Origin of the sequence: Bradyrhizobium iriomotense (assembly GCF_018129405.1) — a bacterium.
Taxonomy (GTDB): Bacteria; Pseudomonadota; Alphaproteobacteria; order Rhizobiales; family Xanthobacteraceae; genus Bradyrhizobium; species Bradyrhizobium iriomotense_B.
Genome location: NZ_JAFCLP010000010.1, coordinates 56,301 through 113,664, shown reverse-complemented (window position 1 = coordinate 113,664; position 57,364 = coordinate 56,301). Strand labels below are relative to the sequence as shown.

The window sequence follows — 57,364 nt, the reverse complement described above, 5'->3', positions numbered from 1 at the left end:
CATGCACTTACGTATCGCGGGCGGAGCCAGATGGCTCGTCAACGTGGTCTTTCAGGAATCGAAAAGCGTCTTTGTGGGGGGAGCGCCCGCAAAGAGATTACTGATAGCGACAACGATTCGCGAGGGGCGAAACGACGAAGCCAAAGCGTCGCTGCTGGCCGAATACTCATCCCTTGTATCGCGCGTGCTCGATGTTCCCATCTCGGATATCATTGCCGGCCTTGATGAAGTAAATCCGGATAATGTGATGGAGGCCGGATTCATTCTTCCAAAGGTCGGGCAGGAAGAGGCGTGGATGAAGAAGGTCCTGGCTTCTAAGGCACATTGACGCCAAGCTGCGATCGAAATTGGTTGGGTTACCTCGGAGGGCCTCTCCCGGCGCGATCGATGGCGGGAGGCATCGCCAAGCCTCCCGGCCCCCGCTGCAACCGAGGGGCCGCAAGCAAATCCGCAAAGCAGATAAATTGGCTATGGCGATGTGTGTCAAAACATTGATATCATTCGACGGCGCTCCGCAGGGAGAACCATCGCCTTGGCAGCTCTTACAGTCGCCTCATGCTGGTCTAACGCAATTCTCGACGGCCTTGAACGACAGGGCCTTGAACGAACACGACTGACGCTCGGGGTCCGCGGCATCGTGGACGGCAGATTTCCGGACACGAGCCGCATTGAGCTCTCTCCAACAAGAACCATTTGGGGCCGCGCCAGGCTTCTTTCGGGCGACCCTCTGCTCGGCGTTAAGGTCGGCAGCGCCCTGCCTATTCACGCCACCAACGTGATCGCGGTCATCACCGCGCATAGCCCAACGTTTGGCGAAGCAATTCAGCGCCTGTTGCGCTATCAGACGCTGCTGAGCGAGGGGGGCCAGTTCACGACGCAATCCACGCAAGGTGCGGTCCAGATGCTGTATAAGCCCAACTGGGACACCGTGTCGATGGACGTGCTCCATACCGATGCCATCATCGCCTGTTTCGTCGCCAGCGGTCCGAAGCCCACCCTTGTCCAACTCGTTGGGCGGCCAGATGCCGATCAGGCGTCGTTTACTCAGATCCTGAAATGCGATGTTTGCTTTGGCGCCCGATACGCGTCCATCGATTACGATGCCAAGGCACTAAACGCAATCAGATCCGGAGCAGATCGATCTTTGTGCGACATCAATATCGCGTATGCCGAGACTTTGCTGGGCACGCTCCGAAGAATGGATGCCCTTTGCCAAAGGGTACAGGCAGCAATCGCAAAGCTCGGACCGGGTGCAGCCAATATCGAGTCCGTCGCCCGTGAAGTCGCCTGTTCACCGCGCACGCTCCAGCGTCGCCTAAGTTCGGCTGGCACAAGCTTTTCTGCACTTTTCGAAGCCTATCGGATGGGGGAAGCCTTGATCATGCTCTCCGAGACAGATGTCGGTCTCTCTCGTATCGGTCACCTGCTAGGCTACTCGGAAGCGAGCACATTCTCCCGCGCCGTTTCGCAGTGGTGCGGACTAACACCCCGCCAAATCAGGAAGCAGCGTAACACTGAGGTAGCTGGAATTCGAGACACCCATCTAACGCTCGGTCGCCCCCTTCCCCGCACGCCGAGTGACGCCGCTGGAGCGTCACGGACAAGACTCGTCAAACGGCCGCGATCACTGTCCATCGTGTGAGTTCTCGCTCCGCCATCCGCGAAGCCAAACAGCCGTCTTTCGATATGTTCAAGGCGGTTCAGCGAAGAACTTCCCCACGTCCTGCAGTCAGGCAGGATGTCCGATCAGCGGGGCACCGGATTGGCGTCCCCCGCCGCGAGCGACCCGAACTTTCGACCCAGCTATGCCGCGGTCGCTTGTTTCAGTGTGACGCGACCGTAGAATGTTTCGCCCTTAGCGGCCATTTCGATCAAGAGCTTTGGTGGAGTAAAGCGCGAACCATATTTTTTCTCCAGCTTCAGACACAGTTCGACGAACTTCTTCGCACCCATAAAGTCGATGTAGGACAGCGTGCCCCCGGTGAACGGCGGGAACCCGAATCCAAGAATCGAACCGACATCGGCCTCTCGCGGATCGGTGATGACACCATCCTCCACGGTGCGCGCAGCTTCCACCGCCTGGACCGCGAGAAACCGCTGTTTCAACTCCTCGACGTCGAGCGTATCCGGATCGAGAAGCTTGGGCTGCAGCACGGTCAACTCCGGCCATAGCTTCTTCTGTCCCTTGCCCTTCTCCGGATAATCATAAAAGCCCTTGCCATTCTTCCGGCCGAGGCGTCCGCGCTTTTCCACCATATCGACCAGCAACTTCTTGTGATCCTGGTTGATCGCCTGCGTGCCGATATCGGCTTCGGTAGCCCTCAAGATTTTCAGCCCAAGATCGAGAGCAGTTTCATCACTGAGCGAGAGCGGACCGACCGGCATGCCGGCCATCTTGGCGACGTTCTCGATCATGGCAGGCGGCACGCCTTCCAGCAGCATCTGGTACCCTTCGAAGATGAAGAGCATCACGCAACGGTTGGCGTAGAAGCCCCGCGAGTCATTGACGACGATCGGCGTCTTCTTGATTTGTCGCACGTAGTCGAGGGCGGTGGCCAGCGCAATGTCGCCGGTCTTCTTCCCGACGATGATCTCCGACAACATCATCTTCTCCACCGGAGAGAAGAAGTGGATCCCGATGAACCTCGACGGATCCTTGAACTCCTCGGCCAGCGAATTGATCGGCAGCGTGGAGGTATTCGTCGCGAAGATCGCGCCTTCCTTCAGAAGCGGCTGCGCTTTGGCGTAAGTCTCTGCCTTGACTTTCCGATCCTCGAACACCGCTTCGACCACCAGGTCGCAATCGCTTATCGCATTGTAATCTGCGGTGGCGGTAATGCGCGACAGAATTGCTTCGCCGTCCGCTTGATTCATGCGGCCCTTGGAAACCGCCGCATCGACGTTTGACCGGGCGCGGCCCTTGCCCCTGTCCGCCGAGGCCTGGTCGCGATCGATCAGCACCACATCGATGCCGGCCTGAGCGGAAATATAGCCGACACCGGCGCCCATGAAACCTGCACCGATTACTGCAAGCTTCCTCACCTTGGTCGGCGGCACGTTCTGCGGGCGGCGCGCGCCCTTATTCAGATCTTGCATCGATATGAAGAGAGAGCGGATCATCGCCGCCGCTTCCTTCGAGCGCAGGATCCTTGAGAAGTGCCGCGATTCGACGCGCAGCGCCGTATCCATCGGCAACTGCAGGCCTTCGTAGACGCACTGCAGGATTGCCCGTGCGCCCGGATAGTTATCGTAAGTCTCCTTGCGAAGGATCGCGGTCGCCGGCTGGAAGAACTGCAATCCCGTTTTCGAGTAGACCGTACCACCAGGCAACTTGAAATCCTTCTGATCCCAAGGTGCCACCGCCTTGCCGCCGGCCTTGATCCAGTCCTTGGCCTTCTGAATCAGATCCCCGGCAGGCACCACCTCGCCGATGAGGCCGCGTACCTGGGCCTTCTTGACATCGATTGCTTCACCCTTGAATAGCATCTGCACAGCGTCCATGGTCGGCATCAGGCGTGGCAACCGCTGCGTGCCGCCGGCACCTGGGAAAATTCCGATCTTGACCTCAGGCAGCCCGACACGGGTTTTCGGGTTGTCGGACGCGATGCGGTGGTGACAGGCGAGCGCCAACTCGAAGCCGCCGCCGAGCGCTGTTCCATTGATCGCGGCAACCCACGGCTTGCCGCCAACCTCGATATTTCGGAACGATTGCGACAGTTTACGCGCCTCGCCGAACATGTATATGTTCGCCGCTTCCTCACCTTGCAACTTCAACATCTCCGCGTGAGTGCGGTTCATCGCTTCGAGCATCGTCAAATCCGCGCCGGCGCAGAACGCGTCCTTGCCGGATGTGATGACGACGCCCTTCACCGCAGCGTCCGACGTCAGTTGCCCGATGATTTCGCTGAGCTCGGTTCCCGAAGTCTCGTCGATGACGTTCATCGACTTTCCGGGGATATCCCAAGTCACCAGCGCAATGCCGTCAACGTCGGTCTCGATCCTGAAATTCTTGTAGGCCATGTGATCGTTCCAATTCCTTGCCGCCATCCAGAAGTAACCTCGCTGCTCGCGAGGCTCCTGAGGATGTCATGACTGAGATTCTCGATCGGGTCGCCTCCCCTTACGGGGACGATGAAGTTCAAACCCGTTCGATGATGGTCGCGGTGCCCATGCCGCCCCCGATGCACAGCGTCACAAGCGCGGTGGATTTGTTGGTCCGCTCGAGTTCGTCGAGGACCGTGCCAAGAATCATCGCACCGGTCGCGCCGAGGGGGTGGCCCATCGCAATCGCACCGCCGTTGACGTTGATCTTGTCCCTGTCGATTTCGAACGCCTGCATCAACCGCAGGACCACGGAGGCAAACGCCTCGTTCAGTTCGACCAGGTCGATGTCCGAGAGCTTCATGCCGGAGCGATCGAGCACTTTCCTGGTCACATCGACCGGACCGGTCAGCATCATCGCAGGTTCGGAGCCGACATTGACGAAGGCGCGAATCTTTGCCCGAGGCTTGAGGTCATGCTTCTTTCCGGCATCCTTGCTACCGAGAAGAACGGCTCCCGCACCGTCGACAATGCCCGACGAGTTGCCTGCATGGTGCACGTAATTGATCGCTTCGATTTCCGGATGCGACTGCACTGCGACAGCATCAAAGCCGCCCATCGCCCCCATCGTGGCGAATGAAGGCTGCAGCTGGCCGAGCGATTGCATCGTCGTTCCTGGGCGAATGTGCTCGTCCTTGGCGAGAATTGTGATGCCGTTGACGTCCTTCACCGGCACGACCGATTTCTTGAAGCGGCCCTCGTCCCAGGCCCGGGCGGCGCGCTCCTGGCTCTGAACGGCGTAGGTATCGACATCGTCGCGCGAGAAGCCGTATTTGGTGGCAATCAAATCCGCGGCGACGCCCTGAGGCATAAAATAGCTCGGCACCGCCATCGAAGGGTCCGTCGGCCATGCCGAACCGGAGGACATGATCCCGACGCGGCTCATGGACTCCGCGCCGCCACCGATGGTCAATTCGTGCTGCCCCGACATGATCTGCGCAGCGGCAATATTTACGGCATCGAGGCCCGACGCGCAGAAGCGGTTGACTTGAATACCGGGCACTGACTTGTCGAAGCCGGCCCTCAGCGCAGCAAATCGCGCGATGTCGCCCCCTGCCTCGCCAATCGGATCAACAACGCCGAGCACGACGTCATCAACACTGTCAGGCGCCAGATTGTTTCGCTCCTTCAGCGCCTGTAACGGAACAGCGGCCAGCGCGAGGGCCGTCACTTCATGGAGCGAGCCGTCGGACTTACCCTTGCCGCGTGGCGTGCGAACGTGGTCGTAGATATATGCCTCAGGCATCTCTGGCCTCTCCTACCTTGCTCACCTCCCTGGTTTGGGAGGCATTATTTCATCGCACATCGAGCACTGTCGCGTTCCTCGCGCGAGCGCGGCCGAACAGACCTTCTCGCTCAGCCCAATACGGACGCTCTAAGCTACAACGGTTGCTTTTGTTTATCGACTTGTTTTGTACAAGTCTATGGTTGCGAATTTCGGTCCAACTGCACGTCTGTCGCTTGATGGGGTCGGTTACATGTGCGTCGTTATTAGGGGTACGTGACGGCTCTTCCGCCGGCGCATCACAACTCTGTCAGGACTCGCCACTGTGTGGACGGCGCGTCCTGCTCACTCAGAAGAAGCGTCAAGCACTTCACCGAAAAGCTCCCAGGCGGTGCCGCTCCAGCGTTGCAGCCTCATTTGGGTGTAATTCATGTTGATCTTGTCGCTCGTGCTGACGCTGATTCCGGGCAACAATGTGGGTAGCATCACGTTCTTCAGGCTCTTCGCCTGCTTGATGATGTTCTCGCGGGAAAGATCGCTCCCGCACTGCTTGATCAGGTGTTCGAGCAGCACTGCTTGCGCATACCCGTACTGGATGTTGGTGTCGGCGATATCGGCGCCCGGCATGTACTTTTCGATGAAGGTTCGATAGCTCTTCATCCCAGCGTCGTTGGCCCACTGCGTGTCGACCGGATCCATCAAGTTCTGCCCGACGATCACGCCGACCGCCCTTTCCAGACCTGCCGGCTTCAGGGTCGCACTCACCGAACTCGAGGGGTAGTTCAGCACGATCGTGGGTTTCCAGCCGATCTCAGCAGCCCTCCGAATGGCTTGCGCCGCGAACTTTGGCGTCCCTGCGACCAGCAGTGCGTCCGCCCCGGAACTCTTCAAGTTTAGGACTTGAGAATCCACCGTTGGATCGCTGACCTCATATGATACGGCGACAACCTTCGCTTCGAAGGCGTCTTTCAGGATCACCTTGAAGGCGTTGACGTAATCTTTTCCGAGATCGTCATTCTGATAGAGGATGCCATACTTCGCATTCGGCATCGTCTTGGTCAAAAACTTCGCGTAGATCTTCCCCTCGGTATCGTAGCTGACGATGCTCGTCGTGGTCAGCGGATAATCCGCAACGTTCGTGAACTTGTTAGACCCGGTGATGATACCGACACTGGGTATACGCTTCGCCATCAAATACTTGGCCACCGCAGTGTTACCCGGGGTACCGAGCTGACCAAAAATGAAGGCGACCTCGTCCCCCTCGACGAGCTTGCGCACCTGCTCCACCGCTTTGGGTGGGCTGTAAGCGTCGTCGTAGGCAATGTAGCTTATCTTCCGGCCGTTGATGCCGCCGCGGTCGTTGACCGATTGGACATATGCAAGAATGGCTTGGCCAATGACTCCGTACGGCGAGGCCGGTCCACTGAAAGGAAAGACTCCGCCAATCTTGATCTCAGACGGCGTCACACCCGGTGCATCGGCGGCATACGCTACGGACCCGAACGACATCAGCATCAGGGCAAAAGCTGGCCTCAATATCTTAAACATGACCCTACTCCATAAATGCGGAACGACGTGTGGTCTGAAACCTCAAGTTGCTCCGTGAAGGTCGGCTTCCTAGACTAGGACGCGCGGCGTACACGCATCGTCGCGGGGAGCCGCTCCCGGACCATCTCCCGAACCAGGTCCTTGCGTACCTTGCCGAAGCTGTTCCGCGGTAACGCGTCAAGGCAGACCACTTCACGCGGCCGTTTGTAGCTCGCGAGCGACGCGCAGCTCCTTACGATGTCGTCCAGATCAATGGGTGCGTCGGCCGCCTTGACGATCGCGGCGACAACAACTTCGCCCCACTTTTCGTCGGGAACTCCGACGACCGCGACTTCCCGGATTGACGGATGATCGATCAACACCAGTTCGACTTCGGCGCAATAGACATTCTCTCCGCCGGAGATGATCATGTCCTTCTTGCGATCCTTGATGGCGAGGTACCCGTCCTCATCGATAACACCGACATCGCCGCTGCGGTACCACTCCTGCCCATTCAGATTGATGATCGCTTCCCGCGTCGCTTGCTCGTTGTCGAGATACCGCGAGAACGCCGTCGGCCCGCTGATGAGAATTTCCCCTACTTCACCGTGCGGAAGAACCCCGCGTTTTTCATCATGAATGACTATCTGCGTACCGGGCGCCGGCAGCCCGGCGGTGCCGAGCTTCTTGGTTAGCATCGCTGGCGGGCATTTTGAAACGAACAACATCTCCGTAATGCCGTAGGCATTTGTCACCCCGTTTGGCAGCCTGAAGCGTTCCTGGATGCGTTCCGCAAGCACCGGCGGCAGAGGCGCCGAAGCAGAGATCCAGTGCGTGAGGTGCGGTAAGCTCTTTTTCTCCGCTAATGGCTCATGGACAAGCTGCCAAGCCATCGTAGGAACGATGAAAGCGAGCTGGATCCTGTACTTCTCCAAATTCTGCAAGGTTCGAGCCGCGTCAAACTTCTTGAACAGAAAATTTGTTCCACCGCACATAACGACCGGCAGCGCAAAGTTTTCCATCGCTCCGCGATGAAAGAGAGGAGCTACGCCTAACGACCTAACTTCGTCAGGGAAGCCCAACGCGATGGCGCTGAGCGTCGCGGCGGCAACCGCCGATCGATGTTTAACCACCGCTCCCTTCGGCCGGCCTGTCGTGCCCGATGTGAACCAGATGCCGCTGTCGGCATCTGAGCTCACGATCGGGAAAGAGGCAATGTCTTCGGTGCTGCCGCCGAGCAGATCGTCGAAGCGAAGCTGATCGGGCCGCCCGCCGTTGCCGCATACGATAACTTGGATCTGGAGGCCAGAGTTGGCGACGGCCTGCGACGCCAGTCCGGCGAGGTCTTCGTCGACGATGAGCGCTTTACACTTGGCTGCCGTGAGCTGATAGGCGAGTTCTTCGGCGGTCAGCCGAAAATTCAGAGAAACGGTCAGCGCACCGAGCCGCGCGATCGAAAAGTAGGAGAGAAGCAACTCACGCTGATTCCACAGCAAATACGCGACCCTGTCGCCTGCTCCGACGCCGAGCCGTTGAAGTCCCGCAGCAAGGCGGTCGACGGTCTCATCGAACTGGCGGTAGCTCAGCGAACCCGCCTCATCGACGACAGCGTCCCTTTGCGGCGTCGCGCAAGCTGTTGCCCGAAGAACATCCGAAACCGAAATGGCTCGATCCAGCACCATGACCTCCCCTTGTTTCGTTCTGGCAGCTTGTGCTGCTCATAGAGTTTTGCGACCTCGCCTAGCGTGGTGGCTCTGGCTGCCACTTCACCCAGTGGAAGAACGACTTGCATTGCCGGCACCGAAACAGGACCTCGGAGACGCTTCCACCGAAGGGCGATTCGATGTCGACGACATCGCTTTCACAGTGCGGACAGACGACCTTGCTGGCATCCACCGGCAAGTCGAATGTTGGCTCGCTTCGATTCACGGCATCGCCAATTCGCGATTTTTGAAACGGATCTTCTCGAACAGATTCTCCGGGATCCCCGGACGGCCATTGCGGCGGATGGACGGCTGCCACGACTTTGCGGGGACTGCTATTCCGTCCGGCACATCGAAGGTTGCGCAGACCGCGCTGAGAAAGCGGTCGCGAAGGTCCGAATCCGACGTATCCCGATAGCCGCTCGAGAAAACTGCATCCGGCTGGTCCGGCTCGCCCCACCAATCCAAAGTGTCGACCAGGCGGCGGCGAGCGTCTTCGTCGACCGTCGACGCCGGGTCTTTGCGCAGTGCCTTGATCCAGCCCACCGAATAGCTGAGATGAAAACGCGATTCCTTCAGGATCTTGTCAGCGAGACGTGCCAGGGTTCTGTCGGCCAGGCTCGTTCTGTAGGCGCTCAGTTGCGTGGAGACGGCCTGCTCGGCCATGAATATCGTCGCGATAAAGTCGGACCATGATTGCGGCGGCCGATCGAGCAGCTTCGGCGAGCGGATGTCCTTCGCACCACGCGTCCACTCCACCTCATCTAGCGTGACGCCGAACCGCCCCAGATGCTGATAAAGCGCGCGGGCATGCCCATATTGTCCCTGCATCATCGCGCAGATGGACGTGAAGTCCGCGATGGAGCGCCCGTTCTGCAACACCATCATGTACCAGCCGGCGAGCACCAGCTTGGCGTCCGCGATGCAATACAATTCGTCCCGCAGGGCCCGGTCCGGTTCTGAAAGGTCTTCGATTGAATTGATGATAGCCATCACACCACCTTTACCTTCGATTTGCTGCCGCGTTCGGTAATCGTGACGAATGCCGACAGCGGTACGATGCACATCTCCCGCCAGATGTGCTGGTCGTAGACAAACCAGGCGCGCGCCTCCGCCAGTTCCGCGTTGGGGGCCTCGACCGAACCGATATGGGAGAGCGGTTCTGCAGAATCTCGGCGCGCAAATACCTCGTAGAATTCCGGCTTGTCGCCACCCAACTCCAATTGCCTGTCGATAACCTTCTTCATCATCGCACCCCTAGACCTGTATTCCGAAGCGGCGCATCAATTGTCGTGCATTGGGCTCAATGGATTGAGTGGTCCAATTGTGATGCCAGCCTTCGAAGACATTGACTTCGCTGACCCCCTTCAGTCCGACCACTGCGTCCTTGACCGATTGCTTCAACATCGAGACGCCAGGACAGGCCAGGCACGGAATTGCGAGCTCGACATTGACCACGCCGGTGTCCGATATCGTGACTGCCCGCAACATCCCCATGCTCTCGATGCTGACCGGTATATGCGGGTCATTCACCGCGAGGAGCGCTTCCCGGACCGCCTGCTCCGTCACCACAGGTCCTGCCCCCAAAGCTCGACCTGCATCCGGGTCAGACCCGGCAGCTTCAATGGGCCGCCTTTCTTCCACTGCGCCAGCTTCTCAGGCCACGTGACCGTACGAAAATCCCACTTCAGGGTTTCCAGATTCAGCAGGATCGGCATTTGGTAATCGAGGACGTAAATGCCCCTTTCGCTATCGAAGTGAGCCGGGACCTTCAGACCAACCTGCTCGCAGAAGGGCACGAGGCGCTGCAGCCAAATCTGCCTCAACTGATCGTTGGTGCTGCCGCGTATCTTGTAATGGAGCTGGTCGGTCCTCGACTTGACGTCGTCTGTCGCACCGAACCACTCGGCCCCCAGCGGAAACCAGAAATCCATACGTTCCTGGACCCGCTTCCGCATCTCGGGGCCCTGCTGCATGTAGTGGCGGATCATGTATTCGCCGCGCTTGACGTGGAAGTTTTCTTCGAAGTTCACCTTCCGTAGCGATCGGCTATACGGCCCGAATGAACAATTCTCCTCGAGATCGCGCGTCGTGATGTATCCCGCCTGATCGCCGACAAGGTGGCCCAGCCCCACATCGATCGGACTCAGATTCCCAAACTCGAGCAGAAAGAACGTCTTGAAATTCTTGGGATCACGCTCGAACACCTGGTGATAGGAGTCGAAGCCGAAATCCTCGAGCATGCGGAACATGACCTGGGCATGTCCCATCTCGTCTTGCAGCGCAGATGCGACGGCAATGCGATCGTTGATGCTGGGCGCAAACGTGATGGCATCGAAATCGAGAGGCAACGTCATGATTTCTAGATCGGCGGCGATCGCCATCGTCGCGACCAGCACGTCACGATAGCGGGGCGTCATCTCGCTGATATCTTCCAGCGTAGCCCCGGCCTTAATTCGGGTCTGCAAGGCGACCTCGGTTGCCTCCTCGGTGTTTTCACGCGCAAGTGCCGCTTGAGCCATCGTCGAACCTTCCGTCGTTGCAATTCGCTGACTGGTTATTCTTAGTCGTGAAGATTGCCGCGCAAGACATCGATTACGGAAGGACCGTCATCGGCTTCGATGTCTCTCGGTGTCCCCGATGCGATTTGAAGACCGGTAAGCACGACCGCCTTCAGCGTCCGAACCAGACGGTGAACATCGATGCGGAGATTTTGACGGAGGCACTCGAGCATGATGCCATCGCCGGTCGAGATTAAGAGCCGAGCCATATCGCTACTGCTCAGGTCGGAGCGAAACGCTCCTGAAGCCTGTCCCAACTCCAGGACGTTTCGCACTTCTCGTGCGATCCGATTGTAGCCGGCCTTTACCCTGCGCGCCGCCTCGGATTCAGTTCCGGCCATCTCTATCGAAACGACGATCGGCAACAACATCGATCCCGGATGCTCAAGAGCGATCCTGCCGGCCCTCTCCAGGTATTTCGTCATGCGCTCGACGGGCGAAAGGCCTTGGTCTTGCAGTATCTGAAGGTACGGCTCCAGGACGTTGGCTTGCACACGATTCAGCAGTTCAAGGAGGACACCTTCCTTGGTGCCATAATAGAAGTAGACGCTGCCCTTGGTCAGGTCCGCGAGTTGCCCGATTTGCTCCGTCGTCGTACCGTTGTAGCCCTGGGTCACGAAAAGAAACTCGGCGGCAGCCAATACTGCCGACATGCTCAACTCGCGATGTTCGGAATTTGTCAGTCGTTTCTTGCGCTTTTTCATGCGCTCGAACGTATTATCACTGGACTCACGAGGTAAAGCCTCGTGCAAGCCTAATGCACCGATAGCCGAACAACGGCTCAGTTCACCAAAGCCCTGGCTTGGATCGAACCGTCCCGACATTGCGGCGGAAATACTCATGCTCGTGGCCCGGCGAAGTTGTCTTCGAAAGCGGCAGTTGACAGTGACTGTCATTTACATTTAACTTACTGACCAGTCAATAACTTTGTGTGAGTCCGGGAGAGAACGTATTTTCATCGTTGAAATCAATGAGATGCACGAAAGCAGCGGCTCAGCTCGGCAGCTGTTAGGCGTCAAATCGAGCCAACCAGATCGACCGACCAGGGAGAAGGGACCAGGGATGACCAAGCAGATTGAATTCTATTTCGACTTCGGTAGCCCCTACAGCTACCTCGCACAGAGCCAGCTCAAGAAACTGACGGCAGACACGCAGGCCACCATCGTCTACATGCCAATCAACGTGCTGGATTTGATGAAGGCGACCGGCAACACCCCGACAACGATTGAGTGCAAGGCAAAGAGGAAATACGCGAAGAGCGATCTTCAACGCTGGGTCAAGAAGTACGGCGTCGGCTGGGAGCCCAACCAGAACTTCCGACACATCGACCTCAACTTCCTGCTTCGCGGGGCCATCGCCGCGATCAAGCTCGGGGTGGGTGCCGAGTTTGTCTCGAAGGTATTCACCGGCCTCTACGCTCAGGTGCTCGATCTGGGCAACGTCGAAATCCTTAAGGACTTGCTGAAGAAGAACGAGCTCCCTGCGGATCGCATCCTCGAGCTGATGGCTCAGGATGAGATTTCCGAGGAGCTGAAGGCCCGCAACAAGGCAGCCGAAGAAGCCGGCCTGTTTGGTACGCCGACGTTTCGGATCGGAGAGGAAATCTATTTCGGAAACGATCGGCTCCCCTTCGTCGAAGCAGCAGTAAAAGCGCGGGCATGATCATGACAAAGCCAGTTTGTGTTATTACCGGCGTTGGTCCCGGCACGGGCAGCGCACTCGCGCGCCGTTTCTCTCGCGGCGACTATCACGTCGCTCTCATTGCGCGCTCCGAGAAGCGCATCCCGAAGCTCCAAGCTGAGCTGCCGGACGCTTCCGCCCACATCTGCGATGTCACGCAAGAGGACCAGGTCAGCGAAACCGTCGCCAAGATCACACGCGACCACGGCGCGCCCGCGATCGCCATCCACAATGCCGTAGGCGGAACGTTCGGAAATTTCCTGGAAGTGGATCCCGCGGCACTCGAGACGAACATCAAGGTCAACACTATGGGACTGCTTTATCTCGCCAGAGCGGTCGCTCCAGCGATGATCAAAGCGCAAAGCGGTGCCATCATTGCGACCGGAAATACCTCGGCCTATCGCGGGGTCGAGAGCTACGCCGCATTCGCTCCGTCGAAAGCAGCAGAACGTATCCTTGCCGAATCGATGGCACGGCATCTGGGCCCGAAGGGCGTCCATGTCGCCTTTCTGATGATCGACGCAATCATCAACGTGCCATGGGCTCGCAAGATGTTCCACGACAAGCCGGAAGAGTTTTTCGCTCAGCCGACAACGATCGCCGATGAGATCTGGCACATATGCCATCAGCCTCGCTCGGCATGGTCGTTCAACTACGAACTCCGCCCTTATGGCGAGAAGTGGTGACCCGCTCGATCGTAAACCTCAATCAATCTCGATCTGAGAAGCCGGATCGTCACCTTACTGGTCGACTCGTCCGGCTCTTGAAGCGTCCTTAGCCGGCTTCTTCAAACGGCTGAGAAGCATTTGCCTGAAGCACCCGCTTCGCAGAGTTCGGTGACCTCGCCGAGCGGCCAGGTCGGATCCAGCGGATCCGACGTTAACCGCTTCGATCTGACCAGGAGCGAAAGAAACATGACGCGACAGAGTCCAATCCTGATCACCGGCGCCGGCGGAGAAGTTGGATCGGTGAGCAAAACGATCGTCCACATGCTTCTGGAGAAGCAATATCCTGTGCGCGCCTTTGTCAAAAGAGACGACGAAAGGGCCGAAGCGCTTCGGAAAGCTGGTGCAGACGTATTTGTCGGGAATCTTCTCGATCTTGCCGATGTCGCCGCAGCCGTGAAAGGCTGTCGGCGGATCTATTTCAGCATGAGCTTGAATCCATACTATACCGACGCGAGCGTCCTGATGGCTGCCGCCGCACAGGAGCAAGGAGACACCGAGGTGTTCGTGAACATTTCGGAGTACGAACAGATTTATATGACCTTCGACAAAATGTCGGCCTCCCGCGATTCCAGACGGGCTTGGCTGGGCGGTTTGGTTGGCGACTGGTCACGGCAACAAAGAGCTCACTGGGCATCGGAGCGTGCGCTGAAGTGGTCAGGTCTGCCGGTCGTGAACGTTCAAGCGACTATGTTTGTCGAGAATCCGATCCTTTCCTGGTTCCCCCTGAAGCAACTTCTCTGTGCCAATGAGCTGCACCTGCCGTTCGGATCCCAAAAGGTTGCGCCCATCGCCGCTTATGACGTCGCGGAACTATGCACCAAGATTCTGGTCGATCCTTCGACGCACATTTCGAAATCATATGCGTTGACCGGGCCGACGTTGAAGGACATGCACGCGGTTGCAGAAGATTTTGGCGCGGTGCTGAGCCGACCGATCAAGTACGTCCCGCAGGATGCGGATGCTTGGATCGAGACTTACGTCAATAGCGTCTATGCGTCTCGCAATCCGCATGTTGCGAGCCACATAAGGACTCTTGTCCACCTGGTCGCCGGCGGGCGCTATGACGTCGTCGACGATCAGCTCGAACGGTTGCTTGGTCGCACTCCGAAGGACATGCAGTGGGCCCTGAAGCAATCGCCGCGTATTCGCGAGGCCCTGTAGTACGCTTGAGGGCGACGCCCGACGTTGCGTGGCGCCCGTGCACAACGATCGAAGTCGACCTGTAACCTGGTGCGCAAGGGCTGATGGGGAAACAATCGCAGTCCGCGGCTCTAGATTCAGGCTCGAGCTTTGAAGTCCAAAACAACGGGCCGCCGGCTTGCTTGGCAAGGCGGCCTTGATTCTCAAACAGTTTTGTTTGCGTCTCAGCGGGGGCCTTATTGCTGAAAACAAGGCATGGGAACGGAAAGCGGCGCTTATCCCTTTGGATGGTCAACTCCTCGACGATCAAGTCATGGATCACCCGAACCGCCGCTCTGGCGCCAGGTCTGATCGCGGCTTCTTTCATTTCGTTATTGGCCGATTGCCTGCGGACACTGCCGTACCTGTCCGTCGTCAGCCCGATGATGCTGGCAATGCTGATCGGGCTGACCCTCAACAATGTGGTAGGCCAATCGGCTCTGCTCAGAGACGGCATCCTATTCAGTCAGCGGCGATTACTCCGGATCGCCATCGTACTGCTCGGCCTTCAGCTCACCTTCGCCGAGATATCGAGGCTGGGTACGACGGGTTTGGCCATTCTGGTCGCCGGGCTGGCGTCGACCTTCGTCTTCACGGTGCACGTCGCTCGATTGTTGGGTGTCGAAGAAAAGCTCGCCAAGCTGATAGCCGCGGGGACCTGTGTGTGCGGCGCGTCGGCGGTGGTCGCAGCGAACGCCGTCTTGCGCGGAAAGGAAGAGGACGTGACTTATGCCGTTGCATCGGTCACCATCTTCGGGACTGTCGCCATGTTACTTTTTCCGTTACTGCCGCAGCTTCTCCATCTGAATGCCCGAGAGTTCGGGCTTTGGACCGGCTCTTCCGTTCACGAGGTTGCCCAGGTAGTTGCAGCCTCATTTCAACACGGGCAGATCGCCGGCGAAATGGGCACGATCGCAAAACTGTCTCGCGTCATGATGCTCGCCCCGCTGGTGCTTGCGATGGGTCTGCTTTCGCGTGGCCGCGACCAAGCAGGGACAGAAACGCCAAGACGCGCGCCGGCGGCACCCTGGTTCGTGTTCGGCTTCGTCGCTGCTACCTGCATCAACAGCATCGTCACCATCCCGGTGGGGTTGAAATCGAATCTGATATGGTTGACGACCTTCCTGCTGACCGCAGCGCTTGCCGCAATGGGAATGCATACCGACCTGTCGAAACTGCGAAGCCGAGGCTTTCGCCCTGCCCTGCTGGGATCACTTGCCTCTCTTTTTATCGGCGTCTTCAGCGTGGCCTGCATCAAGCTGCTCTACTGAACGACGTGCGGCGATCTCGGGAGGGCTGGCGTCGCTCGCCTGCTTCTACCGAGATAACCAGCTCCCGCTCTGGTGCGAACGTCGCGCGGCTGTCGAACAGTCAGCAAAAAAACGGCCCGAGATCGGAAATCCCGGACCAGTCTGGGAGGCTCGCGCGCGCGTCACAGTCCAATCCAAAGAACAAGCTGCACGATGACCGCAAAAGGCAACCCGAATGTCAGCGCGAGGAGCTGACCTTCTCTGATTTCGTCGACGCTAAGATCGGGAAAGAACTCGATCGCGAGTAGACCATATTCCATGAGCCCCCCGTATCTGCCGGCCATGCGCTTCGTTTCTCGGAAACAATTTTGTCTGCATTTCGTCCTTCCTCAGCCCTCGACGTCGAAGGTGAGCCCTGCGTTCCGAACCAGCCGCGAAATCAGCTTCTCGCCCATTGCCGCACCGGGGGTCCAGATGCCTGCAGCAACGTCGCTCGCGTCCTGCAGCAGGCAGATCGCGCATTCCGTGATCATTTTTGACGTAGATCCGTAGCCTGGGTCCCTGTCACCTCGAACCGCAACAGAGATCTTGCCGTGATCCTTGCTGCTCCCGACGAACAGGATGTCGTAACAACCAGCCTCACGCTCGGCCTTCGATGGTCCCTCGCCCGGCTTCGGACTGCTTTCGCCGCCAAACGATCTGTTCTCTTCCACAATCCTTGCGGCCGTAGCCTCACCCTGCTTGCCGGCGCCCGCCACGAACATCTCGTCGTAAACGAACTCGGTCCCGTAGGGATGGCCCATGAGCGCATTGGATCGATGGACGTTGCGTGTGTTGATCGGCGACATGATGAAGGGCGCCGCCCAGGCGCCGAGGTCCTCGTCGAACTCGATCTTCATTCCGTGCGGCTGCTTCGGACCGGCGAAGCCGGGTGTCAGAAGGAACGGATCCTTGAGTTGATCGAGCACCTTCGGATCAGTCATCGCCGCAGCCATCGTCGCGCGTGAGCTGGCTGCAGTTCCGCCCGAGAACGTCCCCTTCATCACCCGGACCCGGCCTTTGACGCGCTCGGCTGGTTTTCCCCACGCCTTCCTGGCGGCGCCTTGCAGGAAGAACACACCGAGCTCGAACGGCACGGAATCGAAGCCGCACGAGAAAATGATGCGTGCCCCACTCGATCGGGCCTCGCTCTCATGAGCGTCGATCATACTCCTCATCCAGACGGTCTCGCCACTCAAGTCGAGATAGTCCGTGCCCGCGCGGGCACATGCCGCCACCAATTTGGATCCGAAAAGCTGGAAGGGTCCGACCGTCGAGATCACGGCGTGGGTCGACCGAGCCAGCGCCTGCAGCGACGCTTCGTCGTCCGAGTCAGCCTTCATCAACGTTGTATCGTCGGGCGCGCCGATCTCGGTGCGGACGGTAGCGAGCTTCTCGAGGTCGCGGCCCGCCATTCCCCACTTGATTTTCCTTCCGTATCTCGTCGCGAGGTATTCGGCCACGAGTCGCCCGGTGAAGCCGCTGGCGCCAAAGACAATCAGATCGCAGGCGCTATCCCGTACCATGCTCTCGCTCCATCAGTACCCGAGGCGCTGCCTCACCTGCGGCCGCGACCTCGCTTCTCCCGACACATGACTTATGCGGCCGATGCGGCTGAGCCGCTGTTTTTGATCGCTTTTTTGCCGCATCTGGAAAACATTCTGACTATACAGTAAGTTTCGTCAATGTAAACTATGACGCATCTCGGCTGTCCCTCTTGCGGCTGAGGTTCGGGATGTCGCCCTCCAACAGAACGGTCTTGAAAATGGTCAGCTTGAAAAGCTTGTTCGATCTCAATGGAAAGAAAGCCCTCGTGACTGGAGGCTCCCGGGGGCTTGGGCTTCAAATCGCCGAAGCGCTGGGCGAACAAGGAGCAGAGCTCGTATTGTCGTCGCGTAAGCCTTCAGATCTTGAAAAGGCGCAGGCGCATCTCGCCGGCCGCGGAATCTCCGCACAATGGATTGCAGCGGACAACTCCAGCGACGATGACATCTCGCGCCTCGTCGACGATGCGCTTTGCAAGCTCGGGCGGATTGACATTCTCGTCAACAATGCGGGAGCGACATGGGGGGCCCCGACCGAAGATCACCCAATCGAGGCGTGGGACAAGGTTATGAACCTCAACATTCGCTCCCTCTTCCTCCTTAGCCAGCAGATCGGAAAACGCTCGATGATTCCGAACCGGTATGGGCGGATCATCAATCTGGCGTCGATCGCCGGCCTTTTCGGCAGCACGAGCACGACTCAAACGATCGCCTACAACACGAGCAAGGGCGCCGTGGTCAACTTCACCAGAGCACTCGCTGGCGGCTGGGGGCGCTACGGCATAACGGTGAATGCGTTGGCGCCAGGCATGTTTCCTTCGAAAATGACCAAGGGCACGATCGAGCAGGTCGGCATGGAGAGGCTGACGGCAGGCGTACCTCTTCAGCGCATCGGCGACGAAGACGACCTGAAAGGCGCCGCCGTGTTGTTCGCCAGCGAAGCCGGCAAACATATCACCGGTCAGATCCTGAGCGTCGACGGCGGTCTAACTTCTGTACTGTCCTCATCCTAGCGAGCCCTCTTTACCGATCAGCTGTTACCTTGGATGAGATGCTCCACAAGTTGCTGGGTCGAAGCCACCTCTTGTGCCTCGCCGCGCCGCTCGCGACGTGCACCGAATTGGCGCTCACATCATTGCTCGGGAATCAGGCGCCTCTCATTCAAGATTCAGCAACCTGCTCCTCAAGAGAGAGGGGCCTCTCACGATGGGACGAGTCAAATTGAGCCCACCACTATCGGGTATTATGTAAACTGCGGGCTTGGTCGTTGGATGGGTCTTCTTCCGGTCGAAATCCAAACCCGAGTGGAGGCTGACAGTTCGCCTCTCTCGCAGCCCGGTAGGCCGGTCTACCCGTCGTCCTCTCCAGATACTGCAGACATATCTCGGGAAGCCCAAGCCCGTACTCGATCGCCCAGACCAAACAGGTTGTCAGCAGGATGTCAGCAGTCGTGAATTGAGTCCCTAACAGGTATTTCCGCTCGTCCGAAAGTACGACCTGTGCGAATTTCAGCTGAGCGTTGAAGTATTCTCTTGCCCTCGCAACGACTAGGGGCGCTTCACCGTAGATATGCGCGAGTCCCCTCCCCGTGCTGTGCCGTCGCATGACGTAAAGGCTGGTCGCATCCAGCTCGCTGACGATGAAAAAGCACCATTCAAGCCATTTCGCATATTGAACCTCGTCTTCGGGTAGAGGCGCCAAGAACCCGCTACGGTACTTGCGAGCTAGATAAGCTGTGATCGCAGCGCTCTCGCCGATCGTAAACGATCCGTCCTGCAGAAGCGGTATCTTCTGCCTCGGGTTCAGCGAAGTGTACTCCGGAACCTTCGTCTCGCCGGACCGCGCCAGAATAGGTTTACAGACATATTCCAGCTCGAGTTCGCGCAAGGCCCAATGGGCGCGGATCGTCCGGCCAGTCCCCACCCCCCATAATATCAAACCTGAAGTCATCACCAGCCCTCTGCGAAAGGCCTTAGGTCAAGCTCGTGCGTCCAGGCATCACGCGGCTGCTGATGGAGGCACCAGTACGCCTCGGCGACCGATGACGGTTTGATCAGGGAATCGGATGGCATCCCGGCAACATCCACGCCTCGCTCCCTCAAGCGCCGATGTATTTCCGGGCTGTCCAGACCGCCATCGATGATCAGGTGAGCGACATGAATATTTTGGGGGCCCAACTCTCGCGCCGCCGACTGGGCGACTGCACGAAGACCGAATTTGGCGGACGAAAACGCGGCAAAGTTCTTTCCGCCTCTGAGACTCGCGGTCGCACCCGTGAACAAGATGGTGCCTTTCGCCCGGGGGACCATGTATTTGGCGGCTTCGCGACCTACAAGAAAGCCGCCATAACAGGCCAGCTCCCAAGCCTTGAAAAACAATCGCTCCGACGTCTCCAGGATCGGCTTGCTTACGTTGGCCCCGGCGTTGAACAGACACAGCTCAATGGGTCCCATCTCGTGCTCGACGGCGGCAAACAGCGCTTGTACATCCATCTCCTTCCGGACGTCCATGCTTTTTGCCTGCACGTGGCGGCCCGCCTTGACGAGTTCGTCTATTAACGCCGCCGACTTCGATGCATCTCGACGGCCGATGCATACCTTGTAGTTAGCCGCGGCAAAACGGCGCGCAACTGCGGCTCCGATTGCGTCGCCGGCTCCCACCAGCAATGCCACGCCAGGCTCCTGCTTCATGAGCGCTCTCCGGCTTTAACTTGACGACATTGCACGGACGGTCTTGCGTTCGATCAGCGCATCGATCGACGCATCGTCGTAACCGATGTCACGCAGGATCTCGCGAGAGTGCTCACCAACGCGCGGCGCAGGCCCTTTGATCTTTGATCGGTTGATCTCGAACTTCGCCGCCGGTCTGGGCTGCCTGACTTTGCCGACAGTCGGTTGATCCAGTTCCTCGATCAGCTCTCGCGCCACCACCTGCTCATTGCGGAAGACATCACCTCGACGTAAAATGGGCGCACAAGGCACGTCCGCGGCATCGAGCCGCTCGAGCCATTCTGCAGTCGTGAACCGGCCGATATAGTCCTGCATTTTGTTGATGCGAGCCGTCGCATTCAGAAAGCGTCCGCCCGGCGTCGAGAACCGTTCATCCTTCTCGAGTTCGGGATCGCCGGTGGCGCGGCAGAATCCTTGCCATTCCGAATCGGAGATTGTCCCGCACGTGATGTAACCGTCCACCGTCTTGAAGACGAGATCCGGGCGGTCGTTCGGGTCGGTGACGGACGCTTCCTTACCTACGACCGTGTACTGCATCATCCCCTCCGGCCACAGATAGGCGATCATGGCATCCAGCATCGCGACCTGGATGTAATCGCCCATTCCGGTCCTCTCCCGGGCATAGAGCGCCGCCGCGACGGCCTGCGCCGTGAATACCGCAGTCGTCTTGTCGGCGACGATCGTACGGATCATCTGCGGCCGGTTCGTAACGGGTTGAGACTGGATATCCGCAAATCCGCATAGGCCCTGAATGATGGGATCGTAGACCCGCTTCTTGACATAGGGCCCGCTGTCCCCGACGCCGCTGATCGATACATAGATCAAGCGAGGGTTGCGTTCGCGCAGTTCCTTCGGCCCTAGTCCCAAGCGCTCCATCGTTCCGGGGCGGAAATTCTGAACGAGGACATCCGCCTGATCGAGCAATCGCGCCAGGATTTCGCGTCCGCTCGGCTCTTTGATGTCGATGGACAGCGATCGTTTTCCGCGATTTGAGGATATGAACAGGGCAGAGAATTCTCCTGCTTTGTCGATCGTCGCGCGGCTTCGTCTCGTTATGTCGCCTGTGATGGGCTCGATCTTGATGACGTCAGCCCCTTGGTCTGCGAGAAACATCGTGGCGAAAGGACCGGAGACGACTCCGGTCAAATCGACGACACGAACTCCGCTCAATGGGCCGGGCATTTCTGTTCTCCCTCGATGTTCGACAAGCCGGCAAACCTCGCCAAGGCTTCGACAGTTGATTTCCCTTCGAACGACGACAGTTGCATCGATCGTCACATGATCAAACTTTGGCCGCTTCGGGCGACGGATGCAGCAATCGCTCCGCGCGCAGCCGCAGCTCGTGTTTCAAGACCTTGCCGGTACCGTTTCGCGGGAGGTCATCTACCAGGAAGACGTGTTTGGGCTTTTTGTAGCCCGCGATTCGTCCTTGAGCGGTCGCGATCACGTCTTCGATCGTCAACGGGCTATCCGCCGGGCGTTCGACGAACGCAACGACGGACTCGCCGTAGACATCGTCCGGAATACCGACGACGGCGGCGTCCGCAATGCCGGGATTGGTCAAGAGGGCCTGCTCGACCTCCTTCGTGTAGACATTCAGGCCGCCGGTTATGATCATGTCCTTCTTGCGGTCCACGATATAGAGGTACCCAAGCTCGTCGCATTTAGCGATGTCGCCGGTATGCAGCCAGCCGTCGCGCAGCGCCGTCGCCGTCTCCTCGGGCCGTTGGTAGTAGCACCGCATGACGGTGAAACGCCCCGGCTCGCCCGATCGAACGAGCAGCTCGCCGGGCTGTCCCGGCACGGTGTCGGTCCCGCGATCATCGACGATCCTGATCTCCACGCCAGGTGTCGGGCGTCCGATCGATTCCGGCCGGGCGAACTGTTCCTCGTGCGAGAGCGACGTCACCGCTCCGGCTTCGGTCATGGCGAAGAAGGAGACGAGGCGGACGTGCGGAAGCAAGGACATAAATTTCCGCTTCAACTCCACCGGGAACGCCTCGCCGGTCACGACGATACACCGTAACGACGCGCACCTCGACGGGTCATCCTGGATCGCAGGCAGCATCATGCGACAGACGGTTGGCACCATTCCTAGCACGGTGATCTTCTCGTTTTCGATCGCTCGGATAGCCGCGACGCGATCGAACGACTTTAGGATCACCAAGGTACCCCCGAGGCTCAGAGCGTTCGCCAGTCGCGCCAAGCCAGCGCGATGCGCCAGCGGCGTAGTAACCAAATAGCGATCGTCACTAGAGATGCCCCATTCGACCGCGTGCACGAAATAATTTTGTACGATAAGGTTCGAATGGGTAAGAACCGCCCCCTTGGGAGCGCCGGTGGTGCCCGACGTGTACATCACCAATGCATCGTCGGCGAAGGGCAAGGGATGCAGAGGAGCCGGATCGTTGGCGCGCAACTCGGCCATTCCGATCGTGCCGGAGATCATCGTCCCCGTAGAGATGAAAATCGCGTCCGGAAGCTCCTTCGCGACTTCAGCGCGCAGGGCGAAGTCCGCCTCCAGAGCGACCGCGAACGGTTTGCTATCCCGGCAGATGTATTGAAGCTCAAGGGGCGTGAGCCGTGTAGATACCGGAACTACGATCACACCGATCGAGAACGCCGCATAGAGGAGCTCGATCAGTTCGATTCCGTTCGGCAGATTGATGACCAGCCGGTCTCCGGCTTTTGCGCCGAGTTTGAGCAGTCCGGTCGCTAGATGGCGTATCCGCCGGTCGAGCTCGCCGTAGCTGACACGATCGCTTCCGCAGACAAGTGCCGCCTATTCGGGATGGCGCACCGCTTGTGCCCGGAAGATCGTGTCGAGCCGCATGGAGGCCTCACAGAATCCGAAACGCCGGATACCGTACGTCTTCCGAGAGTCGATCCCAAGTTACTTCGACGCGCTGGCCGATCGAGACCCTATCCGGATCTGTGTCGACGATGTTGCCGAGAATGCGGACCCCTTCGTCCAGTTCGACTGTCGCGACGGATAGCGGTAAGCGCCCCTCCAACCCGGGGCCCGGGACGCGAATTACCGTACAGGCATAGATCACCCCTGTTCCCGAAACCTCGCGCCACTCCAGATTTCGGCTCCCGGTGAAGATGCTGACCGGGCGCGGATAGTGCTGGAATTGATTGGTGTCCTTGCAGAACTGCAGCACCAGTTTTCCGCGTTTCGCGGCCTCCCAAAACGGTGCGGTGTCGACATAGGTGGAGGTCTTCGGAACAGGGCGCGCAACCGCTCGATCGATCATCGTCATGCCTCCAAGATCAGGGCAGCGCTTGTGCCCCAGTTGCGCGCGAAGGGAATTACGCCGATTCCCGTGACCAGGGCGTTCTTGGGGTCTTTCACCTGTCGACCGCCTCCTTCGCCGAACATCTGTCGGACAGCTTCAGCCAGATTGAGCCCGCCGCTCGCCAATCCCGGTTGCCCAGCCGAGATCTGACCGCCCCCCGTGTTCAGCGGCAATGTGCCGGTGCGCGAGAGATCCGTAGCCAGAGTGAAGTCGCTGCCCTGCCCGCGCTCGCAGAAACCAAAGTCTTCGAACTGCATCATGACGGCGATCGTAAAATCGTCGTAAGGCTGAAACATCCGGATATCCCGGGCAGACAAGCCGCTCTGTTTGTAGATCAGGGGAGCGATGGCAGAAAAGCCCGTCTCCGTTATGTCTGGACACGAACGGTCGCCGTGGAGATTGGTTATCTCCGCGTAAGCGGTGGGGAAGACCATCTTCCTCAAGCCAAGCGCTCGCGCGCGCTTCTCGGACGTAACCAGGAAGGCGTTCGCCCCATCGCAGAACATGACGCAATCCAGCAATCGGAGCGGGTCGGCAATCACACGGGAGTTGAAGTAGTCCTCCATAGTGAGAGGCGTCTTGAACTTCGCAAGCGCATTTTCGTTGTGCAGCGCGTGTTCACGCTGGGTGACCGCGATTTTTCCAAGGGCTTCCGACTTGATCCCATATTGATGATGATACCGGCTCATCAACAAGCCGAAGCTCGCGGGAGGTCCTTGAACACCTACGGGCTCCTGAAACTCCCCTCGATATGCTCCGTAATTCGCTCGCCAGGCCGTGCTTGGCGCGTCTGCGCAAAGAACAACGACGGTTTCGCACAATCCGTCTCGGATTGCTGAAGCAGCCCTCGCGATGCCGCCCGTGGCGGAGCATCCTCCGGTGCCGCTATAGTTCAACCATTTCGGAGAAAGCCCCAACGCTTCCGCCATATACATGGGGAAAAACGGGTTCGGACACTCGCTGAGCGGCGCAGCGACCGCCATGCCGTCGATCTCGGATTTTGGGATGCCCGTGGATTGCAGAAGCTTCGCTAAGGCTTCTCCGCCGAAGTCGTACGCGCTGCGCCCTGACTTGAACTCGACAGGAGTTTCGGAATAGCCCGCTATGACGATGTCACGCTTCTTCGCCAAGATGATCTCCTCGGAATTGGAGTTGCCGCTGCGCCCGAGTACCGGAACGCGATCTCAAGGCTGTCTCCAGGGTAGTCCCTCCGCCTTCCACCCTACCTTCGTGCCGCGATGTCCTTCTTCGTCGACGTCGCCCTCGAAGCCACCGGCGAGACTGAAGCACCGCGCAAATCCCGCCTCGAAGGCGGCATTCGCGGCAGCAAGGCTTCTGCCGCCGGAGCGGCACATGAAAATGACGGGATCGGCCGGATCGTACGTCGCCCTCAATTTCCCGAGAAACTCTGGATTGACGCTCATTTCCGGAAAGACATGCCAAGAGATCTTGGCCACTGCCTTTCCGAGATCCGCAAGATCCGGCACTCCGACATAGGCCCATTCCGGCTCGGTCCGCACGTCGACGAGCCGCGAGTGCTTGTCGGAAGCGAGGAAGTCCCATGCTTGCCGCGGCGAAATTTCCGTCGTCATCGGAGTCACAACGGAATAACGATCAGAATGTCGACGTTACGGGAATCCAGGATCACCAACCGCTGCCGGAAGCGGGCCTGTCCGTCCTCGATAACGACATCGTCGATGTATCTGCCGACCGCGAACACGTCCATGCGACCGCTCTCCATCGTTCGCACGATCTGAAAGTTCGATCGCGCCGAGATCACCATGTCCGATTTCTGCTCCAGGAACTCCGATCTTCCCACGATGTGGCTATAGGTATGTGGCTCGAAGATGTTGGCCGAATAGAATGCCTTCACCCGGTCCTGCATCATGCCTCTTCCGACACAACGCACAACGCCGATCGGAAGTCCCGCCTCATGGTTCTCGCGGGTGGTCACATGATACAGCGCATCCGACGTGAAGAATTGCGGCCAGGCGTCTAGCCTCATGTCGTCGACCGAATGCGCGTAGGCGGCGATCAAATCCACGACTTGATCTCGCGTCGGCGCGAATCCCTGCTTGGAGGGTTTGTTGAGAACCTTGTGCATCTCGCCTCTCCTCAGAGACCCATGATGTTGCGGTAGCCGTACCAGAAGCCGCGAACCGCGGTTTCCGTCGCGCGCGAATTCCTTTCGGATTCGACTTCACGCCCGCCCATCTCGATGAACGACGACTGGTCGGGGTCGGCACGCGTTCCGCGCTGCACGAATTCGTTGATGCAGCCGTCCTCCAAGGAGACGAGGCCCGCAGCACCGGTCAGATTGCTTTGCGTCACCCGCATCCTCGACTGCTCGTCGGTATCCCGTTCGTAGCCGAGATAGATCCAGAACAACTCCGTCTGATCCACGCCGCGGGGCGCGAAAAAGCGGATCGCCAGGGAATTTAACGTGAACTGAATGCACATGTTGGGAAAGACGGTCTGGATACTGTGCGTGATGCCGTCGTCGAACTCTTCCCAAGCCTCGAGCAGGCCTGGACCATCGAGAGCGGATTCGTAGTTGGCCGAATGCACCTTCGCATCCGCATATTCGGCTGCCTCCTGCATCTTCGCGCGGCGAGCGAAGCTCAGATGGTGCCATTTGCGTTCGGACAGCGTGATGCCACCGTCCATGTCCAGGCGGTTCACCTTGAACGTCGTGTAGAACGTATGCAACAGCGTCGCATGATAGGAATCTCGCAGGTTCTCGGCGTACAGTTTCCAGTTGTTGTGGATCATCTGGCTGTGCGTTCCGAGGATGCGCAACGGTCGGCCGAGGTTACGCTTGACGAACGATGCCATCTCGGGACCGAGATACGTCTCGACGTCCTCGATCTCGTCCGCAAAAGTTCCGAAGATCATCCCGCAGAACGACTCCACCCTCAAGGGTCGGAGACGGTGTTGCTTCGGATCGAAATCCTCCGGCATGCCGCCGTGCCCGCGTACGCCGTTGCGGAACGCAACGCCCTTTAGCTTACCGTCGAGCTCGTAATTCCACGCGTGATAGACGCACGAGAGGCTCGCGACGTTGTCCTTCTTCTTCAAGCACACCAGAGCGCCTTTGTGCGCGCAGCGATTCACCATCGCGTGTGCCTGGCAGGCGCCGTAAACGGGTTGCAGGGCGTCGCGGGCGATCTTGCGAACTCTTGAACGAAAGCCCGATAAGGCCGACTTAAAGCCGGCCGCTCTCTGCTGACTGCTGTCCCGGTGCCGAGATGCCGCGACGAACTACGGCAGAGATAGCTCCAAAACCCATGCGAGTAAGATGACATGACGAAGTCCACTCAACCTACCGTCCGGGATGTTGCCCTCATTGTCGGCGGCGGCCCGGGCATCAGCTCAAGTTGCGCGAGGCTGCTCGCGAAGAACGGCATGCAAGTCGCCGTGGCAGCCAGGAATCCCGACAAGGCGGTCCTCGAGGCGCTCGAGAACATGCATGGAGTGGGGCGATACGCTTGCGATGCCAGCGAACCCCCGGCAGTGGAACACCTGTTCAGGACTCTCGTGCAGGACGTGGGGACGCCGCGGCTCGTCGTTCACAACATCGATGGAAGAGTGCCGGGCATTTTCCGCAAGAGCATCATCGAGGCGGATCCGACAATGGCGTTTGAAACGCTTCGCAACGCGGCATTCAGCGCGTTCCTGGTAGGACAGCAGGCAGCCAAACTCATGCTCGAAAACAAGCCGGACGCCAACGGGAAAAGAGGGACGATCATCTTCACGAACGCCAGCGCAGCGCTCAAAGGCTTCCCATCGAGCGGCGCTTTTGCGATGGCATGTCATGCCAAGTCGGGGCTCGCGCAGAGCATGGCGCGAGAGCTGATGCCGCAGGGTATCCACGTCGCCAATGTGCCTATCGACGCCGCGGTCGGCTGGACCCAGAACGACGGGACGCGCGCCCACCGCCTGGCCGGAACGACGGTCGATGACAACATGGCCGACCCCGATCGTATCGCCGAAACCTATCTGCACGTGCATCGCCAACATCGGTCGACCTGGGCTTTCGAAGTGGTTCTCAGACCCTGGGTCGAGAAGTGGTGATCATCACCTACCTGCGCACTTGCGCCGGACCAAAGCCCATTCTCCGTTGAATAACGCCTAGCCGATTTTGACCACAGCGCATCGTGACAAGCTCATCCTATTCTCTTGCCGGCCTTACTGGAGCCGCGGGGACTTTCCGTCCTTTGATGACTCGAGACTTGCCGGCGACAAGACTTGCCGAGCGCTTCAAGGCCTGGAAGGAAGCGATGACTAGCCAATCCACCGACACAGGGGATCGCCTTGAGCATTGAAGATCACCCCACGGTGAAGAGCGTCCGCTCTCGCAGCCGTCAGGAAACTGCCCATATCCCCGTTTCTGCGAATCTGATCAAGCAGGTCGCGCGCGATTGCGGAGCCGATGATGCAGGGATCATTGAGATCGATCGTGCCGCGATCGCACCTCAGGTAAGAGTCATCCGGAAGGTTTACGGCCGCACGCGGTCCTTGCTCGCGATCGCTTGCAGCATGAATCGTGAGCCGGTCCGTTCCCCTGCTCGGTCGGTCGCCAACGAGGAGTTCCACGGCGCCTATGATCATGCGAACGAAACTGCGCGCGCGATCGTCCGCGCGCTCGAAGAGCACGGCATCCCGGCCTGCAATTCGGTGGCCGCCTTTCCGATGGAGATGGATCTGCCACGGGTCATGATGGTCCAACACAAGCCTATCGCCGTGGAGGCCGGGCTCGGTCGCATGGGAATCCATCGCAGCATCATCCATCCGAAGTTCGGAAGCTTCATGGTGCTCGGCACGATTCTGCTTGGACGGGAGGTCGACGCCTATGATCAGCCGATCGATTACAATCCCTGCCTGGAGTGCAAATTGTGCGTCGCCGCCTGCCCGGTCGGGGCAATCAAACCGGACGGCGCCTTCGATTTCCTGTCCTGCCAGACCCACAACTATCATGACTTTCTCGGCAACTTTGCGCAGTGGGTCGAGACCGTCGCCGATTCGAAAGATGCCAAGGACTATCGCTCACGCGTGCCCCGCACCGAAACACTGAACATCTGGCAGTCGCTCTCGTTCAAACCGGGCTACAAGGCCGCCTATTGCATCGCGGCCTGTCCGGCCGGCGAAGATGTCATCGGCCCCTTCCTGGAGAACCGCGACGCCCACTTTGCGGACGTGGTCAAGCCGCTGATCGATAAAGATGAGTTCGTCTACGTGATCCCGGACACCGATGCCGAGGACACGGTCACACGACGCTTCCCTCACAAGAAAGTCCAGTATGTCACCTCGGGCCGCCATAGCGTCAACATTCAGGGCTACCTCTTCTCCCTGTCGCTTGGTTTCCAGCGCGGCAGGGCCAAAGGGTTGGACCTTGTGACACATCTAAGCTTCACGGGAACGACGACGCTCGATGTGACGGTCGTGATCAAGGACCGGAAGCTGGAGGTCGTTCCCGATCGCCATGTTGGTGAAGCGGGATTGAAGGTCACGGTGGATTCCAGGTCATGGTTGAGCGTTGTCAACCGCGACCTCGACCTGGCCGAAGCGATCGACTCCAAGCTGGTGAGCCCGAGCGATGAAAAACTGTTTGCAGCCTTCATGCGCTGCTTCCCGATGTGAACCCGTACTCGGCAAGAACGCGAGACTTGAATTGATTGCGTCTGTGAAGGATTGAAAATGATCTCCCGTCGGAATGTTCTTTTTGGCATTGGCGGTGCGGCGGTGGGAGGGGCGCTCACCAGTTCGCTGGGCGAAGCGAAATTGTTCGACTATGGCGACACTCCGGTAAACGTCTTTGACTATCGCGAGCTGGCGAGGACACGTTTGCCAAGAATTGTTTTTGACTACCTCGAGGGGGGTGCGGGCGGCGAATGGTCCCTGTCGCACAACAGGGAAATATTCGAACGCCTTGTCTTCCGTCCCAAACGGCTGCTCGACATCAGCAAGCGAGACATTTCGACTGTTTTGTTTGGACAGAAGTATGCTGCACCGATCGTGATCGCTCCAACCGGTTTGAATGGCGCATTCTGGCCCAATGGCGACATCGCATTGGCGCGGGCCGCTGAGAAGGCCAACATTCCCTTTGCCCTGTCGACGGCTTCAACAGCGTCCATCGAGGACGTGGCGCAAAATGCCGGCGGGGACAAGTGGTTCCAGCTCTATGTGTTGAACAAGACGTTGTCGCAACAATTGGTTGAGCGGGCCAAGGCAGCAGGGTACTCCAAGCTCATTCTCACGACCGATCTCGGAGTGGACGGGCTCAGAGAGCGCGACAATCGCAACGGCTTCAAGTTGCCGTTGAGCTACTCGTCGAGCTTGCTCGTCGACGGCCTGACGCATCCAGGTTGGGCACTCGACTTTGCAAAGCACGGCATGCCGAAGGTGGCGAACTTTACCAGAAGAGACGCTTCAGACACGGCAAGTCAGGCTGGGCAAATGAGACGAGGCCTGGATACGACCTTCAGCTGGCAAGATCTGAAGTGGCTACGCTCCATCTGGCCTCGTCAGCTGTTGGTCAAGGGCGTGTTGCGGCCGGACGATGCCGTGCGATGCATCGCTGAGGGCGCAGACGGCGTCATCCTGTCGAATCACGGCGGTCGACAGCTGGGGGATGCGATCTCTCCGCTTCAAGCCTTGGCTGAAACAAGAAGCAAGATCACACAGCCCATCCTCATCGACAGCGGTTTCCGCCGAGGCGCGGACATCGTGAAGGCACTCGCTCTTGGAGCAAACGCGGTTCAACTTGGTCGCGCGACACTCTATGGGTTGGCGGCTCGGGGCGAAATTGGTGTCACGGAAGTGCTCAATATGATGTTCGCAGAAATCGACAACACTATGGCACAAATTGGTTGTTCCTCGATTGCGGACCTCAGCCCCGATTGCATCACTGAAGATCGACTGCCTCTGGCCGTTCGCTCCTGACTGGAGATCCCGGCGGATGCTCTGCCGCCATGTCGACCCGCAGCATAACGTTCGGCCGGCGTATGGCGCTGTGATCGGAACCACCGATGAATAACGCCTAGCCGAATTAGCCGGCGCGCACACCCTACGTCCGGCCTATTGTTCTCATGACAAACGCTGAGCGCCACAACGAAAAGCAACTTCAGTCGCCTCACCAACAATACATCCAGGGAGATTATCATGCACTCACGTCGGAAGCTGATGAAGGCCGGCCTTGCCGCGGCCGCCCTTGCCACCACCAAGGTCAGTGCGCAGGCCGCGGGGGAAACGACGTCGCGGAGCAACGGGAGCGACGAGTTGCCTCGCAAACTCACTGTATTGTCGATCCGCCACGAGGACGGGCGCGAAACCATGGGAGTGAAGACGACCGCCGGCGTACTCGACGTGTCCGCCGCGACCAAGCTCCTCGGATTAACGGCACCTCTCACGTTGGAGGCGCTCCTGGTCAACGGCGGCAATGCGGAGCTGAAGACCCTCGTAGAAACTGCTCTCAAGGCGCCCGACGCAAAAGCTGCATTCCTTGATGAATCGAAGATCAAGTTCGGGCGTCTATTCACCAAGCCTGGAAAGATCGTCTGCCTCGGCCTCAATTACCGAGAACACGTCGAGGAAACGGGCCAAAAACTGCCTCCTCTCCCTATCCTCTTCAACAAGTACAACAACTCGCTCGCACCGCATATGGCAACGGTCCAGCTTCCGCCCCGCGACGTCTGCTACAAGTTCGACTATGAAACCGAACTGGTCGTCGTAATGGGCCGCAAGGCGAGCAATGTCCGCGCTGAGGATGCTCTGTCATACGTTGCCGGCTACGCCGTCGGCAACGATTTTACCTCGCGAGACCTGCAGCTCGAGGTCCCCGGCGGCCAGTGGATGGTCGGCAAGACGCTCGATGATTTCGCCCCAATCGGCCCATATTTCGTTTCCGCCGATCAGATTGATCCCAACAATCTGGACCTCGAGACTCGTGTGAACGGAGAAGTGCGGCAATCGTCGAACACGACGAAACTAATCTTCAATCCTCAGAAGATCATCGCCTACGCCTCTCGGCTATTCGCCCTCGAACCAGGAGACATCATCTTCACCGGAACGCCTTCTGGCGTGATCGTAGGATATCCCAAGGAAAAGCAAATTTGGTTGAAAGCCGGCGATAAGATCGAAAGCACGATCCAGGGACTTGGGACGCTATCGTTCACGCTCGCCTGATTGCGCTCGCCGATCATGAGATGAGTGTCCATTGAGCCATTGAGACAGACACCAATATCAGTCCGTGCTGCCAAGTTCGCCAGCTCTTGGCGCTCATCCCAATTCCAGCACATACCCTCGCTTCTCGGGGAGAGATCAAGATGTTTCGTTTCGACAGAGTGACGGTCTCGCTTGCAGTCGTCCTGCTTTGGCTGTCGCCCTTGCACGCGCAACAGACCGGAGGCGCCCCGTCCACGTCAGCACAAAATGATGGGACAGCTCGTATGGCCGAAATTCCATACAGCCCTCAGACGAAGATCACGGTCGAACGCCAGGGACAGGTCGTGTTGATCGGCATCAACCGGCCCTACATCGACAACCGCATCGACCCAGAGGCGCTGGAAGGACTGGCGAAAGCATACTACGATTACGATCAGGATGCCTCGCTTCGTGCCGCAGTGCTGTTCGGCCATGGCGATCGCTTCTCCAAAGGCATCGATGTCGATGCCACCAAATCGTTCACCCAGTCAGGAAGGAAACTTCTGGATGGACCAGGCTTCATCGACCCGACGGGTCGGAGCAAGCCAAGGCTCACGAAGCCACTGGTCATCGCCGTCCATGGCGACACCTGGAACTTGGCCCATGAGCTCTTCCTTGCGGCCGACATACGCGTCGCTTCGGAAGACACGGAGTTCGGCCAGGATGAAAATACGCATGGTCGGTTTCCTGGAGGCGGCGCCACGATCCGCTTTCCCAGAGAAGCCGGTTGGGGAAACGCCATGCGATACATTCTGACTGGAGACCATTGGGGAGCGAAAGAAGCCTTCCGAATGGGAACCGTTCAAGTTCTGGCCCCAAACCGGGAGGCGGCTCTCAGGGAGGCGATCGAAATTGCGAACAAGATCGCTGCGTCCGCTCCGCTCGGCACCAAAGCCTCTCTAGCCAGCTCCCGCATGGCACTCGAAGAATCGGAGAGTGCGGCTATGGCGAAGCTCGGCGAACAATATCTCGCACTGCTTAAGACTCGAGATTTCCAGGAGGGTCGGGATGCCGAAGCGCAGAAGAGACCGCCGGTTTACGAAGGACGCTGATTCTCCAGCCCATTACGGAATCTCCACAATCTCGCTGCTCAACACGTAATTGCGGCAATCAATTCGAGCTGTCGCTCCATGGCGGCGATCTCTTCCGCATTTTACGGCATGACCCAAATCACAACGTCTTGTTGTAGGTGTTTTCGTCAACGGTCACAATCGTGGCAATCGGTGAAAGCATGGGTGCGTGGTCCGACGGTCGCGTGCCCTGTCTGCAAATCGAAAACCTGGCCAAATCCGTGAGGCGACGAGGCCTGACCCTGACGCAAAGGGGGATCAACTGCAACGCGCGCGAGGATGCGACCAACCTTCGTTTCGAGTACCATCCACCCGCCCTTCTGAACGGCACTAAATCGCTGGCGTGCGGATACAACACACCTTCCGGGTCGTTCTCGCGCCAGCGAGGGTCCGCATGATCTGGTTGGCGTTGTAATGTCGATGCTGGCCGGCGATTAACATCCAGCGGAAAATCGGAATGAGGTCGCGCATCGGATCTCTTCAGCGCAGCAGACAATCGGGTATCTCCGGTATCGCCAGGCGGACCTTTCGATCGGGGCGCCGGATCAGATCCCAAATCTCGTCATAACTCCTTCGAGAAAACGTGAAACCGGACGGCAACGACATTTGCTCAGACAGAGTCTCCCCAAGATCGAAGCCCTAGCCTTCAATCCCAGAGGAGCGCACGGCGTTTGATATATCGCCAGCGCAACGGTAGGCGACTGGCTGTCAATCGGCGCCGAACTGAGGCCCTTGAACTAACCCCGGCATTTCCATGTGGCGAGCAAAGGAATCGGCGTCGGCATGGGATCCCGATCGGCGCCGATGGTGAGCGATCTCGACTGGTATTTATCAACTGCCTTCAGAGCATTACTGCCGACATCTGCAACAACCTGACCCCTGCGCCGATTCACTCATCAGCGAATACGGCTCACCCGTCGGCCGAGATCCGATGCCTAGGCGACGCGAGCGCCCCGGCATCACCGGCCTCGCGGTCCACGTCCTGCGCGGGACGACGGTGGTTCGGTTGGGGATTGTGTTCCGCCGTAACGCAAGTGGAACAAGGATCGATCCGAGGCTCAGCGTATGAGAACTCAGCGCGCTAGTCGGAACAGAGCAACGTTTTAGGAGACGGGCTAGGCAGCATGACCGACCGTCCAGCCAAGCCAGAACTGCAGGCGTTAATTCCACATGCGCTTGAATCTAGCTCCGCGCTGTCCATTTGAACCGGTGGACCACAGCACTTTAGAAACCCGGCACCTTCGCCAACTTGGAGCCCTGAGGTAACGAAAGCTTCGAGGCGCGCTTCAACCCTTCTCGGAGTTCTTGCGAAAGCCACCTCTCCAATGTCTTGAGGTCGTTCCTCGACGCAAGGTGCGGCGCGATCCAAAGCGAGAGCTGACGCTTTCCAGGCGCAAAGCCAAACGGGGCGATCAGCCTACCCGACTCCAGGTCGCCCATGGCCAGCATATGTGGGACGACGGCGAGCCCTAATCCGACCGTCGCAGCCTGAATCATTAGGTAGAAGTGATCGAACCTTTGCTGAACGTGCGGTACCTTCTCCTCTTCTCCAACTGCGGCGAGCCAATCAGCCCAGGCGCTTGGACGGGTTGCGGTCGCAAGCAATCTGGCGTGCGAAAGATCTCCGGGTTTCTTCAGCGAGACTGATTTGAGGTAGGCTGGAGAACATACGGGGCCTATCCACTCAGTACCCAGCGGACGAATGACCGCGGACTTCGGCGGTTCGAACGTGTTGTTGCGAATAGCGACGCTGATGTTGTCCCGTGTGAAATCCACTCGATCGTAGTTCATGTCGAGCTTAATCTCCATGCCGGGGTGCTTGGCGTACAGGGCCGGCAACCGCGGAATAAGCCAGCACATGGTTATCGACGTCGAGCAGGACAGCGTTAAAGGCCCAGGCTTCAAACGTTCAATCGTTGCCTGAATTAGGTTGAATGACGTCGACAGGCCGTCCACAAGTTGCTCACCCTCCGGAGTTGGAATCGACTCCTTCGTGCCACGTTTAAGGAGCGACACGCCCATGACTTCCTCAAGCACCTTGATCTGGCGACTAACCGCGCCATGTGTCACGCCCAGCTCGACCGCTGCTCGACTGATGCTGCGATGTCTCGCCGTCGCTTCAAATGCACGGAGTGCGTTCAAAGAGGGCAAGGATACGGGCATCTGATCCTCCGACGAATGTGACATCATTTCACATGAGGCCCGGACTAGCTGATCGCCTTTTTGATCCGTGGTTTATCAGGACGCAACAATTTTTTATGCGCGTGGCTGACTTCAACTGAAGGGACTATGGAGATCAGGTCCGGTGTTGCCGACCTCCACAGTGGACAAACTCATATAGAGAGACCTAAGGGCTCTGCCTTGCGGCAGCCTTCGACGCGAGTGACATCGCGGCCAGATGAGCTGGAGTCGCAAACCGAGGAACATTGCTACTGCGCCTTCGCAGGAGGACTATCGGTCGCCGAACCGGCGGAATGCGATCCAGAGACGCTGGCGATCAAGATATGCTCGAGCGAGCCGTCGTTGGCCATCCGCGGGGTCTCGTTTGCCGCGTTGACGACTGACTTAGTCCTCAATGGCGGCTGATATCAAAACTTAAACAGCGCCGGATGGGTCGGTCGGGACATAAACCATTTTCAAATGCGACCCTGGAGCCCTGGAGACACGGTCTCCTAACCGCCTTCGGATGTCACAAAAACTCATATCCTGCTGAGAATTTATGCAGTTCCGAACCATTAGCGAAAGCCTACTGTTGCCCGGACTGGCTACGTGTATGCATGCTCCGCGCCCGCAGCGCCTTTAATGTCTCTCAAACCGCTCGGGAAGAGGAGTTGTCTCAGGGCAAGTCAGTCACTCCAAGAGCTGAGACAGGCTCGGATAAGAAATAGGAGATTAGGGATGGAACTGATCGCGGTCAGCTCGCGCTCGTGGCCTGCACTGAACAGCTTCTCAAACAACTACTTAGCGTCGATATTTCGAGCGGAATCCTTCAGTAGCCAATCTCGTCGAAAGCCTAGGTGCGGGCGCTAGCCTTGCGCCGATTTCGCATCGACAAATAGACAGGCTCAGCCGACGGCCTTTTGCCCCTACGGGGAGTATTCTGTGCGCAAAAAACTAGAAGCAGCGGCCATGAGTATTGACACCGCAACCGCAGGTGCGGTCGAAATCGCTGCTGCCAAAGTTATCGGGATCGACAAACGGTTTGGCGGCGCGCACGCGCTGCGCGGCGTGTCGATCACTTTCGAGAAGGGCGGCGTGCATGCCATTGCTGGCGAGAACGGCGCCGGCAAGTCGACGTTAGTGAAGATCCTGTCAGGCGTCATCGGCGATTACGCCGGCGCAATCGAAATAGACGGTGTTGGCCGCCGCTTCGACAGCATCCGCGATGCCGAGCGACATGGAGTGTTCCTGGTCCCGCAGGAACTCAGCGTCGTGCCGGAGTTGCGAGTTGGCGAATATCTGTTTCTCAACCGCGAGCCCCAGCGCTGGGGGATGGTAGACACGAGGAAGCTGTGGGCCGATGCCGCGCATTGGCTCGACGTCTTCAAGCTCGATGCCTCGCCGCTGGAGCGGATGGGCAATCTAAGCACGCACCAGCAGCAGTTGGTCAGTATTGCCCGCGCGATGACGCAAGGCGTGAAGCTGCTCATCCTCGACGAACCAACGTCGAGCCTCACAGAGCGCGAGACCGAGCTCATGTTCGCCCGGATAGTGGACCTGCACCGGCATGGTGTCACCACCATCTACATATCCCATCGACTGCGCGAGTTGGAGCGCGTCGCCAATGTCGTGTCGGTGATGCGGGACGGCAGAGTCGTCGACCATTTTGGGCTTCAGGGCCAAAGCGACACGCCCCGTCGGATTGTTCAAGCGATGGTGGGGCGGGACATCATCGACATGTATCCAAAGGTAGCTGCTAAGGTCGGCGAACCGATCCTCTCGATCCGCGACTGGACCGTAGAAAGCACGGGAGCCGGCCGAGTCCATGCTATCAAAAACATCCACCTGGATGTCCGATCAGGAGAGATCTTAGGAGTTTTTGGCTTGCTCGGCTCCGGGGCCTTCGATTTGGCCCGGTCGCTGTTTGGCGCTCATGCGGGACGCGTGAGCGGTTCGATGCAGATCCGCGGGCAGCTCATCTCGGTTAGGACGCCGCGCGACGCGATCCGCAACGGCATCGCCTATGTTCCGGCCGAACGAAAGCGCGACGGCCTGATCGAAGCTCATTCGATCGAAAGCAACATGACGCTTGCTGCGCTCAACCGCTTCAATCGCTACGGCATCCTCAACCGGTACGGCGAACTCCAGCGTGTACAGCAATATGTCGCGAGCCTGAAGGTAAAGTGCGGCTCGGTGGAGCAGCCCATGTCGCAGCTCTCTGGCGGCAACCAGCAGAAGGTCGTGGCCGCGAAATGGCTTCTTTCCGAGCCGGAGCTCTTTATCCTGGAGGAGCCGACCCGCGGTGTCGACGTGAACGCACGCATCGATTTGTACGCACTCGTCAACGAAATCGCCACGGCCGGCAAAGCAGTCATCATCGTATCTACTGATCTGCCGGAAGTTCTCGGCATGTGCGACCGCGTGCTCGTCATGTGCGAGGGACGCCTCGTGCGCGAATGGATGCACGGCGAGGCGAGCGAAGAAGACGTGATGATTAGCGCGGCAGAAGAATACAGTGAGGGGGCATGACCTCAACAAAAACAGTGACAGAACGGGGCGCACTCGCCAAGGGCTTCCAGCTTCGCGAGCTGCCGGCTGCGATGTCGCAAGACAGGCTTCGGCTGCTGCCGCTGATCATCGTCCTCCTGATCGTCTGGATGGTGCTGCAGTATCTCACAGGCGGTCTGTTCCTCAGCGCCCGCAACTTAACCAATCTCAGCGGTCAGGTCGCCATCACTGCCGTGCTGACGGCAGGCGCCGTGCTGGTGATGGTCCCAGGCTACATCGACCTGTCGCTTGGTGCGACCGTCGCTGCCGCAGCCGTGGTAGCAGCCATCGCAGGCACGAACTATGAGCTTTCGCTCTGGCCAACCGTCGTAACCACGCTGGCTTTCGGACTATTGATCGGTCTGTGGCACGCCTTTTGGGTGGCCTGGATGAAGGTGCCATCGTTCATCGTAACGCTGGGCAGCTTGCTCGCCATTCGCGGTTTGTCGCTGGTTATCACCAATGCCGAAACGATCTCGCCCAATCCCGACATCCTGGTGATCTCGGACGCTTCTCTGTCACCGATGCTAGGCATCGTCGTGCTGTTCGCTTTCTGGCTCGCTTTCGCCCTTTTGCAGGTACGAGAATGGCGCGCCCGGCAGGCGGCCGGGATTCGCTCGTCGTTCGGTGCCGTCGTCGGCCTGCCCGCCGCTTCTGTCGGCATATTCACGCTGGGCGTCATGATCATGGCGGCCAGCTATCGTGGCTTGCCCCTGCCTGTTGTCCTCGTTCTGGCGGTAGTGGCTTTGGCCGGGTGGTTCCTGCGCTTCACTGCCTTTGGCCGTCGGCTCTATGCCATCGGCGGCAATCGCCAGGCTGCGCTGCTTGCCGGCATCAACATCCGAATGCAGGCCTCCTTGGTCTTCGCTTTCATGGGGCTCCTCTACGGCCTGGCGGGCCTGGTCCTCGTGGCACGTCTCGACAGCGCTCCTCCGGGCGCCATGCAGGGCCTCGAGCTCAACGTGATCGCCGCTGCCGTCATCGGCGGAACCAGCCTCATGGGCGGCCGCGGAACTGTCGCAGGAGCGGTGATCGGCGCGATCTTGATGGAGAGCCTTTCCAACGGCATGAGCCTCATGAACCTGCCATCTGCCTATCAATCCGTCACAGTCGGTCTTGTGCTGCTTTTTGCCGTCTACGCCGACCTGCGTAGCCGCGGCGGAAGGTCCGGAGACTGATCGAACCCGGAGCAATGCGGCGCAAACCACGTGACCATCGTCAATTTGATGCGGCCAACTCAAGGGAGAGAAACATGACGAAGGAAATCTATAGGAATGGCCTTGACCGTCGGCAGACGCTCGGCATCGCCGTGTCTGCACTGCTCGCTGCCATTGTTGGTCTGAAGGCTGCTCATGCACAAGGCAAAAGGCTCAAGGTTGGATTGATCATGCCAAATTACGACCAGCTTCGCTGGAAGAATGCTGATCAGGCGTTTTTTGAAAAGCAAGCCGCCGCACTCGGTGTGGACGTATTGGCTCAAGCCTCCAATGCGTCGGAATCGCTTCAGGCGAGCCAAGTCGAGAACATGCTGACCCAGGGCATCGACGTCCTCGTCCTGACCCCGGTCAACGCCAATGCGGCCAACGCATTGATCCGAAGGGCCAAGCAGGCAAATGTGCCGGTCGTCAACTATAACTTCCTGATCAACAAAGGCGATGTCGTCTGCTTCCTCGGCCGTGATGCCGTGGAGATGGGCGAGAAGATCGCTAAAGCTGCCGTCGAGGCCCGTCCGAGGGGAAATTACGTGATCGCCGCCGGCGAGGAGGCCACGAGCGTCGCCAAGGAAACCCGCCAGGGCTTCCTCAACGTGCTTAAGCCCTACATGGACAAGGGTGACATCAAGCTGGTGTCCGACCAGTTCAACAAGAACTGGTCGACCGATAGCGCGCGTGCGCAGGTCGAAAACGCTCTCACCAAGAACAACAACGACGTCGTTGCAGTTCTCTGCGGGAACGATGGCATTGCTTACGGAGCAATTCAGGCTTTGCAGGCGCAGGGTCTCGGGGGCAAGGTATTCGTGACCGGCGTTGACGCCGAACCGCGCGCGCAGGAGCTCATCAAGCAGGGGCTGATGGCGCTCTCCAATTTCACGGCCTTTGACCAAATGGGCGTTGAGGCGGCCAAAGCGGCCTACGCCGTCGGAAATGGCAAGCCCATCGAGGCGAACGCCACCGTGAATAACGGCCTCAAGGACGTACCGTGGATCAAGATCCTGAACTTCAATGTAACCAAGGAGAACCTTGAACAGGCCACCAAAGACTTCCCCTGGTGGTTCAACGCCAAGGCCTGATCAACGCCGTCACGCCGCCCGCTTGCCAGCCGCGTGACTTCGGCCGGCATCAACTCTCGAATACCAGCCCGGCCATGCGGAGGGACATTCTGCCCTCCTTCCAGGTCGAACAGAAGATGGAGGAAACCGTGACTCTTCAAGCTCAGCCGGGAGCAGCATATAGCGCCCAAGCCGGTCTCGCGACACGGCTAAGCGCCATGCTGAGGAGCATGCGAGTGGTAGACCTGTCGCCTACTCTGGAGCGAGGCATCCCGAATTGGCCAATGCATCCGCCGCTGGTGATCGATAAGGCGCGACTGAGCGGGCGCGACGGATATTATTGCCAGTTTCTGATGATCTCCGAGCATACCGGCACTCACGTAGATGCGCCGGTGCATTTCCATGAGCATCTACTGCACATGTCGATAGATACGTTTCCAGCCGACATTCTGATCGCACCAGCGGTACTTTACGACTTTTCCGACAAGCACATGCAACCCGGCGATCTGGTGACCTTGAATATGGTGAAAGCCTATGAGGCCGAGAACGGCGTTCAGATCGGCGAAGGTGAAATCCCACTGATAAACTTTGGCTGGATGCAGCGCTTTTGGCGGACCGATGACGCGAGCACTTGGTTCGTGAAGAACGCTCCTGGTATTCACGAGGACGCAATCATCTATTTCAAGGACCGCGGCATTCGGGCGATCGGTTGCGATACCGTGGCCTGCGATATGGCGGTCATTGATGGCGTCGGACAGGAGACCACCGGGCACACGACCCACTGGCTGCCGAACGGAATCCTGATTATCGAGATGTTGACCAATCTGCATAAGCTTTCATTGCGCAGCCTATTCGTCGCCACCCCGCTCAAAATCAAGGAAGGATCGGGCTCGCCCATCCGCCCACTTGCCTTTTGCGAGGAATGAGCCCGCCATGGCGCGAGGGTGGGGGCAAAAGGCTTGCGACGTGACAATCAGTGCATTGCCGGACTCCCGACCGCCTGCCTAAGCTGACGCACGTCGCGGACGGGCGGTGCGCCGAACTGCCGAAGATATTCTCGACTGAATTGCGAGGCGCTTTCGTAACCTACTGCGAAGGCTACATCTGAAGCGGTTCGCTCACCGGAGAGCAGCAGTTGTCGCGCCTCCTGCAAGCGGATTTGCTTCTGATACTGGATCGGGCTGAGCCCGGTGAGCGCGACGAAGTGGCGATGCAGGCTGGCACGGCTCATGCCGCTTGCTTCGCACAAGGCCTCGATCCGCAGCCGCGTGTTGTGGTTTTCGCGGATCCATTCGACCGCACGCCGGATCCGGCCAAGCGCTCCCTCGGGCCGGGCGATATGGCGCAACAGGCGCCCCTGAGGTCCCTGCAAGAGACGATAGAGCAACTCGCGTTCAGCCATTGGGGCCAGGACTGGGACGTCGCTCGGCGTGTCGAGCAGCGCAAGAAGGCGCAGCAACGTGTCGCGAAGCGGGGGCGTCATTGGGTTGATCGCGATACCGCTGCCCGGCGCATCGGCGTCGCGTATCAGCGGCATGGTGGACGCAATCTGCGCAAGCAGTGCAGGATCGAGGACGAGTGAGACTGCGACATACGGCCGGCCGTGGCCTGCATCATGGATCTGGCCGCTCAGCGGCAAGTCCAGAGCGCTGACGAGATATTGCTCAGCATCGTAGCGGAGCAGATTGTCGTGGATCGTCACGTCCTTCGAGCCTTGCAGGATGAAGCAGATCATCGAGCGGTACAGGCAGGGCGACGTGCCGGAGGTCGTCTGACCGACGCCGATCTCGAGGCGGGGGATCGGCGTCACGGTCATCCCCGATCGCGCGTGACGCAGGGCGAGGTCGAGATGTGGCTGAAGATGGTCGGTCATGCCCCCTATATGGCATCGTTTGTTCTCCAAGGCAAAGCTCTTGAGACAATTGGGCAACAAGTTGAGAGTATCGGGCGAGCGTACGACGCGTGCGGGATCTATCTGGCTGGTATCGGACTGGCACCGCAGCGGCGGCGCCTCCGGCTGGATCATCTCGACGAAGGGCCGCCCATGACCGACACGAGCCTCACCCTCATTAGCCACCCGCTCTGCCCGTTCGTCCAACGCGCCGCGATCACCCTTCTGGAAAAGGGGGTCCCGTTCGAACGGATCAACGTCGATCTGTCAGCCAAGCCTGACTGGTTCCTGGCGCTGTCGCCGACCGGCAAGGTGCCGGTGCTCAAGTTGCGCCAGCCCGACGGAGAGGATGCGGTCCTCTTCGAGAGCATGGTGATCTGCGAATATCTGAACGAAACACAGGACGGTGCCTCGATGTACCCACAGGATCCGCTCGCCCGCGCCCGGCACCGCGCATGGATCGAGTTCGCGACCCAGACCCTGACAGACGGCTGGCAGTTCCTCCAGGCCGTCGACGCTCCGACCGCCGACGCCCGGCGCACCGCGTTCCGCGACAAGCTGCATAAGTTGGAGGCGGAGCTGGGCGTAGGGCCGTATTTCGCCGGGACCGATTTCGGCAGGGTCGATGCGGTCTATGCCCCGCTCTTCCGCTATTTCGGGATCATCAATCCGGCGGTGTCGCAGGCGGTCTTCGAGGGCCTGCCGCGCGTCTCAGCGTGGCGCGCAGCCCTGGCGGCGCGGCCGAGCGTCCAAGACGCCGTGGTGCCCGACTATGCCGACCGCTTCCGCAACCATCTGCGCCAGAACGGGGCGCTCGCCGCCGCCTGACGCCTGTCGCCTGTCGCCAGGCGCGGGACCGCGCCTGGCTATTCTTTTCCGACAGAGGACAAAACCTATGACCGATCTGTGCGCGATCGCGGTTTACCGCCGTTCGGTGCCGCCAAGGTTCTCCGACGCCGGCGCCAGGATCGACCCCACGCGGCCCGCACTCGCCGCCTCGACGCTCTACAGCCCGCCACCGGCCGAGGCACGAGGCGGGATCTAGGGGCCTGCGGCTCTACGAGGGCGCCTGTGCGAGCAGCCACGGCTGGAACGGCGAGATTATCCAGACCACATCCCTCCGCAGCGCGCGGACGGTCAACTACCCGGAGGCCACCAACCTCATCCAGGTGATCCTGCGCGGCTCGAGGATCCAGGCGTTCGAAGGGCAACTGGCGATGCCGGCATTCGGCGCGTCCTAAACCGATACCGGGGTGGCGCGATCCCAACCGCGTGTTCGCGCACTTCGGCAACAAGCGGCCGAGCGTCACGCCGGCCGAGATCGCGAAAGCGCGCAATGCCAGTCCGTGGCATCACTCACCGCGTTGCAGTCACATCTCTGAAGTGGCACTGACGGCCTCACTATCGCGCCCGCCGTCTACCCGACATCAGCGAACCGACCGACATGACGCAGCGTGGACGAACGCGTCGCGTCTTGGCCACTCACGAGCAGCGCCTGCCCCGTCGTCGACCGGAAAGATGAGACGATCGGGCAAGAAGTTGAGCGTATCCGGCGTGCTGACAGTCTGCGCGGCGCCTATTTGCCGGATACCCGACGGGCTTGGCCGCGACCATGGCCGGCCCTGTGGGGTCGTAGCAAAGATATCAATCACAAGGACGATATACATGACGCGGCTCAATAGAAAGCGCACCCTCATCACGGGCGGCACAACGGGGATCGGCCTCGAAGCCGCCAAACAATTCCTGAACGAGGGCGCGCGCGTCATCGTGACGGGCAACAACCCCGATACAATCGCGCAGGCCAAGTCGGTCCTCGGCTCCGAGGTTCCCGTCATCAAGGCCGACAGCGCGAGCGTCCAAGAGCAGCAGGCGCTTGCCGCCGCGGTGAAGGAGCGTTACGGCCAGTTGGACGTCGCCTTCCTCAACGCCGGCATCTCGATCTGGCAGCCGATCGAATCGTGGACTCCGGAGGTATTCGATCGGATCTTCGCGATCAATGTGAAGGGGCCGTACTTCCTGATTCAGGCGCTGCTGCCCGTCTTCGCCAATCCGGCGTCGGTCGTACTCAACACCTCGATCAGCGCGCATGTCGGCGCCGCCACCTCGTCGGTCTATGGGGCGACCAAGGCGGCCTTCCTCAACCTGTCGAAGACGCTGTCCGCCGAACTCCTGCAGCGCGGTATCCGGTTCAACGCGGTCAGCCCGGGCCCGATCGACACGCCCCTCTACGATAAACTCGGCGTTCCCGATGCTTATCGCGAGCAGATCAACAAGGACATCATCGCAGGGATCCCGGCCGGTCGTTTCGGCAGCGCGGCGGAAGTCGCCAAGGCGGTTGTCTATCTCGCGTCCGACGACTCGGCATGGACGGTCGGCAGCGAGATCGTGGTCGACGGCGGGCGCATGCTGAACATGTGAACGAGCCGGTTACACCTGCAACCGGCCAAGCCCGGCACCGGCGGGACAGCAGCGATCCTGCCGACCCCGGTGCCGGGAGCTTTCCAAATTGCCGTAAGTCTTCGCCCTACGAAGCTATCTTAAACTTTGCGATACGCGATAATTGCGGCCGAACACGGGGACTTTCGCCAGTCTCTCAGTTAATGGCGTGCCGCAATCAACCAACTCTGATCCTCTAAGATAGATCGGATTTGGCCTGTTCGAGCAACACTCATTCGAGCCTGCCCGTCGATTCCTCGAGAAGAGCCCAAGCCTCTTCCCCAAAATTCCTGCGCCACTTTTTGTAGAAACCGAACTTTGTCAAGGTTTCGCGGAATGGCGCAGGGTCAACGTCGTTGAAGACGAGGCCTTTGGCCGCGAGATCACCCCTGAGCGCCACGTTCTCCTTCGCGATCTCCTCGCGTTCGGCCATAGCATTTCTATTGACTATAGTCGCGACCTTGTCCCGGATATCCGCCGGAACGCTCTGCCAAGCACGACGATTGATCAGCCACCACCAGCCGTCCCACATATGATTCGTGAGCGAACAATATTTCTGAACTTCGTACAATTTGGCGGCGGCGATGATGGCTGGTGGGTTTTCCTGTCCGTCCACCACCTTCGTCTGAAGCGCTGAGTACACCTCGGCGAAATTGATCCCAGTCGGCGACGCGCCGAGCGCTTCGAAAAGCGAGGTCCACAGCGCGCTCACGGGCACTCGCATCTTTAGTCCGTGCAGATCCGCCGGCGTAACAATCGGCCGGACGCTGTTCGTGACTTGACGGAAGCCGTTGTCCCAAATCTTCTCCATTACGTCCAGGCCAGATTTGTTGATCTGGCCGCGCAGATGCTCACCAAGCTTGCCGTCGAGTGCGCTCCACAGGGTCGGATAGTCCTTCCAGGCAAATCCAACGCCGTAAATGGCCGAGGACGGAATGAGCATCGATAAGATATTCACACCGGAGAGCGCGAAAAACTCCAGAGCACCGGAACGCAATTGCGAAAACATATCCGTATCGCCGCCGAGCTGATTGCTCGCGAAGACTTGCAATTCGAACCGGCCATCCGTCGCTTGCTTGATCTCGTCGGCTGCTTTACGCGCATACAGATTCAGCGGGTGCGTATCCGGCACATTGGTGCCGAGCTTGAACGTGAATTCGGCGGCCCTTGCGTATCGAAGCGGCACGGCTGCGGCGATCGAGGCCGATGCTCCGAGAATAGCGAAGCTTCGGCGGGAAATCGATTGCATAACTTTCCTCCCATCAATTGTGTTTTCTGAACAAGTCACTCTGATCAACTGTGTGGAGCCCCTTTACCGGGACCGAACATCAGGCCGGCGGATTGAAATCCGCCATCGACATTCAACGTATGGCCATGCACGTATCGCGCCTCGTCCGAACAGAGAAAAACGGCGGCATCGGCGATTTCTTCCGGCGTGCCATACCTTGTCATCGGGATGAGATAATTGTACGCCGCGCGTGTCGCCTGATCGTGCGCGAACTTGGCCATTTCGGTTTCGATTGCGCCCGGCGCTATTGCATTGACGTTGATGTTGTACGGCGCCAATTCGACGGCCATCACCTTTGTCAGAAGCTCGAGACCGGCCTTCGCCGAGCCATAGGCCGCGCGGCCATTGCCTCCTCGTTGTCCCGAGAGCGAGGCGATGTTCACGATCTTTCCACCGCCACCTTTCACCATCTGACGTGCAGCCGCCTGCGCCACAAGGAATGCCCCAGTGAGATTGATGGAAATTATGCGATTCCAATCCTCGAGCTTGGTGTCGAGAAACGGCGTATTGCCGCCGACACCGGCGTTATTCATGAGGATGTCCACTCGACCGAAAGTCTGAAGGGTCGCCTCCATCATCGCATTCACCGACGCCTGATCGGCGACGTCGATCCCCACGCCGAGAGAACGCGCGTCTCCCGAGGTGATCGATTGCGCAGCGGCTTTCGCGCCCTCCACGTTCACGTCAGCGATGACGACGGTCGCGCCTTCACGCGCGTAGGCTTGCGCAACGCACAGCCCAATGCCTCGGGCGCCGCCGGTGACGATGGCGACCTTATCTTTGAGCCTCATGTATTCGCTCCCTGTTCGACTAAGAATTGCCCTTGTATGCACCGCCGGACTTCGCTCTCACGAAGAAGTCGGCCGCTCCGACCTGCCCACCCTTGAGCGCGATCTCGAGACCATCGCGATCGGCGCGTCGTGCATGCGCCTTGCAAAGCGGTGCGCCTGGCGCCAACGGCGCGATCGCCGTAAGCGCATCGATGCCCAGGAGCGAGGCCGCCCGTCCCGACGTGTCCCCCCCGGAAATGATCACGCGCGACAGGCGTACGTCGAGAAGCAGGCGGTCGAGAATCGTTCCGAGCCCTTCGCCGACACGCTCATTCATCTTTTCGATTGATGCGCCGGCCGTTTGAACGGCTGATCTAAACCCGGCAACGGCCGGATCGTCTGGTCCGGCAGCGCTATGGATCAGGACATCACGTCCCGTGTTTAGATGGTGGATTGCCGCCGACGTGGTGCGTTCAATTTCACCTAACCAGGCCCTCTCATCGACCGCACATGCGGTATCTATCGGAATAGTCGCAAAACCAGCGGCGCGCGCACACTCGATCTGCGTGGCAGTAACCGGGGAGACTGATCCGGAAACGCACGCAATGCGGTCCACCGGTTTGGCGGCAGGGACGGTGGGAGTCGATGGAATAAGATTGGTATGCCGCCAATAGGCCGCCAGAGCTGCCTCGACGCCCTGAGACCCGACACAGAATCGGTGCGGCATTCCGTGCTCCCACACCAGGCGTCCGGCGGCGATCAGAGTCTCTTCGTCAAGCACGTCAAGGGAGACGATTTCCGCCCCTGCCTGTATTTCCGTCGCTAATCGTGCGTCAGCGTGGCCTCGCTTCATCGCAACGAAATCCACCAAACCGACCGTCCTGCTAGTTTGTTTGGTAAGGTGGCGAGCTAGGTCGGCCTCATTCATGGGGGTGACCGGATGCCGCGACATGACGGGATGACGGTCTAACCGATAGATCGCCCCATGCGCGGCAGCGAACAGATTGCCAAGCGTTTGATAGCGCCCCATGTTCGGATCGGCGACAATCATCGGTGTCCAGCCGGAGAAGCGCCCTTTCGCGATATCGATCGCGCGGCCGATGGAGCCGATCTCTGGCGACGAGTCGAAAGTCGAGCAAACCTTGTAATGGATGATGGGTGCGCCTGTCGCGGCCAGCAACTCGAAGATCTGCGGCAAGTGTTGGTCCATCCAAGACGGCGACTGAGCGCGCGCGACCCCCGCCATGCCGATAACGCGGTAACCGGAAAAAGCGGAGAGACGCTCCGGCGTCGGCGGCGTCAAGAACAGAACGGTCTCGATGCCAGCGAACGCAGCCGCTTCCATCGAGGCCGACGAGCCCGTGAAGTCATCGCCGTAATACGCAATGAGCGGACCTGAAGGAAGTGGGCGGGGCGACGTCACGCAGCCATCTCCAGAGCGTGGCGCAAATTCGGACGAGTACGTGCAAAATCGTCGAGCGGAACGCCTGCCACAGCGGCTTGCCACGCCTGTTGCATGGCTTCGACTCCCGCGGCGGCCCCCTTCGGATGAGCCAATATGCCGCCCCCTGCGGTCACAATGAGGTCGGTCGAGCCGAGCCCTTGATAGGTGGCTGGCGCAGATCGCGGCGCTTGCGCGGAAGAGAAGACTGGCATGACGACGCACGGCTTCTCGGTAAACATCGGCGCGAGGCAGGCCCGGGCCGAAGCGAGGCAGCTCGTGTCTTCCTCCGCGAATTTGTTGCCAATACCATTGACGTGCATGTGGTCTGCCCCGGCGAGACGCCAAATCTTTTGCCAGGCGATGTAGGACCATCCGAGCATTGGATGACGCGAGAGATAGCCCCAGCCATTCCGGTGCGCGTGAATGGGCAATTGTCCGAAACGCGCCAGTTCGATCATCCCAACGAGGCCGACGGAGTTGAGGCTTGCCATCATGCAAGTGGCGCTATGCCGCAAAAGCGTGTCGTGGCGCCGGCGCATCTGATCGAGATCTCCGGTCAAATTGAAGGCAAACATGACCTTCTTTCCACTGCGCTGGGCATGGGAGTCGATCACGCGCATGACCTTCTCGACGCGCAGGTCGAACGGGCACGCCGGTCCGTCGGACTGCAGTTCGTCATCCTTGATGAAGTCGATACCGGCAGAGCAGAGCTCGTTCACGAGGGAGGCCGTCTCGTCCGGCCCAAGTCCTACGCTTGGCTTGATGATCGTGCCGATAATCGGTCGCGCTTCCACGCCGGCAAGGCGACGGGTGCCCGCTACGCCGTACTTTGGCCCGGGATAAGCAGCGGCGAATGCATCCGGCAGGCGGATATCTAGGAGACGAAGGCCCGTTACAGGGCCGAGTTCGAAAAGATTGCCGGCAATGGTTGCCAACAGGTTCGGTAGCGACGGGCCAAGCGTGTCTAAAGGCCAGGACAAGGTGATAAAGGCGCGCTTGAACCGCTCTTCTGACCCGACTTTAACTCGGGTCGGCAGTGACGGACCCTCCGCAGCGTCGTCGAGGATTTCTAGCCGCGTTACCAGCGCAGCGACCCGCGCCTTGAGCTCGGGCGTTTCGCCCGGGATGGCGACGAAAGTACCACTCGATTGCTCGCCCGCCATGAGTTCGGCGACGCGCTGAAGTTCCCCAGGCGTTTCCAGGAGATAGTCAACTTCGATACGTGTGCTAACCATTTCTTATGAAACTCCAGCGGATCGTCCCGTAGTACGGCAGATGTCCGCGAGCCGCGAACGAGGACAAGGCGAGAGTGGCAGGTTCAACGCGAGACGCCCATCTTCCGCGTGCATTACAGGAATCCTATCGATATCCAGGGAATGGCAATCACAAAAGCCAGCCCAACCAACATTGCGACGATGTAGCCTCCGATCGGCTTGATGCCTGCATCCGGATGGATCTGGCTTATTGCGCAAGCTGAATAGTAGCCCACGCCGAACGGTGGCGCGAAAAGGCCGATGCCCATGGAGAGGATCACGACCATCGCATAGTGAATTTCATGGACCCCGACTTGTCGCGCGATCGGAAACATCAAAGGGCCGAACAGCACAATTGCAGGAATACCTTCGAGCACGGAGCCCAGCGCGATGAACGCGATCGCCGACACAATTAAGAACGTCGGTGTACCGCCTGGCAGGCTTTTGAACGTCGCGGCCAGCGTTGCCGAAAATCCGGACTGCGTCAGCGCCCAAGCCATACCGGTCGCTGCGCCTATGATGAGGAGGATGGCGCCGGATAGCGCAGCCGTCGTAACCAACATTGGGTACACGCGTGCGAGCGGAAACTGCCTATAGAACAACAAGCCGATTATGACGGCATAGAAGATGCCTATGGTCGACACTTCCGTCGCTGTTGCCACGCCTTCCACGACGGCCGCGCGTATGACAAAGGGCAGCGCAAGAGCCGGAAGGGCAAAGCCTAGCGATCGTAAGATCTCCTTGCGAGACGGCCGTGTTATGGCGCTGAGATCCTCGCGCCGATAACGCCACCAGACGAGGAAACAGAGCATGACACCCAGCACAGCTCCGGGAAGCATCCCGCCGGTGAAGAGCGCGGATATAGAGACGCCAGTGACGGAACCGATCGTAATCAATACGATGGAGGGCGGGATCGTTTCGGTCTGCGCGCCTGTCGCGGCCAGGAGTGCAACAAGATCGCCGTCCCGTGCGCCGCGCGATCGCATTTCCGGGAAAAGGACTGGCGCAACAGCTGCCATGTCTGCGGCTTTGGAGCCTGATATCCCCGACATAAGATACATCGCACCGACGAGCACGTAAGACAAGCCGCCACGTACGTGCCCGAGCAGATTGGCCAGAAAGCCGACCATTGCCCGCGCCATCCCTGTCATCTCGATCAGCAGGCCAAGAAAGACGAACAACGGAACGGCGAGGAGGATCAGATGGCTCATCCCCTCGTCCATCCGACCAATGACCACAAGGGTCGGAAGCCGCGTCGTAAGCGCGATGTATCCAAACGTTGCAAGCCCAAATGCGAACGCGATTGGGACACCAGCCAATACGAGAGCACCAACGAGTCCGACGAAGAACAGGAGCAGATTGTAATTCCCTAATTTCGGTAGCGCGCCGCTGAGGCTATAGAATGCGCCTGCCACTAACGCGACGATCAGGATCGCCACCATAGAGGCGATACGGTTCGGCGAGCGAAGTAGGGAGATAACTCCAGTCATCAGCATCAAACCGAGGCCAACTGGCAGCGCGCTGGCGCGCCAGGCGCTCGAAATCTGGAGCGCCGGCGTAGTGATCACGATTTCCTCGTACGCGAACTCGAGCGCCGGTCCCAGCGTCATCAGGATGAAGGCAAGACACGCTGCGAGCGCAAAACTTTCGAACAGTGGCCATAGACGTGGGCCGGTTAGCGACACCACCGCGGTCATGCGCATGTGGCTGCCGTTGCGAAATGCGACCGCAGCACCAAGCATAGCCAGCCAGAGAAACAAAAAGGACCCCAATTCGTCGGTCCAGAGGATGGGACTGTGGAACACATAGCGACTGACCACACCCGCAAACAAAACGACGACTTCCGCCGCGACCAATAAGGCGGCACAAGCTTCAACGCTTGCTCCGATGGCGCGATCGACGAGCATCAACGCGTTGCTTAGGTGTCCCGGGCTTTCGAAAGTGCCTGTGATAGAGCCTTGAGGAACGGCGCTCATGGCGCCCCCCTTTGGCCAAAGCTGCAATGCAGCAGCATGTTCGCTCCCTGGTCTCTATTTGCGATCGTTGGGCTGGATACTAATTGCGAACGGCTGCCGCGGGGATCGGAAAAGTGAGCAGGAAGGTGTGAGAAAACCTCACAACCAAGAGGGGCTATCGCCTCCGCCGAACTCGTGAGCGATCTAACGATCGTAGCGGAGGCTTCGAACTCTGCACCCCGGTGTCACCGAACCACGCGCCGTCTTCCTGCAGTGTTGGGGCCGGGTCTGACCGATTTCGGAGCGCTACGGAGGACTTTGGGGCGGTCTGGTAACCGATCTGCGCAAAGTGCTAGTCGGCCGGGTTGCGCAGGCTGCGGGGCCTTACGCCCACGTCAGTTTTGTTTCGCACCACCGCCCTCGACATATTTAGAGGCAAGGAACTGGCTCACGCGATAGCACTCACTCATCATCGCGATGCCGAGACACGTTGAGCTCAACGAGTGGACTGAGAAAACCCGTTGAGAGCTGCACCAGAATTGCAAAGTGCTCCTTGCCAGGACAGCTCCCAACTTGCATGGGGTCAGGCTATTTTGATCTTGATCTCTCCGAGCCCGGCCACCCCGCCGGTCAACGTTTCCCCGCGCTCGACAGGGCCGACGCCTTCCGGCGTGCCGGTCATGACGAGATCGCCGGGCATTAGCTCCATTGACCGCGAGGCGATGGAGATGATGTCGCGCACCGGCCATGTCAATTTTGCGATGTCCGAATCCTGCTTCAGCTTTCCGTCGACAGCGAGCCATATTCGCCCCGATTGCGGGTGGCCGACTTTATCAACAGGGAGAATGGGGGCGATCGGAGCGGATCGGTCGAAACCCTTGCCCCAGTCCCATGGACGCCCCTGTTCGCGCGCCTGCAGTTGGAGGTCGCGCCGCGTCAGGTCGATCCCGACGGCATATCCGTAAACATGATCCAGCGCGCTCTCGACAGGGATGTCGAACCCCTGCTTGCCAATCGCGACGACGAGCTCGATCTCGAAGTGGAAAGTGTTCGTATCGGGCGGATACGGCAGGGTTGCCCCATCATCGACGACCGTGTCGGCGGGCTTGAGGAAGAAGAACGGTGGCTCGCGGTCCGGATCGCGTCCCATCTCCCGAGCGTGAGCCGCATAATTGCGGCCCACGCAGATGATGCGACGCACAGGAAAGCGAGCCTTCGTTCCTGCGACTGCAACGGATGATGTCGGGGGCGGCGGAATCACGAATTCGCTTTTGCTCTCAATCATTGCCTCGGTCCTCCCGGAACAGGTGCAGAGCTTCCTGGATCGGCCTGTCGGAATAGGAAAACAGCACGGCGTCGGACTCTTTCGCTTCGTGCCGCACGCGATGCCAGGACGGGACGACAAAAATGTCGCGCTTGGTCCATTCGATGACGAAATCCTCGCCAGCCCGATTGGTGACGACACTGCGCCCGCTTCCCTCGATCGGCACGACAACTGTCGCGTCCGTCGAACGGTAGGTGGAAGTCGAAAAACCCTTCGGCAAGAGCTGAATGAAGGTCGCCATGGTGGCCATGGCATGGTTGCCGGTAATTGGATTTACGTAGCGCATCTTGAGCCCATGGCATGGGTCCCACTGGCCGGAGCGCCGCATCTTCTCCAGGGCCTCCCGCGTGCGGGCATAAGGGTAATTGAAGACGGGTGAGGTCCCCCCGCCGGTCTTGTGGTCCACCGGCAGCAGGTTTGCACCGTAGCGCGCCTGGCAGTCGCCCTCGGGACGGAAGATCGGCTGTTCGTCGACAGCGAGATGTTCGGCGAATGACGCGTCCAGGAATTGCACGACCGGGATGTCGAGCCCGTCGAGCCAAAAGATCGGATCGGAGCTCGGATTGCCGTGATCATGCCAGGCCCACGGCGGCGTGATGATGAAGTCGCCTTCGTGCACCACCGTGCGCTCGCCGTTGACGGCGGTATAGGCTCCCTCACCTTCCAGCACGAAGCGCAGGGCCGATTGGGTGTGGCGGTGGGCGGGCGCGACCTCGCCGGGCAGGACGAGCTGCACGCCAGCATACATGTCCGTGGTGATCTTCGATTGGCCGCGCAGGCCGGGATTTTCGAGAACGAGGACGCGACGTTCCGCTTCCTTCGCCGTGATCAGATTGCCCGCTTCGAGCATGTATTCGCGGATATCGTTGAAGCGCCAACTCGCCGGTGCGCATGCGCTCTTCGGCTCCGGGGTCACCAACTCCGCGAGAGAAAGCCAGAGGGCGGTCAGATTCTTCTTGTCGATCTTATGGTAAAACGCCCGGCGTTCCGGCGTGTCGGCTGTAGGCGCCATAATCGCATCCAGTTGCATACTATCTCCGTTTTGTAGTATCGATTTCGAATCGTGGCAGCCGCCGAGATCCAAGTCCGTTGCGGCTACAGCGCCTTGTGATGATGACCTAGTTGTTCATCATGGATCCGCCATCGACGACCAGGACCTGCCCCGTGATGAAGTCCGCCATCGGCGATGCGAGGAACAGCACCGCGCCTACGACGTCGTTGGGCTGAATGGACCGCGGAACGGAGCGCCCAGCATCCATCGCCGCGATGCGCTCTTTGCCGAAGAATCCGAGGGTCGCGGGGGTCGTGGTCAACCCGGGTGCGACCACGTTGACCGTGATTCCTTCAGGTCCGAGGGCACGCGCCAGGGATCGCGAGAAGCCGATCACGCCGGCTTTCGCTGCGACGTAGTGCACCCCGTCTGCGACGCCCCGGAAGAGGCTTGCCGACCCGACGTTCACGAAGCGTCCCGAGCCTCCCTGACGCATGAGCGGCAGCACGGCACCTGTCATCAGGAACACGCTGTCGAGACTGATCCGCACGACTTCGGACCACTCCGAGTAGGAGATCGCGTCGAAAGTCTGCGTGGGAAGATATCCCGCATTGTTGATCAGGATGTCCACGCGCCGCGGTCTTGAGACCGCTTCCTGGACCGAACTCGCGCCTGCTTCATTGCCGGCATCGGCCTCGACCACGAGGATCCGCTCGGAGGCGGGATTGGTGCGAAGGGCTGAGACATCGCGATCCACCGCACGCACTGTAGCTCCGGCCTTGGTGAGCCGATCAAGGATCTGGCGACCAATGCTGCCCGATGCGCCGGCCAGAACGAGGACGCGACCATGCAATCCAAGGAGCGGTTCAATCTCATGGTTAGGGTATTCCATATCAGCCTCACCTGCTCCGGCCACCTTTCGGGCTCCGCTATCAAGTTCGTCGATGCCCATGCAATCCAATCGGGTCGATCAGGCTTGCGCGGCTTGCGCTACGCACGCGATCGATTGCGCCCTCAGAGCGCCGTCATGCGCGAACACCTGCCCAGTCACGTATCTCGAGGCGCTGCCCGCGAGATAGACGAGGAGGTTCGCCAGATCGTCGGGCGCCCCCCCGGGATCCCAACGGGATCGAGGAGGCCAGGTAGTTCTCGAACTGCGCGTTCTCGGCCGTGGTCGCGATCGCTCGACGAGCCTTGCCGAGATTGGTCCCGGCATGCCAGCCGGGAGCGATCGCGTTCAGACGCACGCCGTCATTGGCGTACTCAATAGCGAGCTGACGTGTGAAACCGATCACGCCCGCCTTTGTGGTCGAGTAGGGAAGGCTGGCGATCGGAAAGCCGGGATAAACTCCGACCATGCCGAGATATGAGCTGATGTTGACGACAGATGCGGCGTGGCTCTTCAGCAACGGTATCAGCGAGCGCGTGCACAGAAACAGGCCGCGCAAGTTCGCCGAGAAGACTCGATCCCAGTCCTCCAGCGTCACGTCGAGCAGCCGCCCTGGCAACGACGTCGCTCCCGCATTGTTAACGAGCACGTCAAGCCGGCTAGCGGAGGAGATGGCGTTTGCCGTCATGGCCTGAACGGAGAGTTCATCGGTCACATCGACTTCGACGGCGTGTGCGGACTGGCCGCGGGCGCCGATGGTTCGGTCGGTCTCATCCAGCGCATCGACGTCGATGTCGGCGCAGATCACCGTCGCGCCCTGCGCGGCGAGCGCAAACGCGAAACTTCGGCCTAACCCGCAGCCCGCCCCGGTCACGAGCGCGATGCGGTCCGTCAAGTCGAACGCATTCATCACCGGTCTGCTCCGGTCGCCCATATCCGAGTCCGACTGAGGGGCAATCATGCAGCGCTCCTCTTGTCGCCTGGTTCGCTCGCGTCCTCCGACACGGGCGCCTTTTCCATCACGCGCTCCAGTGCAGCCTTGATCAGCAAGGCGGTGTAGCGCGAGAAGGACCGGCACATCGTGATCGTCCCCCCGACGACGTAGAAATGTTCCTGGCGTGTGGCGCAGAACATGTTGCGCAGCTCGCCGTCCGCGCCAATGCCCCAGATCGGTCCGACACGCTCTGCCACTTCGTCTCCGAGCATCGCGCGAACGGCCTCCTGCAGGGGTTCCCAGCCCGTCGCGAGAACGAGCAGGTCCACATCCATGCGCGAGCCGTCGGAGAACACAGCTTCCCCGCCCTCGAGGCGATCGATTTCAACACCCGACTTCAATTTGATGCGACCATCGGCGATGAGGTCGGACGCGCCGACGTTGAGGTAATAGCCGCTGAGACGTCGCAACAGCTTCAGGAAAAAGCCGGTATCGTCTTCGCCATTATCGAGCGCGAAACCGACTTTCCGAAGGCGGTCGTGCAGATCACGGTCGTCGTACGCCATTTGCCGGCTCAACGGTCCGTGGAGGCGACGCACGAGGTCGTAAGGGACCGACGCGCTGATGATGTCGATGTCCTCAATCGGCCGGAGGCCCTCGTTGCTGCGAAAGAGCTGGGTTGCCTTCGCCGCGCTCGGCACGATGCTCACGACTGTCGTCGATGACCGCTGTAGCATCGTGACATCGGCGCCGCGCATGTAGAGGTCCTGCGCGATATCGTGTGCGCTCGTGCCTGCGCCGATGACGAGCGCCGACTTGCCCTCTGTCGGCACATCGTCCGTCCGCCCGCTCGAATGTATGACGGTGCCTTTGAAATCGTCGAGACCCTCGATGTGCGGAATGTTCGGAAGACCGCTGACGCCGATCGCCATGACGAGGTGGCTCGGCCGCATGATACGTTCGCTGCCATCGGATGTCCTCAGCCGGGCGGTCCACTGTTGGTTGGCATCGTCATAGGTCGCACCGAGAAATTCCGTTCGCGTCCAGACATTGAGCTCCATCGCCTCGGCGTAGAATTCCATCCAGTTGGCGAGCTTGTCCTTCGGCAGGTAGACGGGCCAACTGTCGGGATATGACAAGTATGGAAAGTGGTTGCTCGCGATCTCGTTGTGCAGCGTGAGCGAGTGGTAACGCTTCCGCCAAACGTCCCCGACCCTGTCGTCACGATCCACCACCAGTGCGTCGACATCAAGGTGCCCCAACCGTGCGGCCAGCATGAGTCCCGCTTGACCCGCGCCGACGATGAGGACCTGGGGGTCTCGATCGCGATAGGCGAGGGCCGTACGCCGACGGTCGAGCCAATTGTCGCTCCCCTCCTCCATGGGCCTCATGAAGGTTTCGTCGCGGTTCTTGCGCCCGCGCTCCTGGAAGTCCTTCAGGGCGACCATTGCGGTGAGAACCGTCAGGGCCCGGAAGCTGTCCCGGCCCGCCTCGCGGACCGGAACGAGCCGCAGGTATCCGCGAGCGGAGGCAAGGTCGGTCTCGAACGTGAAGAAGCCCTCGACTGTCGGACCGAACTCGCCGAGCACGCCCGCGATGGCGCGGCCCTGAAGGCGCAGGTTGCGAGGCCGCATCGCGTAGTCGATAGCCGTGAGGCCGCGATGCACTTCGGAGATACCGTGGGACGTCTTGAGTTCCCAAGTGAGCGCGAGAAGATCGCGCCAGTATCCGTCCGGATGGAACAGACCTTCAATCGTGGTCTCATCCTTGCCAGCCAGGCTTTCAAAATCGGTGAGCCACTTCGTGACTGCCCGATCCCGATCTTCCTCAGTTATCTCCAAGCTGCTCATCGGCAATTTCCCTCGTTGTAACTCGCGCAGCGTGAAGGACTATCCGACCCGCCGCGTCCGGTCTAAGTCCCGCCACGTGCACGTTGGGCGGCCGGCGCGCCGCCGCAGCGGGCGCGCAAGCTCAGCACGCGTGCCGGCGTCCAATGCGCGGCCGCGATCACAGGGTGGCGACCGCGCCGCGGCGAGGCGTCGCCGGGGACGTTGTACGCGGCGCGCCTGGAACGTGGTCCTGGAATCCCCTGCCGAACAGCCGAGCGATCACGATGCTTGCGACGGTTCCGATGGCGAGCGGGATGAGCACCAGCAGGAAGATCTCATAAAGCGGCAGCTTCATCGCGATCAGGATGCCGCCGAGCACAGGACCGCCCACCGAACCGACACGCCCGACGGCAAAGGCCCAGCCGGACCCGTTGGTGCGAAAGGCGGTCGGGTAAATCAGCGCCGATGCGGCATTGAGGCCGAGTTGCAGACCGAGCAGACAAAAGCCGGCGAAGAACACGGCGATCATGAGTAGCGGCTCGATGTC

Annotated in this window: 53 protein-coding genes and 1 pseudogene (2 of these 54 only partly in view); 19 read left to right on the top strand and 35 right to left on the bottom strand. The window is 59.6% G+C overall.

Annotated features, from left to right (window positions below; translation table 11 throughout):
• Together JQ592_RS21380 and JQ592_RS21375 are read left to right on the top strand one after the other, a co-directional pair.
• Nucleotides 1–328, top strand: partial view of a tautomerase family protein gene (locus JQ592_RS21380; RefSeq protein ID WP_211404759.1) — the 3' portion only. Its footprint begins 80 nt before the window's first position; the window shows 328 of its 408 coding nt (coding positions 81–408); its start codon lies beyond the left edge, outside the window; its stop codon occupies nt 326–328.
• Between the two features lie 204 nt (nt 329–532).
• Nucleotides 533–1,642, top strand: a complete 1,110-nt coding sequence (locus JQ592_RS21375) for an AraC family transcriptional regulator (protein WP_211404758.1) — start codon at nt 533–535, stop codon at nt 1,640–1,642.
• A 161-nt stretch (nt 1,643–1,803) separates the two neighbouring features.
• On the opposite strand, the gene JQ592_RS21370 is transcribed toward JQ592_RS21375, so the two are convergent.
• From JQ592_RS21370 to JQ592_RS21330, 10 genes are all read right to left on the bottom strand, one after another.
• Nucleotides 1,804–4,020, bottom strand: coding sequence for a 3-hydroxyacyl-CoA dehydrogenase NAD-binding domain-containing protein (locus JQ592_RS21370; protein ID WP_211404757.1), 2,217 nt, complete (start codon nt 4,018–4,020; stop codon nt 1,804–1,806).
• A gap of 118 nt (nt 4,021–4,138) precedes the next feature.
• Entirely contained in the window at nt 4,139–5,347 is a 1,209-nt protein-coding gene (locus JQ592_RS21365; RefSeq protein ID WP_211404756.1) for an acetyl-CoA C-acetyltransferase, read from the bottom strand.
• Between the two features lie 324 nt (nt 5,348–5,671).
• Nucleotides 5,672–6,874 (bottom strand): ABC transporter substrate-binding protein, encoded by a 1,203-nt coding sequence (locus JQ592_RS21360; RefSeq protein ID WP_211404755.1) that lies wholly within the window; start codon nt 6,872–6,874, stop codon nt 5,672–5,674.
• Nucleotides 6,875–6,948: 74 nt separating this feature from the next.
• Nucleotides 6,949–8,535 carry a class I adenylate-forming enzyme family protein gene (locus tag JQ592_RS21355; protein WP_211404754.1) on the bottom strand — a complete coding sequence of 529 codons (1,587 nt, stop codon included), beginning with the start codon at nt 8,533–8,535 and terminating at the stop codon, nt 6,949–6,951.
• 58 nt (nt 8,536–8,593) lie between these two features.
• A complete protein-coding gene (locus JQ592_RS38850) occupies nt 8,594–8,782 on the bottom strand; it encodes a PaaD-like zinc ribbon domain-containing protein (protein ID WP_433996430.1) in 189 nt (62 codons plus the stop codon).
• Nucleotides 8,779–9,549: a Phenylacetic acid catabolic protein gene (locus JQ592_RS21350; protein ID WP_211404753.1), complete on the bottom strand. Its 771-nt coding sequence runs from the start codon at nt 9,547–9,549 to the stop codon at nt 8,779–8,781. Before JQ592_RS21350 ends, JQ592_RS38850 begins: the two co-directional genes overlap by 4 nt.
• Complete coding sequence (locus tag JQ592_RS21345; protein ID WP_211404752.1) at nt 9,549–9,803, bottom strand: phenylacetic acid degradation b; 255 nt, start codon at nt 9,801–9,803, stop codon at nt 9,549–9,551. Before JQ592_RS21345 ends, JQ592_RS21350 begins: the two co-directional genes overlap by 1 nt.
• Nucleotides 9,804–9,813: 10 nt before the next feature.
• Nucleotides 9,814–10,125: a metal-sulfur cluster assembly factor gene (locus tag JQ592_RS21340; protein ID WP_211404751.1), complete on the bottom strand. Its 312-nt coding sequence runs from the start codon at nt 10,123–10,125 to the stop codon at nt 9,814–9,816.
• Nucleotides 10,122–11,078, bottom strand: a complete 957-nt coding sequence (locus JQ592_RS21335; RefSeq protein WP_211404750.1) for a 1,2-phenylacetyl-CoA epoxidase subunit PaaC — start codon at nt 11,076–11,078, stop codon at nt 10,122–10,124. Before JQ592_RS21335 ends, JQ592_RS21340 begins: the two co-directional genes overlap by 4 nt.
• Nucleotides 11,079–11,119: 41 nt before the next feature.
• On the bottom strand, nt 11,120–11,959 hold the full coding sequence (locus JQ592_RS21330) for a TetR/AcrR family transcriptional regulator (protein WP_211404749.1): 840 nt from the start codon (nt 11,957–11,959) through the stop codon (nt 11,120–11,122).
• Nucleotides 11,960–12,179: 220 nt separating this feature from the next.
• Here JQ592_RS21330 and JQ592_RS21325 point away from each other — a divergent pair, with 220 nt between their 5' ends.
• The 4 genes from JQ592_RS21325 (at nt 12,180) to JQ592_RS21310 (ending at nt 15,975) form a co-directional block, all read left to right on the top strand.
• Complete coding sequence (locus JQ592_RS21325; RefSeq protein ID WP_211404748.1) at nt 12,180–12,779, top strand: 2-hydroxychromene-2-carboxylate isomerase; 600 nt, start codon at nt 12,180–12,182, stop codon at nt 12,777–12,779.
• Nucleotides 12,776–13,483, top strand: coding sequence for an SDR family NAD(P)-dependent oxidoreductase (locus JQ592_RS21320; protein WP_246820574.1), 708 nt, complete (start codon nt 12,776–12,778; stop codon nt 13,481–13,483). Before JQ592_RS21325 ends, JQ592_RS21320 begins: the two co-directional genes overlap by 4 nt.
• Before the next feature lie 120 nt (nt 13,484–13,603).
• Nucleotides 13,604–14,686 (top strand): NAD(P)H-binding protein, encoded by a 1,083-nt coding sequence (locus JQ592_RS21315; RefSeq protein ID WP_246820573.1) that lies wholly within the window; start codon nt 13,604–13,606, stop codon nt 14,684–14,686.
• Between the two features lie 266 nt (nt 14,687–14,952).
• Nucleotides 14,953–15,975 (top strand): YeiH family protein, encoded by a 1,023-nt coding sequence (locus tag JQ592_RS21310; RefSeq protein ID WP_211404747.1) that lies wholly within the window; start codon nt 14,953–14,955, stop codon nt 15,973–15,975.
• Nucleotides 15,976–16,136: 161 nt separating this feature from the next.
• Here JQ592_RS21310 and JQ592_RS21305 read toward each other — a convergent pair whose 3' ends face one another.
• The gene (locus JQ592_RS21305) at nt 16,137–16,298 is read right to left on the bottom strand and encodes a hypothetical protein (protein ID WP_211404746.1); all 162 of its coding nucleotides are present in this window, start codon (nt 16,296–16,298) and stop codon (nt 16,137–16,139) included.
• 45 nt (nt 16,299–16,343) lie between these two features.
• Nucleotides 16,344–17,519, bottom strand: a complete 1,176-nt coding sequence (locus tag JQ592_RS21300; RefSeq protein WP_211404745.1) for a saccharopine dehydrogenase family protein — start codon at nt 17,517–17,519, stop codon at nt 16,344–16,346.
• Nucleotides 17,520–17,728: 209 nt separating this feature from the next.
• Here JQ592_RS21300 and JQ592_RS21295 point away from each other — a divergent pair, with 209 nt between their 5' ends.
• Nucleotides 17,729–18,550, top strand: coding sequence for an SDR family oxidoreductase (locus JQ592_RS21295; protein WP_246820572.1), 822 nt, complete (start codon nt 17,729–17,731; stop codon nt 18,548–18,550).
• A gap of 220 nt (nt 18,551–18,770) precedes the next feature.
• On the opposite strand, the gene JQ592_RS21290 is transcribed toward JQ592_RS21295, so the two are convergent.
• The 10 genes and pseudogenes from JQ592_RS21290 to JQ592_RS21250 all read right to left on the bottom strand — a co-directional run bounded on the left by JQ592_RS21290 (nt 18,771) and on the right by JQ592_RS21250 (nt 26,682).
• A complete protein-coding gene (locus tag JQ592_RS21290) occupies nt 18,771–19,487 on the bottom strand; it encodes a glutathione S-transferase family protein (protein WP_211404744.1) in 717 nt (238 codons plus the stop codon).
• Complete coding sequence (locus JQ592_RS21285; RefSeq protein WP_211404743.1) at nt 19,487–20,227, bottom strand: SDR family NAD(P)-dependent oxidoreductase; 741 nt, start codon at nt 20,225–20,227, stop codon at nt 19,487–19,489. Before JQ592_RS21285 ends, JQ592_RS21290 begins: the two co-directional genes overlap by 1 nt.
• A 15-nt stretch (nt 20,228–20,242) precedes the next feature.
• Nucleotides 20,243–21,448 carry a CaiB/BaiF CoA transferase family protein gene (locus JQ592_RS21280; RefSeq protein WP_211404742.1) on the bottom strand — a complete coding sequence of 402 codons (1,206 nt, stop codon included), beginning with the start codon at nt 21,446–21,448 and terminating at the stop codon, nt 20,243–20,245.
• A 100-nt stretch (nt 21,449–21,548) separates the two neighbouring features.
• A complete protein-coding gene (locus JQ592_RS38310) occupies nt 21,549–21,884 on the bottom strand; it encodes an AMP-binding enzyme (protein ID WP_246820589.1) in 336 nt (111 codons plus the stop codon).
• Between the two features lie 123 nt (nt 21,885–22,007).
• A pseudogene (locus tag JQ592_RS21275) lies at nt 22,008–23,033 on the bottom strand (class I adenylate-forming enzyme family protein); the annotation flags it as partial.
• A 73-nt stretch (nt 23,034–23,106) separates the two neighbouring features.
• The gene (locus JQ592_RS21270) at nt 23,107–23,529 is read right to left on the bottom strand and encodes a Zn-ribbon domain-containing OB-fold protein (RefSeq protein ID WP_246820571.1); all 423 of its coding nucleotides are present in this window, start codon (nt 23,527–23,529) and stop codon (nt 23,107–23,109) included.
• Nucleotides 23,526–24,695 carry a thiolase family protein gene (locus JQ592_RS21265; protein WP_246820570.1) on the bottom strand — a complete coding sequence of 390 codons (1,170 nt, stop codon included), beginning with the start codon at nt 24,693–24,695 and terminating at the stop codon, nt 23,526–23,528. Before JQ592_RS21265 ends, JQ592_RS21270 begins: the two co-directional genes overlap by 4 nt.
• Before the next feature lie 54 nt (nt 24,696–24,749).
• Complete coding sequence (locus JQ592_RS21260) at nt 24,750–25,157, bottom strand: rhodanese-like domain-containing protein (RefSeq protein ID WP_211404741.1); 408 nt, start codon at nt 25,155–25,157, stop codon at nt 24,750–24,752.
• A 5-nt stretch (nt 25,158–25,162) separates the two neighbouring features.
• The gene (locus tag JQ592_RS21255) at nt 25,163–25,669 is read right to left on the bottom strand and encodes an aromatic-ring-hydroxylating dioxygenase subunit beta (RefSeq protein WP_211404740.1); all 507 of its coding nucleotides are present in this window, start codon (nt 25,667–25,669) and stop codon (nt 25,163–25,165) included.
• A gap of 11 nt (nt 25,670–25,680) precedes the next feature.
• Nucleotides 25,681–26,682 (bottom strand): SRPBCC family protein, encoded by a 1,002-nt coding sequence (locus JQ592_RS21250; protein WP_283816152.1) that lies wholly within the window; start codon nt 26,680–26,682, stop codon nt 25,681–25,683.
• Nucleotides 26,683–26,868: 186 nt separating this feature from the next.
• Between JQ592_RS21250 and JQ592_RS21245 the strand changes: the two genes are divergently transcribed.
• From JQ592_RS21245 to JQ592_RS21225, 5 genes are all read left to right on the top strand, one after another.
• Nucleotides 26,869–27,639, top strand: a complete 771-nt coding sequence (locus tag JQ592_RS21245; protein ID WP_211404738.1) for an SDR family oxidoreductase — start codon at nt 26,869–26,871, stop codon at nt 27,637–27,639.
• Nucleotides 27,640–27,879: 240 nt separating this feature from the next.
• Nucleotides 27,880–29,205: a 4Fe-4S binding protein gene (locus JQ592_RS21240; RefSeq protein ID WP_211404737.1), complete on the top strand. Its 1,326-nt coding sequence runs from the start codon at nt 27,880–27,882 to the stop codon at nt 29,203–29,205.
• Nucleotides 29,206–29,262: 57 nt separating this feature from the next.
• Entirely contained in the window at nt 29,263–30,507 is a 1,245-nt protein-coding gene (locus JQ592_RS21235; RefSeq protein WP_211404736.1) for an alpha-hydroxy-acid oxidizing protein, read from the top strand.
• 219 nt (nt 30,508–30,726) lie between these two features.
• Entirely contained in the window at nt 30,727–31,749 is a 1,023-nt protein-coding gene (locus tag JQ592_RS21230) for a fumarylacetoacetate hydrolase family protein (protein WP_211404735.1), read from the top strand.
• Between the two features lie 140 nt (nt 31,750–31,889).
• A complete protein-coding gene (locus JQ592_RS21225) occupies nt 31,890–32,819 on the top strand; it encodes a crotonase/enoyl-CoA hydratase family protein (RefSeq protein ID WP_246820568.1) in 930 nt (309 codons plus the stop codon).
• Between the two features lie 1,242 nt (nt 32,820–34,061).
• Here JQ592_RS21225 and JQ592_RS21220 read toward each other — a convergent pair.
• A complete protein-coding gene (locus JQ592_RS21220; RefSeq protein WP_211404734.1) occupies nt 34,062–35,000 on the bottom strand; it encodes a LysR substrate-binding domain-containing protein in 939 nt (312 codons plus the stop codon).
• Between the two features lie 966 nt (nt 35,001–35,966).
• On the opposite strand from JQ592_RS21220, the gene JQ592_RS21215 reads away from it, so the two are divergent.
• The 4 genes from JQ592_RS21215 to JQ592_RS21200 all read left to right on the top strand — a co-directional run bounded on the left by JQ592_RS21215 (nt 35,967) and on the right by JQ592_RS21200 (nt 40,739).
• On the top strand, nt 35,967–37,526 hold the full coding sequence (locus JQ592_RS21215) for a sugar ABC transporter ATP-binding protein (RefSeq protein WP_211404733.1): 1,560 nt from the start codon (nt 35,967–35,969) through the stop codon (nt 37,524–37,526).
• Nucleotides 37,523–38,722, top strand: coding sequence for a sugar ABC transporter permease (locus JQ592_RS21210; protein ID WP_211404732.1), 1,200 nt, complete (start codon nt 37,523–37,525; stop codon nt 38,720–38,722). Before JQ592_RS21215 ends, JQ592_RS21210 begins: the two co-directional genes overlap by 4 nt.
• 74 nt (nt 38,723–38,796) lie before the next feature.
• Complete coding sequence (locus JQ592_RS21205; protein ID WP_211404731.1) at nt 38,797–39,834, top strand: sugar ABC transporter substrate-binding protein; 1,038 nt, start codon at nt 38,797–38,799, stop codon at nt 39,832–39,834.
• The gene (locus JQ592_RS21200; RefSeq protein WP_211404730.1) at nt 39,813–40,739 is read left to right on the top strand and encodes a cyclase family protein; all 927 of its coding nucleotides are present in this window, start codon (nt 39,813–39,815) and stop codon (nt 40,737–40,739) included. Before JQ592_RS21205 ends, JQ592_RS21200 begins: the two co-directional genes overlap by 22 nt.
• A 47-nt stretch (nt 40,740–40,786) precedes the next feature.
• Here the strand turns inward: JQ592_RS21200 and JQ592_RS21195 are convergent, their stop codons facing one another.
• Nucleotides 40,787–41,686 (bottom strand): AraC family transcriptional regulator, encoded by a 900-nt coding sequence (locus JQ592_RS21195; RefSeq protein WP_211404729.1) that lies wholly within the window; start codon nt 41,684–41,686, stop codon nt 40,787–40,789.
• Between the two features lie 171 nt (nt 41,687–41,857).
• On the opposite strand from JQ592_RS21195, the gene JQ592_RS21190 reads away from it, so the two are divergent.
• The 3 genes from JQ592_RS21190 to JQ592_RS21180 all read left to right on the top strand — a co-directional run bounded on the left by JQ592_RS21190 (nt 41,858) and on the right by JQ592_RS21180 (nt 44,122).
• Entirely contained in the window at nt 41,858–42,532 is a 675-nt protein-coding gene (locus tag JQ592_RS21190) for a glutathione S-transferase family protein (RefSeq protein ID WP_211404857.1), read from the top strand.
• A gap of 67 nt (nt 42,533–42,599) precedes the next feature.
• On the top strand, nt 42,600–42,749 hold the full coding sequence (locus tag JQ592_RS21185; RefSeq protein WP_211404728.1) for a hypothetical protein: 150 nt from the start codon (nt 42,600–42,602) through the stop codon (nt 42,747–42,749).
• Nucleotides 42,750–43,369: 620 nt separating this feature from the next.
• The gene (locus JQ592_RS21180) at nt 43,370–44,122 is read left to right on the top strand and encodes an SDR family oxidoreductase (RefSeq protein WP_135174068.1); all 753 of its coding nucleotides are present in this window, start codon (nt 43,370–43,372) and stop codon (nt 44,120–44,122) included.
• Nucleotides 44,123–44,372: 250 nt separating this feature from the next.
• On the opposite strand, the gene JQ592_RS21175 is transcribed toward JQ592_RS21180, so the two are convergent.
• The 11 genes from JQ592_RS21175 to JQ592_RS21125 all read right to left on the bottom strand — a co-directional run.
• Nucleotides 44,373–45,389: a TRAP transporter substrate-binding protein gene (locus tag JQ592_RS21175; RefSeq protein WP_211404727.1), complete on the bottom strand. Its 1,017-nt coding sequence runs from the start codon at nt 45,387–45,389 to the stop codon at nt 44,373–44,375.
• A gap of 44 nt (nt 45,390–45,433) precedes the next feature.
• Nucleotides 45,434–46,219: an SDR family NAD(P)-dependent oxidoreductase gene (locus tag JQ592_RS21170; protein WP_211404726.1), complete on the bottom strand. Its 786-nt coding sequence runs from the start codon at nt 46,217–46,219 to the stop codon at nt 45,434–45,436.
• A 19-nt stretch (nt 46,220–46,238) separates the two neighbouring features.
• Nucleotides 46,239–47,621 (bottom strand): four-carbon acid sugar kinase family protein, encoded by a 1,383-nt coding sequence (locus JQ592_RS21165; RefSeq protein WP_211404725.1) that lies wholly within the window; start codon nt 47,619–47,621, stop codon nt 46,239–46,241.
• Entirely contained in the window at nt 47,618–48,877 is a 1,260-nt protein-coding gene (locus JQ592_RS21160) for a ribulose-bisphosphate carboxylase large subunit family protein (protein WP_211404724.1), read from the bottom strand. Before JQ592_RS21160 ends, JQ592_RS21165 begins: the two co-directional genes overlap by 4 nt.
• Before the next feature lie 113 nt (nt 48,878–48,990).
• Entirely contained in the window at nt 48,991–50,871 is a 1,881-nt protein-coding gene (locus tag JQ592_RS21155; RefSeq protein ID WP_211404723.1) for a TRAP transporter large permease, read from the bottom strand.
• A gap of 562 nt (nt 50,872–51,433) precedes the next feature.
• Nucleotides 51,434–52,135, bottom strand: coding sequence for a fumarylacetoacetate hydrolase family protein (locus JQ592_RS21150; protein ID WP_211404722.1), 702 nt, complete (start codon nt 52,133–52,135; stop codon nt 51,434–51,436).
• Nucleotides 52,128–53,186, bottom strand: coding sequence for a gentisate 1,2-dioxygenase (gene gtdA / locus JQ592_RS21145; RefSeq protein ID WP_211404856.1), 1,059 nt, complete (start codon nt 53,184–53,186; stop codon nt 52,128–52,130). The genes JQ592_RS21150 and gtdA overlap by 8 nt, the downstream gene beginning before the upstream one ends.
• Before the next feature lie 106 nt (nt 53,187–53,292).
• Nucleotides 53,293–54,117, bottom strand: coding sequence for an SDR family NAD(P)-dependent oxidoreductase (locus JQ592_RS21140; protein ID WP_211404721.1), 825 nt, complete (start codon nt 54,115–54,117; stop codon nt 53,293–53,295).
• Nucleotides 54,118–54,190: 73 nt separating this feature from the next.
• Nucleotides 54,191–54,964: an SDR family NAD(P)-dependent oxidoreductase gene (locus tag JQ592_RS21135; RefSeq protein ID WP_211404720.1), complete on the bottom strand. Its 774-nt coding sequence runs from the start codon at nt 54,962–54,964 to the stop codon at nt 54,191–54,193.
• A 47-nt stretch (nt 54,965–55,011) separates the two neighbouring features.
• Nucleotides 55,012–56,838: a flavin-containing monooxygenase gene (locus tag JQ592_RS21130; protein ID WP_211404719.1), complete on the bottom strand. Its 1,827-nt coding sequence runs from the start codon at nt 56,836–56,838 to the stop codon at nt 55,012–55,014.
• A gap of 157 nt (nt 56,839–56,995) precedes the next feature.
• Nucleotides 56,996–57,364: the final stretch of an MFS transporter gene (locus JQ592_RS21125; protein WP_211404718.1), read on the bottom strand. 1,032 nt of this gene lie beyond the right edge of the window; the window shows 369 of its 1,401 coding nt (coding positions 1,033–1,401); its start codon lies beyond the right edge, outside the window; the stop codon is at nt 56,996–56,998.

Coding starts and splice junctions, on each gene's coding strand:
- JQ592_RS21370 (WP_211404757.1), bottom strand. CDS start 4,020: ATGGCCTACAAGAATTTCAGGATCGAGACCGACGTTGACGGCATTGCG.
- JQ592_RS21365 (WP_211404756.1), bottom strand. CDS start 5,347: ATGCCTGAGGCATATATCTACGACCACGTTCGCACGCCACGCGGCAAG.
- JQ592_RS21360 (WP_211404755.1), bottom strand. CDS start 6,874: ATGTTTAAGATATTGAGGCCAGCTTTTGCCCTGATGCTGATGTCGTTC.
- JQ592_RS21355 (WP_211404754.1), bottom strand. CDS start 8,535: ATGGTGCTGGATCGAGCCATTTCGGTTTCGGATGTTCTTCGGGCAACA.
- JQ592_RS21350 (WP_211404753.1), bottom strand. CDS start 9,549: ATGGCTATCATCAATTCAATCGAAGACCTTTCAGAACCGGACCGGGCC.
- JQ592_RS21345 (WP_211404752.1), bottom strand. CDS start 9,803: ATGAAGAAGGTTATCGACAGGCAATTGGAGTTGGGTGGCGACAAGCCG.
- JQ592_RS21335 (WP_211404750.1), bottom strand. CDS start 11,078: ATGGCTCAAGCGGCACTTGCGCGTGAAAACACCGAGGAGGCAACCGAG.
- JQ592_RS21330 (WP_211404749.1), bottom strand. CDS start 11,959: ATGAGTATTTCCGCCGCAATGTCGGGACGGTTCGATCCAAGCCAGGGC.
- JQ592_RS21325 (WP_211404748.1), top strand. CDS start 12,180: ATGACCAAGCAGATTGAATTCTATTTCGACTTCGGTAGCCCCTACAGC.
- JQ592_RS21320 (WP_246820574.1), top strand. CDS start 12,776: ATGATCATGACAAAGCCAGTTTGTGTTATTACCGGCGTTGGTCCCGGC.
- JQ592_RS21310 (WP_211404747.1), top strand. CDS start 14,953: ATGGTCAACTCCTCGACGATCAAGTCATGGATCACCCGAACCGCCGCT.
- JQ592_RS21305 (WP_211404746.1), bottom strand. CDS start 16,298: ATGGCCGGCAGATACGGGGGGCTCATGGAATATGGTCTACTCGCGATC.
- JQ592_RS21300 (WP_211404745.1), bottom strand. CDS start 17,519: ATGGTACGGGATAGCGCCTGCGATCTGATTGTCTTTGGCGCCAGCGGC.
- JQ592_RS21295 (WP_246820572.1), top strand. CDS start 17,729: ATGTCGCCCTCCAACAGAACGGTCTTGAAAATGGTCAGCTTGAAAAGC.
- JQ592_RS21290 (WP_211404744.1), bottom strand. CDS start 19,487: ATGACTTCAGGTTTGATATTATGGGGGGTGGGGACTGGCCGGACGATC.
- JQ592_RS21285 (WP_211404743.1), bottom strand. CDS start 20,227: ATGAAGCAGGAGCCTGGCGTGGCATTGCTGGTGGGAGCCGGCGACGCA.
- JQ592_RS21280 (WP_211404742.1), bottom strand. CDS start 21,448: ATGCCCGGCCCATTGAGCGGAGTTCGTGTCGTCGATTTGACCGGAGTC.
- JQ592_RS38310 (WP_246820589.1), bottom strand. CDS start 21,884: ATGATCATAACCGGCGGCCTGAATGTCTACACGAAGGAGGTCGAGCAG.
- JQ592_RS21270 (WP_246820571.1), bottom strand. CDS start 23,529: ATGACGATGATCGATCGAGCGGTTGCGCGCCCTGTTCCGAAGACCTCC.
- JQ592_RS21260 (WP_211404741.1), bottom strand. CDS start 25,157: ATGACGACGGAAATTTCGCCGCGGCAAGCATGGGACTTCCTCGCTTCC.
- JQ592_RS21255 (WP_211404740.1), bottom strand. CDS start 25,669: ATGCACAAGGTTCTCAACAAACCCTCCAAGCAGGGATTCGCGCCGACG.
- JQ592_RS21250 (WP_283816152.1), bottom strand. CDS start 26,682: ATGGTGAATCGCTGCGCGCACAAAGGCGCTCTGGTGTGCTTGAAGAAG.
- JQ592_RS21245 (WP_211404738.1), top strand. CDS start 26,869: ATGACGAAGTCCACTCAACCTACCGTCCGGGATGTTGCCCTCATTGTC.
- JQ592_RS21235 (WP_211404736.1), top strand. CDS start 29,263: ATGATCTCCCGTCGGAATGTTCTTTTTGGCATTGGCGGTGCGGCGGTG.
- JQ592_RS21230 (WP_211404735.1), top strand. CDS start 30,727: ATGCACTCACGTCGGAAGCTGATGAAGGCCGGCCTTGCCGCGGCCGCC.
- JQ592_RS21225 (WP_246820568.1), top strand. CDS start 31,890: ATGTTTCGTTTCGACAGAGTGACGGTCTCGCTTGCAGTCGTCCTGCTT.
- JQ592_RS21220 (WP_211404734.1), bottom strand. CDS start 35,000: ATGCCCGTATCCTTGCCCTCTTTGAACGCACTCCGTGCATTTGAAGCG.
- JQ592_RS21215 (WP_211404733.1), top strand. CDS start 35,967: ATGAGTATTGACACCGCAACCGCAGGTGCGGTCGAAATCGCTGCTGCC.
- JQ592_RS21210 (WP_211404732.1), top strand. CDS start 37,523: ATGACCTCAACAAAAACAGTGACAGAACGGGGCGCACTCGCCAAGGGC.
- JQ592_RS21205 (WP_211404731.1), top strand. CDS start 38,797: ATGACGAAGGAAATCTATAGGAATGGCCTTGACCGTCGGCAGACGCTC.
- JQ592_RS21195 (WP_211404729.1), bottom strand. CDS start 41,686: ATGACCGACCATCTTCAGCCACATCTCGACCTCGCCCTGCGTCACGCG.
- JQ592_RS21190 (WP_211404857.1), top strand. CDS start 41,858: ATGACCGACACGAGCCTCACCCTCATTAGCCACCCGCTCTGCCCGTTC.
- JQ592_RS21185 (WP_211404728.1), top strand. CDS start 42,600: ATGACCGATCTGTGCGCGATCGCGGTTTACCGCCGTTCGGTGCCGCCA.
- JQ592_RS21180 (WP_135174068.1), top strand. CDS start 43,370: ATGACGCGGCTCAATAGAAAGCGCACCCTCATCACGGGCGGCACAACG.
- JQ592_RS21175 (WP_211404727.1), bottom strand. CDS start 45,389: ATGCAATCGATTTCCCGCCGAAGCTTCGCTATTCTCGGAGCATCGGCC.
- JQ592_RS21170 (WP_211404726.1), bottom strand. CDS start 46,219: ATGAGGCTCAAAGATAAGGTCGCCATCGTCACCGGCGGCGCCCGAGGC.
- JQ592_RS21160 (WP_211404724.1), bottom strand. CDS start 48,877: ATGGTTAGCACACGTATCGAAGTTGACTATCTCCTGGAAACGCCTGGG.
- JQ592_RS21155 (WP_211404723.1), bottom strand. CDS start 50,871: ATGAGCGCCGTTCCTCAAGGCTCTATCACAGGCACTTTCGAAAGCCCG.
- JQ592_RS21150 (WP_211404722.1), bottom strand. CDS start 52,135: ATGATTGAGAGCAAAAGCGAATTCGTGATTCCGCCGCCCCCGACATCA.
- gtdA (WP_211404856.1), bottom strand. CDS start 53,186: ATGGCGCCTACAGCCGACACGCCGGAACGCCGGGCGTTTTACCATAAG.
- JQ592_RS21140 (WP_211404721.1), bottom strand. CDS start 54,117: ATGGGCATCGACGAACTTGATAGCGGAGCCCGAAAGGTGGCCGGAGCA.
- JQ592_RS21135 (WP_211404720.1), bottom strand. CDS start 54,964: ATGAATGCGTTCGACTTGACGGACCGCATCGCGCTCGTGACCGGGGCG.
- JQ592_RS21130 (WP_211404719.1), bottom strand. CDS start 56,838: ATGAGCAGCTTGGAGATAACTGAGGAAGATCGGGATCGGGCAGTCACG.